50 protein-coding genes (1 of these 50 running past the window's edge) are annotated in these 57,671 nt (G+C 67.9%); 26 read left to right on the top strand and 24 right to left on the bottom strand.

Going from position 1 to position 57,671, the window contains the following annotated elements:
- On the top strand, positions 1-704 hold the 3' portion of the coding sequence (locus AB0L70_RS20360) for a hypothetical protein (RefSeq protein ID WP_363686218.1). It extends 349 nt beyond the left edge of the window; 704 of the gene's 1,053 nt are visible here — the last part of the coding sequence; its start codon lies off the left edge, out of view; the stop codon is at positions 702-704.
- Positions 705-707: 3 nt separating this feature from the next.
- Here AB0L70_RS20360 and AB0L70_RS20355 read toward each other — a convergent pair whose 3' ends face one another.
- The gene (locus tag AB0L70_RS20355) at positions 708-1,586 is read right to left on the bottom strand and encodes an alpha/beta hydrolase (protein ID WP_363686216.1); all 879 of its coding nucleotides are present in this window, start codon (positions 1,584-1,586) and stop codon (positions 708-710) included.
- Positions 1,587-1,715: 129 nt separating this feature from the next.
- Here AB0L70_RS20355 and AB0L70_RS20350 point away from each other — a divergent pair, with 129 nt between their 5' ends.
- Positions 1,716-2,465: an AAA family ATPase gene (locus AB0L70_RS20350; RefSeq protein ID WP_363686214.1), complete on the top strand. Its 750-nt coding sequence runs from the start codon at positions 1,716-1,718 to the stop codon at positions 2,463-2,465.
- Here the strand turns inward: AB0L70_RS20350 and AB0L70_RS20345 are convergent.
- Positions 2,435-3,331, bottom strand: coding sequence for a DUF4349 domain-containing protein (locus AB0L70_RS20345; RefSeq protein WP_363686212.1), 897 nt, complete (start codon positions 3,329-3,331; stop codon positions 2,435-2,437). The genes AB0L70_RS20350 and AB0L70_RS20345 overlap by 31 nt on opposite strands.
- Positions 3,332-3,416: 85 nt before the next feature.
- Positions 3,417-5,258: a DEAD/DEAH box helicase gene (locus AB0L70_RS20340; protein WP_363686210.1), complete on the bottom strand. Its 1,842-nt coding sequence runs from the start codon at positions 5,256-5,258 to the stop codon at positions 3,417-3,419.
- A 689-nt stretch (positions 5,259-5,947) separates the two neighbouring features.
- On the opposite strand from AB0L70_RS20340, the gene AB0L70_RS20335 reads away from it, so the two are divergent.
- Positions 5,948-6,628 carry a ferritin-like fold-containing protein gene (locus AB0L70_RS20335; protein ID WP_363686207.1) on the top strand — a complete coding sequence of 227 codons (681 nt, stop codon included), beginning with the start codon at positions 5,948-5,950 and terminating at the stop codon, positions 6,626-6,628.
- A gap of 923 nt (positions 6,629-7,551) precedes the next feature.
- Here the strand turns inward: AB0L70_RS20335 and AB0L70_RS20330 are convergent.
- From AB0L70_RS20330 to ligD, 4 genes are all read right to left on the bottom strand, one after another.
- The gene (locus tag AB0L70_RS20330) at positions 7,552-7,830 is read right to left on the bottom strand and encodes a GlsB/YeaQ/YmgE family stress response membrane protein (RefSeq protein WP_363686205.1); all 279 of its coding nucleotides are present in this window, start codon (positions 7,828-7,830) and stop codon (positions 7,552-7,554) included.
- Positions 7,831-7,975: 145 nt separating this feature from the next.
- On the bottom strand, positions 7,976-8,203 hold the full coding sequence (locus AB0L70_RS20325) for a DUF3107 domain-containing protein (protein ID WP_328518618.1): 228 nt from the start codon (positions 8,201-8,203) through the stop codon (positions 7,976-7,978).
- Between the two features lie 162 nt (positions 8,204-8,365).
- Positions 8,366-8,995: a TetR/AcrR family transcriptional regulator gene (locus AB0L70_RS20320; protein WP_363686203.1), complete on the bottom strand. Its 630-nt coding sequence runs from the start codon at positions 8,993-8,995 to the stop codon at positions 8,366-8,368.
- A gap of 155 nt (positions 8,996-9,150) precedes the next feature.
- Positions 9,151-10,077 (bottom strand): non-homologous end-joining DNA ligase, encoded by a 927-nt coding sequence (gene ligD / locus AB0L70_RS20315; protein WP_363686201.1) that lies wholly within the window; start codon positions 10,075-10,077, stop codon positions 9,151-9,153.
- Between the two features lie 43 nt (positions 10,078-10,120).
- Here ligD and AB0L70_RS20310 point away from each other — a divergent pair, with 43 nt between their 5' ends.
- The 3 genes from AB0L70_RS20310 (at position 10,121) to moeZ (ending at position 15,250) form a co-directional block, all read left to right on the top strand.
- Positions 10,121-11,035: an alpha/beta fold hydrolase gene (locus tag AB0L70_RS20310; RefSeq protein ID WP_363686199.1), complete on the top strand. Its 915-nt coding sequence runs from the start codon at positions 10,121-10,123 to the stop codon at positions 11,033-11,035.
- Positions 11,036-11,191: 156 nt separating this feature from the next.
- Complete coding sequence (locus tag AB0L70_RS20305; RefSeq protein WP_363686197.1) at positions 11,192-13,933, top strand: Calx-beta domain-containing protein; 2,742 nt, start codon at positions 11,192-11,194, stop codon at positions 13,931-13,933.
- A 126-nt stretch (positions 13,934-14,059) separates the two neighbouring features.
- A complete protein-coding gene (gene moeZ, locus AB0L70_RS20300; protein WP_363686195.1) occupies positions 14,060-15,250 on the top strand; it encodes an adenylyltransferase/sulfurtransferase MoeZ in 1,191 nt (396 codons plus the stop codon).
- A gap of 11 nt (positions 15,251-15,261) precedes the next feature.
- Here moeZ and AB0L70_RS20295 read toward each other — a convergent pair whose 3' ends face one another.
- Positions 15,262-16,047 (bottom strand): maleylpyruvate isomerase family mycothiol-dependent enzyme, encoded by a 786-nt coding sequence (locus AB0L70_RS20295; protein ID WP_363686193.1) that lies wholly within the window; start codon positions 16,045-16,047, stop codon positions 15,262-15,264.
- On the bottom strand, positions 16,010-16,678 hold the full coding sequence (locus tag AB0L70_RS20290; protein WP_363686191.1) for a TetR/AcrR family transcriptional regulator: 669 nt from the start codon (positions 16,676-16,678) through the stop codon (positions 16,010-16,012). Before AB0L70_RS20290 ends, AB0L70_RS20295 begins: the two co-directional genes overlap by 38 nt.
- Before the next feature lie 88 nt (positions 16,679-16,766).
- On the opposite strand from AB0L70_RS20290, the gene AB0L70_RS20285 reads away from it, so the two are divergent.
- Entirely contained in the window at positions 16,767-17,033 is a 267-nt protein-coding gene (locus AB0L70_RS20285) for a DUF2277 domain-containing protein (protein WP_363686190.1), read from the top strand.
- On the opposite strand, the gene AB0L70_RS20280 is transcribed toward AB0L70_RS20285, so the two are convergent.
- Positions 17,030-18,049, bottom strand: a complete 1,020-nt coding sequence (locus tag AB0L70_RS20280) for a hypothetical protein (protein WP_363686188.1) — start codon at positions 18,047-18,049, stop codon at positions 17,030-17,032. The genes AB0L70_RS20285 and AB0L70_RS20280 overlap by 4 nt on opposite strands.
- A 150-nt stretch (positions 18,050-18,199) precedes the next feature.
- Here AB0L70_RS20280 and AB0L70_RS20275 point away from each other — a divergent pair, with 150 nt between their 5' ends.
- The 4 genes from AB0L70_RS20275 to AB0L70_RS20260 all read left to right on the top strand — a co-directional run bounded on the left by AB0L70_RS20275 (position 18,200) and on the right by AB0L70_RS20260 (position 25,947).
- Positions 18,200-19,039 carry a TIGR03560 family F420-dependent LLM class oxidoreductase gene (locus AB0L70_RS20275; protein ID WP_363686185.1) on the top strand — a complete coding sequence of 280 codons (840 nt, stop codon included), beginning with the start codon at positions 18,200-18,202 and terminating at the stop codon, positions 19,037-19,039.
- 87 nt (positions 19,040-19,126) lie between these two features.
- Positions 19,127-19,423 (top strand): MGMT family protein, encoded by a 297-nt coding sequence (locus AB0L70_RS20270; RefSeq protein ID WP_363686183.1) that lies wholly within the window; start codon positions 19,127-19,129, stop codon positions 19,421-19,423.
- Between the two features lie 111 nt (positions 19,424-19,534).
- Complete coding sequence (locus AB0L70_RS20265; RefSeq protein WP_363686415.1) at positions 19,535-22,717, top strand: ATP-dependent DNA helicase; 3,183 nt, start codon at positions 19,535-19,537, stop codon at positions 22,715-22,717.
- Complete coding sequence (locus AB0L70_RS20260) at positions 22,717-25,947, top strand: ATP-dependent DNA helicase (protein WP_363686181.1); 3,231 nt, start codon at positions 22,717-22,719, stop codon at positions 25,945-25,947. Before AB0L70_RS20265 ends, AB0L70_RS20260 begins: the two co-directional genes overlap by 1 nt.
- Positions 25,948-25,991: 44 nt before the next feature.
- Here the strand turns inward: AB0L70_RS20260 and AB0L70_RS20255 are convergent, their stop codons facing one another.
- From AB0L70_RS20255 to AB0L70_RS20245, 3 genes are read right to left on the bottom strand one after another with little or no spacing between them, the layout of a single operon-like run.
- The gene (locus AB0L70_RS20255; protein WP_363686179.1) at positions 25,992-26,540 is read right to left on the bottom strand and encodes a Uma2 family endonuclease; all 549 of its coding nucleotides are present in this window, start codon (positions 26,538-26,540) and stop codon (positions 25,992-25,994) included.
- A gap of 51 nt (positions 26,541-26,591) precedes the next feature.
- Positions 26,592-28,301: an IucA/IucC family siderophore biosynthesis protein gene (locus AB0L70_RS20250; protein WP_363686177.1), complete on the bottom strand. Its 1,710-nt coding sequence runs from the start codon at positions 28,299-28,301 to the stop codon at positions 26,592-26,594.
- Entirely contained in the window at positions 28,302-28,889 is a 588-nt protein-coding gene (locus tag AB0L70_RS20245; RefSeq protein ID WP_363686175.1) for a GNAT family N-acetyltransferase, read from the bottom strand.
- A 170-nt stretch (positions 28,890-29,059) separates the two neighbouring features.
- Between AB0L70_RS20245 and AB0L70_RS20240 the strand changes: the two genes are divergently transcribed.
- On the top strand, positions 29,060-29,743 hold the full coding sequence (locus tag AB0L70_RS20240) for a GPP34 family phosphoprotein (RefSeq protein ID WP_363686173.1): 684 nt from the start codon (positions 29,060-29,062) through the stop codon (positions 29,741-29,743).
- Here the strand turns inward: AB0L70_RS20240 and AB0L70_RS20235 are convergent.
- The 3 genes from AB0L70_RS20235 to AB0L70_RS20225 are packed head-to-tail and all read right to left on the bottom strand — an operon-like array spanning position 29,729 to position 33,237.
- Complete coding sequence (locus tag AB0L70_RS20235) at positions 29,729-31,288, bottom strand: long-chain fatty acid--CoA ligase (RefSeq protein ID WP_363686171.1); 1,560 nt, start codon at positions 31,286-31,288, stop codon at positions 29,729-29,731. The genes AB0L70_RS20240 and AB0L70_RS20235 overlap by 15 nt on opposite strands.
- Positions 31,289-31,298: 10 nt before the next feature.
- Positions 31,299-32,423, bottom strand: a complete 1,125-nt coding sequence (locus AB0L70_RS20230) for a DUF5938 domain-containing protein (protein WP_363686169.1) — start codon at positions 32,421-32,423, stop codon at positions 31,299-31,301.
- Between the two features lie 7 nt (positions 32,424-32,430).
- Positions 32,431-33,237 (bottom strand): SDR family oxidoreductase, encoded by an 807-nt coding sequence (locus tag AB0L70_RS20225; protein WP_363686167.1) that lies wholly within the window; start codon positions 33,235-33,237, stop codon positions 32,431-32,433.
- Positions 33,238-33,412: 175 nt separating this feature from the next.
- On the opposite strand from AB0L70_RS20225, the gene AB0L70_RS20220 reads away from it, so the two are divergent.
- On the top strand, positions 33,413-34,066 hold the full coding sequence (locus tag AB0L70_RS20220; RefSeq protein WP_363686165.1) for a TetR/AcrR family transcriptional regulator: 654 nt from the start codon (positions 33,413-33,415) through the stop codon (positions 34,064-34,066).
- Here the strand turns inward: AB0L70_RS20220 and AB0L70_RS20215 are convergent, their stop codons facing one another.
- Positions 34,067-34,633 (bottom strand): hypothetical protein, encoded by a 567-nt coding sequence (locus AB0L70_RS20215; protein ID WP_363686163.1) that lies wholly within the window; start codon positions 34,631-34,633, stop codon positions 34,067-34,069. It abuts the gene before it with no gap.
- 26 nt (positions 34,634-34,659) lie between these two features.
- Positions 34,660-35,373: a purine-nucleoside phosphorylase gene (gene deoD, locus AB0L70_RS20210; RefSeq protein ID WP_363686161.1), complete on the bottom strand. Its 714-nt coding sequence runs from the start codon at positions 35,371-35,373 to the stop codon at positions 34,660-34,662.
- Between the two features lie 39 nt (positions 35,374-35,412).
- Between deoD and nudC the strand changes: the two genes are divergently transcribed.
- Positions 35,413-36,336: an NAD(+) diphosphatase gene (nudC, locus tag AB0L70_RS20205; protein WP_363686159.1), complete on the top strand. Its 924-nt coding sequence runs from the start codon at positions 35,413-35,415 to the stop codon at positions 36,334-36,336.
- Here nudC and AB0L70_RS20200 read toward each other — a convergent pair whose 3' ends face one another.
- Both AB0L70_RS20200 and AB0L70_RS20195 read right to left on the bottom strand, forming a co-directional pair.
- Positions 36,337-38,712 carry a hypothetical protein gene (locus AB0L70_RS20200; RefSeq protein ID WP_363686157.1) on the bottom strand — a complete coding sequence of 792 codons (2,376 nt, stop codon included), beginning with the start codon at positions 38,710-38,712 and terminating at the stop codon, positions 36,337-36,339.
- 90 nt (positions 38,713-38,802) lie between these two features.
- Entirely contained in the window at positions 38,803-39,042 is a 240-nt protein-coding gene (locus tag AB0L70_RS20195; protein ID WP_363686155.1) for a mycoredoxin, read from the bottom strand.
- Between the two features lie 100 nt (positions 39,043-39,142).
- On the opposite strand from AB0L70_RS20195, the gene AB0L70_RS20190 reads away from it, so the two are divergent.
- From AB0L70_RS20190 to AB0L70_RS20165, 6 genes are all read left to right on the top strand, one after another.
- On the top strand, positions 39,143-41,254 hold the full coding sequence (locus AB0L70_RS20190; RefSeq protein ID WP_363686153.1) for an ATP-dependent DNA helicase UvrD2: 2,112 nt from the start codon (positions 39,143-39,145) through the stop codon (positions 41,252-41,254).
- Between the two features lie 391 nt (positions 41,255-41,645).
- Entirely contained in the window at positions 41,646-41,843 is a 198-nt protein-coding gene (locus tag AB0L70_RS20185; RefSeq protein WP_363686151.1) for a hypothetical protein, read from the top strand.
- 148 nt (positions 41,844-41,991) lie between these two features.
- On the top strand, positions 41,992-42,279 hold the full coding sequence (locus AB0L70_RS20180; protein ID WP_131285495.1) for a WhiB family transcriptional regulator: 288 nt from the start codon (positions 41,992-41,994) through the stop codon (positions 42,277-42,279).
- Between the two features lie 33 nt (positions 42,280-42,312).
- Positions 42,313-42,531: a hypothetical protein gene (locus AB0L70_RS20175; RefSeq protein WP_363686149.1), complete on the top strand. Its 219-nt coding sequence runs from the start codon at positions 42,313-42,315 to the stop codon at positions 42,529-42,531.
- A gap of 162 nt (positions 42,532-42,693) precedes the next feature.
- Positions 42,694-42,861 (top strand): hypothetical protein, encoded by a 168-nt coding sequence (locus AB0L70_RS20170; RefSeq protein ID WP_363686147.1) that lies wholly within the window; start codon positions 42,694-42,696, stop codon positions 42,859-42,861.
- A gap of 79 nt (positions 42,862-42,940) precedes the next feature.
- Positions 42,941-44,413 carry an MFS transporter gene (locus AB0L70_RS20165; protein ID WP_363686145.1) on the top strand — a complete coding sequence of 491 codons (1,473 nt, stop codon included), beginning with the start codon at positions 42,941-42,943 and terminating at the stop codon, positions 44,411-44,413.
- Between the two features lie 23 nt (positions 44,414-44,436).
- Here AB0L70_RS20165 and AB0L70_RS20160 read toward each other — a convergent pair whose 3' ends face one another.
- Together AB0L70_RS20160 and AB0L70_RS20155 are read right to left on the bottom strand one after the other, a co-directional pair.
- Positions 44,437-45,744: an AarF/ABC1/UbiB kinase family protein gene (locus tag AB0L70_RS20160; protein WP_363686143.1), complete on the bottom strand. Its 1,308-nt coding sequence runs from the start codon at positions 45,742-45,744 to the stop codon at positions 44,437-44,439.
- A gap of 94 nt (positions 45,745-45,838) precedes the next feature.
- Positions 45,839-45,997, bottom strand: coding sequence for a DUF5679 domain-containing protein (locus tag AB0L70_RS20155; protein WP_012922897.1), 159 nt, complete (start codon positions 45,995-45,997; stop codon positions 45,839-45,841).
- A 522-nt stretch (positions 45,998-46,519) separates the two neighbouring features.
- Here AB0L70_RS20155 and AB0L70_RS20150 point away from each other — a divergent pair.
- Complete coding sequence (locus AB0L70_RS20150) at positions 46,520-47,056, top strand: M48 family metallopeptidase (protein WP_363686141.1); 537 nt, start codon at positions 46,520-46,522, stop codon at positions 47,054-47,056.
- A gap of 185 nt (positions 47,057-47,241) precedes the next feature.
- On the top strand, positions 47,242-49,431 hold the full coding sequence (locus AB0L70_RS20145) for an MMPL family transporter (RefSeq protein WP_363686139.1): 2,190 nt from the start codon (positions 47,242-47,244) through the stop codon (positions 49,429-49,431).
- 120 nt (positions 49,432-49,551) lie between these two features.
- On the opposite strand, the gene AB0L70_RS20140 is transcribed toward AB0L70_RS20145, so the two are convergent.
- Complete coding sequence (locus AB0L70_RS20140) at positions 49,552-50,124, bottom strand: CGNR zinc finger domain-containing protein (RefSeq protein WP_363686137.1); 573 nt, start codon at positions 50,122-50,124, stop codon at positions 49,552-49,554.
- Positions 50,125-50,187: 63 nt separating this feature from the next.
- Between AB0L70_RS20140 and AB0L70_RS20135 the strand changes: the two genes are divergently transcribed.
- Positions 50,188-51,360: an MFS transporter gene (locus tag AB0L70_RS20135; protein ID WP_363686135.1), complete on the top strand. Its 1,173-nt coding sequence runs from the start codon at positions 50,188-50,190 to the stop codon at positions 51,358-51,360.
- On the opposite strand, the gene AB0L70_RS20130 is transcribed toward AB0L70_RS20135, so the two are convergent.
- Complete coding sequence (locus tag AB0L70_RS20130) at positions 51,335-53,596, bottom strand: FdhF/YdeP family oxidoreductase (protein WP_363686133.1); 2,262 nt, start codon at positions 53,594-53,596, stop codon at positions 51,335-51,337. The two genes, AB0L70_RS20135 and AB0L70_RS20130, sit on opposite strands and share 26 nt — an antisense overlap.
- A gap of 146 nt (positions 53,597-53,742) precedes the next feature.
- Here AB0L70_RS20130 and AB0L70_RS20125 point away from each other — a divergent pair, with 146 nt between their 5' ends.
- From AB0L70_RS20125 to AB0L70_RS20115, 3 genes are read left to right on the top strand one after another with little or no spacing between them, the layout of a single operon-like run.
- Positions 53,743-54,471, top strand: coding sequence for a 3-hydroxybutyrate dehydrogenase (locus AB0L70_RS20125; RefSeq protein ID WP_363686131.1), 729 nt, complete (start codon positions 53,743-53,745; stop codon positions 54,469-54,471).
- A 15-nt stretch (positions 54,472-54,486) separates the two neighbouring features.
- Positions 54,487-55,788 (top strand): MFS transporter, encoded by a 1,302-nt coding sequence (locus tag AB0L70_RS20120; RefSeq protein WP_363686129.1) that lies wholly within the window; start codon positions 54,487-54,489, stop codon positions 55,786-55,788.
- 4 nt (positions 55,789-55,792) lie between these two features.
- Positions 55,793-57,565 (top strand): helix-turn-helix domain-containing protein, encoded by a 1,773-nt coding sequence (locus tag AB0L70_RS20115; RefSeq protein ID WP_363686127.1) that lies wholly within the window; start codon positions 55,793-55,795, stop codon positions 57,563-57,565.
- Positions 57,566-57,671 lie beyond the last annotated feature (106 nt).

Genomic DNA, 57,671 nt, shown 5'->3' with positions numbered 1-57,671 from the left:
TCTGTGCACCGTTGGCAGTCAACGCAATCGGGTATCCGCCGGGGCAGGAGCCCGCGCCGTCCTGCCCGGCGGAGTTCGCCGTGACGTTGCGAGGCGTGGACCTCGCTCGTCTGACCGGTGCGAGGGTGACCAAGGGCGTCCGGACCGGGACCGCAACCCTGACCGGTATCTGGGGTGCCGACCGCTCCATCGACGTACAGGAACAGGCTGCGCCGACGGAGGTGGTTCAGACACCGTTGCCGGAGCTGCCGTGCCCGCCGCCGGCCGGTGGTTGGGTGTCGAAGCCGAGCAACGTCAGCTCGCCGGCGGTGCAGGCCTTCCTGGACGCGCACGCCGATCAGTTGATGGGCCCGGTCGTCTACTACCCGAACGGCACCGCCCGGAACGCACCGGTGGTGATCATGATCGGTGTCGCCCATGGCGATCTCGCCGCGCTCCGGAGCGCGTTCGAGCAGGTGTACGCCGGCAACCTGTGCATGACCCCGGTCCTGCTCAGCCGCGGTGACACCGATCGGATCAGCAATGCCTTCCAGCAGTTGTCCGACCGGAAGGATCTCGGCATCTACATGACCGGCGGCTCGGGCATGACCGGCGGCCCGATGCCGATCAGCCTGCTGGCCTACACCGAGACCGTGAAGACCGCGCTGAATCCGATCGGTCTCGACCTGCTGAATCTCGTCCCGTCGGTCAAACCGGTCCGCTGACCGTCAGACCAGGTTGTCGAAGCGGCTGCTGTCGTGGAAGAAGTCGACAAGGATGCGCGCGGTGGCGGCCGGCTGCTCGATCGCCGGTGAGTGACCGGCGTCGGGCACAACTTGCGCCTCCACGCCCAGAGCGTCGGCCATCGCACGCTGGACGGTGATCGGCCAGCCGTCGTCCGAGGCGCCGTACACGACCTGCTTGCGTACGTCGGTCTTGGCGAGCCGGTCGGTCTTGTCCTCGGCGTCCAGGAGGCGTCGGGTGATTTCGGCCAGGCTGACCGGGTTGTTGGCCGTGAAGCGCTTCCGGAGGAAGGCGGCGATGTCCTCGGGCGGAGCGACGTACCCGGGGTTCTTCACGTCGTGCTCGAGCTTCAGGTCGTAGACCTGCTCGATCGGCAGGTTGTCGAGCCCGAACGCGAGCATCTGCAGGCCCTGCAGCGTCACCTCGTCCGTGAACGCGCTCGGACCCGAGCACAGCAGCGTGATGGTCGAGAACACCGATGGATCGGTCAGCACCGCCTCGCGCGCGACCAGTCCGCCGAAGGAGTGCCCGACGAGCTGGCTGTAGCCGCCGAGCGCCTTGCTCATCGCCACCACGTCCGCGCCGAGCTCGGCCAGCGTGTACGCCGTGCGCTCGGCGGTACCCGGGGTTTCGTGCTGACCGCGCTGGTCGACCGCCACGGTGCGCCAGCCGTACCGGCACAGGTGGTCGACCAGGGGAGTGAAGTCCTCCTTGCTGCCGGTCCACCCGGGGACGAGCAGCACCGTGCCGAGCGGCGTACCGATCTGCGGCACGGCCATCAGCGTGGCGAACGAGCCACGGTCGGTCTCGAGGGTCGCGGGGTGCACCCCATCGGGCAGCGTCATCGTGCGCGGCGTACTCACAAGTAAAGAGAGTAACCGCTCCGCCGGGCCGGACCGGCTCGGCGGTGGCGGGCGGGACTCGCTTGGCGGTGGCGGCGGGACCGGCTTGGCGGTGGCGGGCGGCGTTCCGCGGTGCGGCACAATGGCCGCGTGCCTCGCACTCTCGCGGTTGCGAACCAGAAAGGCGGCGTGGCCAAGACGACCACCGTCGCGACACTCGGCGCTGCCCTGACCGAGCTCGGTCAACGGGTGCTGGTCGTCGATCTCGACCCGCAGGCGTGCCTGACGTTCTCCGTCGGCATCGATCCGGAGGACCTGGACAAGTCGATCCACCACGTGCTGCTCGACAAGGTGAGCGCACCGGACGTGCTGGTCGAGTTCGACGACGCGCCGGATCTGATCCCGGCGACGATCGAGCTCGCGACCGCGGAGGTGCGGCTGGCGCAGGACAGGGCGCCGGAGCAGGTCTTGCGGACCGCGCTCCGGCCGTTGTTGGCGTCGTACGACTGGATCATCGTGGACTGCCCGCCCACCCTCGGCCTGCTGACGGTGAACGGGCTGACCGCGGCGTCCGACGTACTGATTCCCTTGCAGTGTGAGACGTTGGCGCATCGTGGCGTAGGGCAACTACTTGACACGATCCACGACGTGCAGGTGCTGGCCAACCCGAATCTCCAGGTGCTCGGGGTGCTGCCGACGCTGTATGACGGGCGTACGACGCACGCCCGAGCGGTCCTGGAGACGATCGCGGACACCTACTCGCTGGAGGTGCTGGAGCCCGCGATCCCGAAGTCGATCCGGTTCGCCGAGGCGCCGGCCATCGGCGAGACCGTCCTCAGCACGGCACCGACCTCGCCGGGTGCGAAGGCCTACCGAGCTTTGGCCTCCGCGCTGCTCTGACGACGCAGGCGATGCCGGAAGCGCCACAGCGGTACGCCGATCAACGCCAGCAGCACCAGGAACGGCAGGACCGCGCCGAGCGCCGTGGCCAGTGCGGAGAACGTGGTGGTGAAAGCGTTCCAGCCGCCCTTCAGACCGGCGAGGAAGCCGTGATCCGGGTCCTTGGGCTCGGCCACCGGGGCACTCTTCCCGGTCACCGTCAGGTTGAGGGTGGCGAGGTCGGTCTGCAGGGAGAGGTTCTTCTGCTTGGCCAGCAGGGATTCGAGGTCCGCCTCGCGCCGGGTGAGCTCGCTCTCGACGGAGACGATCTCGCCGATCGTGTTCGCCTTCGCCATCAGTGCGCGCATCCGGTCCAGGCTGGCGCGCTGGGACTCGATCCGGCTCGCCACGTCGACGACCTGCTCGGTGACGTCGGTGGACTCCTGGTGAATCTGCAGCCGGTCGCCGAGGGCGGACAGTCGCTCGACGGCTGCGTCGTACGACTTGGTCGGCACCTTGAGGACGAGGTTCACCTGGGTGATCTTGCCGTCGGTGTCGCTGCCGGTGTCCTCGGACGAGACCTGACCGTCCAGACCGGCGATCGCGGTGATCGCCTTCTGCCGGGTCGCGGCGACGTCGTCGGCCTTGATGGTGAGCGAACCGGTTTTGATGATCGCGCGCGTGACGGACGGCTGTTCCTGCGGCTGCTGTCCCTGGGCCGGCGCTTGCGGCTTGTCGGGTACTGCCTTGCCGGCCGAGTCGGCTCCCTGCTGAACAGGTGCCGCGGCGCCTTCGCTCGTGGACGTGTTGTCGTTGCCGCTGGCCCCACACCCCGCCAGCAGCGCCAAACCCAGCGCCCCCAGCGCCAGACCTGTGGTTCGCCTCATCACCCAGCCCCTCTCTCGTGGTTTCGACCTAGGACGGTCCACGAGGGGCTGGGTGTTGCGGGCTTAGATCACCGTTCGGGAACGGTTACTCAGGTGCCGTGAACAACGGCATCGTCGCCGGTGCCGCCTTCTCGGTCTTGCGGTCGGCGCGCTTGGCGGTCTTCTTCGCGGGCTTCTCGGCCGGCTCCGCGGCGCTGTCCGCGGGCTTCGACTCCGCGGCCTTGAACCCAGCGGCCTTCGGCTCGCCGCTCTTGGACTCGCTGGCCTTGGACTCGCTGGCCTTGGACTCGGTGGTCTTCGGCTCGGCGGCCTTCCGGGTGCGGGTGCGCGTGCGCTTCGCCGGTTGAGCGTCTGCCTCGGCCGGCTGGGCCGCCTGGACGTCGGCCTTCGCGACCTCGGCCTTCGGGGAGTCGGCCTTTGCGACCTCGGCCCTCGGGGCTTCGGCCTGAGCGTCGGTCTGCGGGGCCTCGGCGTTGACCGCCGCGGTCTTGCGGACGCGCTTGCGCGCCTTCCGCTCGCGGACGGGCGCCTCGGCTGCCTCGGTCGACGACTCCTCGGTCGGCGGCACCTGGGTCTTCGTGGTGACGTCGGACTCGGACTTCTCGTCGACCGTCTGGCCGGAACGGGTGCGCTTGCGGGTCCGGTTCCGCTTGCGGGCCGACCGGTCGCCGTCCTCGCTGCGGGCCTCGGTCCGCTTCCGGACCGGCCTCTCCTCGCCGTCCTCACGTGGCTCCCGGGCCGATTTGATCCGGCCCTTCGCGTCGGTGGGGATACCGAGGTCGTGGTACAGCTCCGGCGAGGTGGAGTAGATCTCCTGCGGGTCCTCGTACGGCAGGTCGAGCGCCTTGTTGATCGTCTTCCAGCGCGTCACATCCGGCCAGTCGACGAACGTCACCGCGATCCCGCTCGCACCGGCCCGGCCGGTCCGGCCGATCCGGTGGATGTAGGCCTTCTCGTCCTCGGGGCAGGTGTTGTTGATGACGTGCGTGACGCCCTCGACATCGATCCCACGGGCCGCGACGTCGGTGCAGATCAGTACGTCGATCTTGTCGCCACGGAACCTCGTCAGCGCCCGCTCGCGGGCCTGCTGGTTCAGGTCACCGTGGATCGCGGCCGCCTTGAACCCGCGGTCCTGCAGGTCGTCGGTGAGCCGGGATGCCTCGCGCTTGGTCCGGCAGAAGATCATCACCCGGCCGCGGTCCTCGGCCTGCAGGATCCGGGCCACCACCTCGGGCTTGTCCAGATCGTGCGCCCGGTAGACGAACTGTGCCGTGGTCGGCACCATCTGGGTGTCCTCGTGCGACTCGGCCCGGATGTTCAGCGGGTGCCGCATGTGGGTGCGGGCCAGTGCGATCACGGCCGACGGCATCGTTGCCGAGAACAACATCGTCTGCCGCAGCTCAGGAGTCTTGCGCAGAATGCGTTCCACGTCGGGCAGGAAGCCGAGGTCGAGCATCTCGTCGGCCTCGTCGAGGACCAGGACCTTGATGTGGCCGAGGTCCAGGACGCCCCGGTTCGCCAGGTCCAGCAGGCGTCCCGGCGTACCGACGACGACGTCGACGCCCTTCTTCAGTGCGTCCAACTGCGGGTCGTAGGCGACGCCGCCGTAGATGGTCAGCACCCGCACGGTACGCACGGTGGACGCGGTGGTGAGGTCCTTGGCGACCTGGATGGTCAGCTCACGGGTCGGGGTGACGACCAGCGCCTGCGGCTTGCCAGGAGCTGCGAGCTCCTCGTAGTCGGCCTCGCCGGGGGAGATGGTGCGCTGCAGCAACGGAATACCGAAGCCCAGCGTTTTGCCGGTACCGGTCCGGGCCTGGCCGATGAGGTCGGTGCCCATCAGGGCCACCGGGAGCGTCATCTCCTGGATCGGGAACGGTTCGACGATGTTGACGCGATCGAGCGCGTCACAGATCTCGGGCAGCACGCCGAGCTCTCGGAAGGTGGTCAGGCTGATCGCCTCTCACATGCTTGGTACGGACAGGTGTGCTCAGTGGCCGGGCGCCTGGGGCTTCTCAGCCCCGATCGTGAGGCGCGGGGACACTGTGCAAGCACCTCGCACCAGCTTGCCCATCTGGGCGCGTCACCGGCGAATCGCCCACCAGTGTAACCGCTCAACCTGTCAACGCCGCCCCATGTGCTTTGCACCACACCCCACCCGAAGGCGTGCGAAAGACAAAGTCCAACAACAGAACAAAAAGAAAGGCCCTCCCCACCACCTCCCGAAGCGGGTGGACAGAGAAGTGAGATGGGCAGACGGGACGGATGAAGCGGCAATGGTGGTCGCCCCGCCTGGTCGGGACTGGTGAGAGAAGTGAGCTGGGTCCCACCCACCTGCTCAGCGACGGCCGGGGAGGGAGAAGGAGAAAGGTTCACCCACCTGTTGGGGACGGGTGGAGCGGGAGGTCGGTTGCGCCATCTGCGGGGAGGGGAGGGCGGGGTTGCGACACGTGGTCGGGTGGGAGAGGGAGGTGGGTGTCGGCAGTTGGTGGGGGAGGAGACGGGGATCCGGGAGTTGGTGGGAGGAGAGGGGGGTTCAGCGGGTTTCTGGGATGGGTGGGGGTGGTGGTGTGTGGTTTGTGTTGGTTGTGGGGGTGGGCGGATAGGGTGCCGGGCATGGAGCAGACGGCCTTTGATGATCCCGCCTACCGGGCCGCGGCGGTGGATCTGCTGGGAGTGCTCGCGTACGGCGAGCTGACCGCGTTCGAGCGGATCGCCGAGGACGCCAAGCTGGCGCCGACGCTGAACGACAAGGCGGAGCTCGCCGCGCTGGCGACCACCGAGTTCGGGCACTTCGTCCAACTGCGGGACCGGCTGGTCGCGCTCGGGGTGGACCCGATGGAGGCGATGACCCCGTTCGTCACCCCGCTGGACGCCTTCCACGATCACACCGCGCCGTCGGACTGGCTCGAGGGCCTGGTCAAGGCGTACGTCGGGGACGGCCTGGCGAACGACTTCTACCGCGAGATCGCCTCGTTCGTAGATGCGGAGACCCGGGCCCTGGTGCTCGAGGTGTTCGCCGACTCCGGCCAGGCCGAGTTCGTCGTCGACCGGGTCCGAGCCGCGATCGACGAGGACCCGAAGCTGGGCGGCCGGCTGGCCCTCTGGGGACGCCGTCTCGTCGGTGAGGCCCTCAGTCAGGCGCAGCGCATCGCCGCCGACCGCGACTCACTGGCCGCCCTCCTGGCCGGCAGCGTAGACCGCCCCGGCCTAGACCTCGCCGCGATCGGCCGCATGCTAACCCGCCTAACCGAAGCCCACACCGCCCGAATGACCGCCCTAGGCCTCCAAGCCTGACCCACCCGGCCACCCACCCCAGCCAACCACCGGCCTCACCAGCCCGGCCCACTGCGGATCCAACCCACCCAACCACCGGCCCAAACCAGCCCGACCCCCGCAGGCAAACCGGCCCGCCCCCCGCAGGTCAACCAGCCCGGCCCCCCAGGTAAACCGGCCCGGCCCCCCGCGGTCAACCAGCCCGGCCCCCGCAGGTAAACCGGCCCGGCCCACTGCGGGTCAACCAGCCCGGCCCCCGCGGGTCCAGCCCGCCACTCCGTCGGCTCACCTCCGATCACGCGAGGGGATATCCCCGCCACGTGTGCCTTCTCCGCTCGTATCGCGGGGGAGAAGGCACATGTCGGAGGGATGTCCCCTCGCGTGATCGGGGGGAGGGGGAGCTGTTGGCGGGGGTGCGGCGGGTGGTTGGGCGTGACGGGTGGCGGCGCGGAACAGGAGGGGATATCTCCTCCTGTTGTGCCTTCTCCGCTGGTGTGCGAGGGGAGAAGGCACATGTCGGAGGGATGTCCCGTCGCGCGATCGGGGGAGGGAGAGCTGTTGGCGGGGGTACGGCGGGTGGTTGGGCGTGACGGGTGGCGGCCCGGAACAGGAGGGGATATCTCCTCCTGTTGTGCCTTCTCCGCTGGTGTGCGGGGGGAGAAGGCACACGTCGGAGGGATATCCCCTCGCGTGATCGGGGACGTGGGGCAAGTCCCTCGGGGGGCGGCGATGGTGGGGCAAGTCCCCGGGGGCTCGGGGACGGTGGGCAAGCCCCCGGGGCTCGGGGACGGTGGGCAAGCCCCCGGGGCTCGGGGACGGTGGGCAAGCCCTCGGGGGTTCGGGGATGTGGGGCAAGCCCACGGGGGTTCGGGGGTGGTGGGCGATGGGAATGGCAACGGCCGCCTGACCCTGGTGGGGTGGCGGCCGTTTGGGGGTGCGCTGGTTCAGGCGGCTCTGGTTCTGCTGTTGCGCGACGAGATGATCGCGACGACGATCGCGGCGCAGATGATCTGGATCAGGTACTGGATCCAGTCCGGGCCGCTGGTGTCTTTGACGCCGAGGAAATAAGCGATCAGACCACCGATGAAGGCGCCGATGCCGCCTCCGAGGATGGTCCAGCCGAGGCTGATGTTCTGCTTGCCGGGGAGCACCAGCCGGGCCAGCGGCCCGAAGATGATGCCTGCGATCAGACTGACGATGATCATCCAGATCCAGAAACCCACGGTTCCTCCTTTGAGGGATGGCTGACCTGCGTCCGGTCCGTTGCCCCGTAGCTGAACCAGACCACTGCAACGCAGGTCTACCGCCATCGTGCCCCCTGAGTGGCACTCCGCAACCGGGACACGCGCGAACGTGTCCGGACCGCGATCAGATCGCGCCGAACCCGACCTTGCGGATCGACACCTCACCGATCTCGACGTACGCGAGCCGGTCGGCCGGGATGATCACCCGGCGGCCCTTGTCGTCGGTGAGCTGCAGCAGGTTCGCCTTGCCACTGAGTGCCGCGGCGACCGCTTCCTGGACCTCTTCCGGAGTCTGCTCGCTCTCCAGCACCAACTCACGATTGGCGTGTTGCACGCCGATCTTGACCTCCACGAAACCCTCCGGGCACGTTCCGACCGGCGGCTCTCGCCGGTGACGCTTCGAGCCTATCCGGTACCTGACCCCAGCCCTCACCCGTCCGCCCAGAGCAGAACAGGCAAAAGAGCGGAAAACGCCAAGCCCCGGTCGGCCCAAGGGCGCAGGGCCAGGCCCTGGTCAGCCGTCGGTGCGGGGGAATCCACCGATGCCACGCCAGGCCAGCGACGCGACCAGGTCGGCCGCCTGCTCCTGGGCCAGCTCCGGGTTGCCGGCCGCCAGCCAGTACCGGGCGCTGACCTGCGCCATCCCGACCAGGCTGACGGCGAGCACCATCGACTGCTCACGGCTCAGGCCGGCGTCGGCGCTGATCACCTCGGACACCGCCTCGGCGCACGCGTGCGTGACCCGGTCCACCCGCTCGCGCACGGCGGTCTCGTTCGTCAGGTCCGACTCGAACACCAGCCGGAAGGCGCCCTGCGCGTTCGCCACGTAGTCGTAGAACGCGTGCATGGTCGCCGCGACCCGGAGCTTGTTGTCCTCGGTCGACTTCAGCGCATCCTGGACCGAGGCCACGATGGCGTCGCAGGACGTGTCCAGCAGCGCCAGGTACAGCTCCAGCTTGCCGGGGAAGTGTTGGTACAGGACCGGCTTGGAGACGCCGGCGCGGTCGGCGATGTCGTCCATCGCGGCGGCGTGGTACCCGTTCGCGACGAAGACCTCCTGCGCCGCCTCGAGCAGTTGCGCGCGACGGGCGAGCCGCGGCAGGCGGCTGCCGCGCTTGGGCGCGGTCTCGGGTGTCGTCGACACGTGGGACTCCTTCGGTGGTGCGGCACCGGCGGCTCGGGCTCGACCGCCGGGTCGTCCCCCGATCCTACCCAGCAGTCCTCCTCGCCAGTAGCTTCCCCGCCGAACGGTGTCCGGTCACGTACTCAAGCAGTACTGACGGGCCGGATCGCGTACTGCTAGGACGGCAGCGGCTGCGGATCGTCGTACAGGCCCTCGAGGATGTCGCCGTACTCCTCGATCCGGGCCAGGACGTCGTGGGGGAGGAATCTGAGCTCCTCCGGCGAGGTGGCAGAGGCGACCTCGTCCCAGTCGATCGGGGTGGAGACCCGCGGTTCTTCCGAGCCGCGGAGGGAGTACGGCGCCAGTGTGGTCTTGGCGCTCGCGTTCTGGCTCCAGTCGATGAAGACCTTGCCCGGGCGGAGTGCCTTGGTCATGTTCGCGGTGACGTTCTCCGGGAGCGCCTCAGCCAGCTGCTCGGCGAGCTGCTTGGCGAACGCACTGGTCTTCCGCGAGGACGCAGGCTCGATCGGGACGTACAGGTGCATGCCCTTGTTGCCGGAGGTCTTGGGCCACCCCTCCATCCCGTAGTGCCCCAGCAGCTCGCGCAGCGCGAGCGCGACGTCGCAACACTCGACAATCGACGCGCCAGGCCCCGGGTCGAGGTCGAACACGATCAGGTCGGCCTGTGGGTCCTTGCCGTCGTCCGACAGCCCGATCCGCCACTGCGGCACGTGCAACTCGAGCGCGGCCAGGTTGGCCAGCCACACCACCGTCTGTACGTCGTCAGCCACGACAAAGTCGGCCTCGTCCCGGCCGGTCGAGCTACCGGGCGTGGGGAGCGTCACGATCCGTACCCAGGCCGGCGTACCGCGCGGCGCGTTCTTCTCGAAGAAGTACGCCGCGCCCGTGCCGTCAGGCCACCGTTTCCGGGTCAGGGGCCGGTCCGACAGGTGTGGAAGCAGGTGTTCCGACACCTGGTGGTAGTAGTCGATCACCTCGGCCTTCGTGAACCCGGTCTGGGGATACAGGACCTTGCCGAGGTTCGTGAGCTTCATCGTCTGCCCGTCGACCTCGGTCGTCAGCTGCTGCGGCGCGCCTGCCATGGGTCCCAGTCTCCACCCCGCGGAGAGTCCTACCATGGGTTTTGTGGAGAGTTACGGGGCAGTAACCGGGGCTGGGGTGCCGTTGGGGGCACAGGAGTGGCCGGCGCGGCGCGTGCCGGTCGACGGCGTGGATCTGCTGGTCAGAGACGCGCCTGGCGCGGCGGCGGACCTGCCGCCCGCCCTGTTCGTGCACGGCCTGGGCGGGTCCTCGCTGAACTGGACCGCGCTGGGTCTCCTACTCAACGACACGGTCCGAGGCATCGCGCCCGACCTACCGGGCTTCGGACGTACGCCGATCGCCGGGGCGGCGGGCATCAACGAGCAGGCCGCCGTACTGGTCGAATTGCTGGAGCGTGAGATCAAGCAGCCGGCGCATGTGTTCGGGAACTCGATGGGTGGCGCCTCCGCGGTGGCGCTGGCGGCCCAGCGACCGGATCTGGTCGCGTCGCTGACGCTGATCTCTCCGGCGTTGCCGCATCCGCGGGTGTCGGCCAGTGCGCTCTGGTTCGCCGCGCTCGCCACGCCCCGGCTGGGACCCGTCGTACTGCAGCGCAGTCGGCGGCTGCCGTTCGACCAGCGCTTCCGGGCCTCGTTGGCCATGGTGTTCGGGGATCCGCACTCGGTGGCTCCTGAGGTACGTGCGACGTACGAGGCGGAGCTGCGTCGGCGGGACGGCGACCCGTGGGTCGGTCAGGTGACGGTGGAGGGTGCGAAGAGCATCCTGCGGTCGTCGCTGGCCCCGCCGCGACGGTCGCTCTGGGCGGACGCGGCGAAGGTCGAGTGTCCGGTGCTGCTGATCTACGGCGGCAAGGACCGCCTGGTCGATCCCCGGATCCGCACCAAAGCCCAGCGCACCTTCCCGAACGCGCACCTCCTCTACCTCCCCAGCTCCGGCCACGTAGCCCAGATGGAACACCCCCAACAAGTAGAGCGAGCCTTCCGCCAACTCATCTCCTGATGACCGCTCCAACCTCGTCTATCGAGTCACAGCTGTGCCTGGACTGAGACATGGCTGAGCACGGGATCCGATCAACTTTCCTCTCGCCCGAGAAGTCAAGACGAACGACCTGTTCGTCACAACGAGAGGACCACTGTGCGAGTGATCGGCAGAACGATGAGGACTCTGTCGCTGGGGATGGTCGCACTGCTGGGTGTGGGGACACTGACCGCTACCGCCGCCCCGCCCGCGCCGCCGCCACCTGTTGCTAAAGGCAACAACTGGACCGTTGAACCGGTAGCCGGTGGCTACCAACTGACCCTGCGCCTCGACGCGCCGGCGCCGATGCGCGCGTCGCTGCCGCTCCTTGCGGTGGACGGGGTCCCGCTGGGTGTCGCGAAGCAGTCGCCGGACCGGCGCACGCTCACTCTGACCAGTACCGACCCGGCCGTGCTGAAGGCCGGCGACGTACGCCTGATCTGGTCCGGCGACCTCGGCAAGGAAGCCGGGAAGAACCGTAGTGAAGGGACCGGACCGACCGACGCGGACTGGCTGAAGGCGCAACGCGGCCCGCTGCTGAAGGACGATCCCGGGGCGCTGGGGAAGTACAAGGTCGCGACGTCGGAGTACGACCTCGGCGACGAGGCTGTCTACCTGCCCGGTCTGGGGCAGCGGTCCGAGCTGCGCGGCAAGGTGTACACGCCGAAGGGCGCGATCGGCCCACATCCACTGGTGATCTTCCTGCACGGCCGGCACGAGGTCTGCTACGGCGGTGACGGCGAAGGATCCGAGAAGCCCTGGCCCTGTTCGGGTGGCGCGAAGCCGATCCCGAGCTTCCGTGGGTACGACGGTCCCGCTACCGCTCTGGCCAGCAACGGCTACCAGGTTGTCTCGATCAGCGCCAACGCGATCAACGCCTGGGACGGCGCCGTCTACGACTCGGGTGCGCAAGCGCGGGCCGAGCTGATCCTGGATCACCTGGCCCTGTGGAAGAAATGGTCGACGCTCGGCGGTGGTCCGTTCGGCCGCCAGTTCGTCGGCAAGATCGACCTGCAGAACGTCGGCTTGATGGGTCACTCGCGTGGTGGCGAAGGTGTTGCCCGCGCAGCGGTCCTGAACGCGGACCGCGGCGGCCAGTACGGCATCCGCGCCGTCCTGCCGCTCGCACCGACTGACTTCGCCCGCGCTACTGTTCCGGGCGTTGCAATGAGCGTGGTGCTGCCGTACTGCGACGGTGACGTGTCCGACCTGCAGGGCCAGAAGTTCTACGACGACACCCGCTACTCGGTCACCGGGGACGCCGCGCCGCGGTCGACCATCACCGTGCTCGGCGCCAACCACAACTTCTTCAACACCGAATGGACGCCAGGGCAGTCCGAGGCGCCGTCGAACGACGACTGGTTCGGCGACGAGCAGGAGTCGCCCTGCGGTGCGAAGTACGCGGGCCGCTTGACGGCGAAGGAGCAGCAGGCCGTCGGTACGGCGTACGTCGCCGGGTTCTTCCGGCTCCAGCTGGGACACGAGACGAAGTTCCTGCCGTTGCTGGACGGAACCGACTCGCGGGCGGCGTCCGCCGGGCGGGCCGTCGTACGGGTGGTGTCGCAGGCGCCGGCGAAGACCCGGCGGGACGTGAATCACCTGGATCAGGCCCTACCGGCCGGAGCAGTCACCGGAAACGTCACAGCCAACGTCTGTGCGGGTGTGAGTGAGCCGTCCGCTCGCTTGGCGGCCGCAGAGCCGTGCATGGTGACTGATGACCCATCCAGCGCGCCGCACTGGGGCACTGCCTGGTACGCCGCGCATACGCCGACGACTGCGGTCACCAAGCTGAGCTGGACCGGGACGAACGGGGTCGTACGGCTCAACGTTCCGGCCCGGCAGCGCGACGTACGACGCTTTGCCGCACTGTCGTTCCGGGCCGCTCCGGACCCGGCCGGGGCGCCGAAGACCGACCTGAGTGTCCGAGTGGTCGACGGGCACGGCCGGGCTGCCGTCGTACCGGTGTCTGCGGTGAGCGATGCGCTGGTGCGGATGCCGGGGAGCAACTCGAGCGGTCTGCCGAAGAACCTGCTGCGGACTGTGCGGATCCCGTTGACGTCGCTCAAGGGCGTGGACCTGCGTGATGTTCGTGCGGTGGAGCTGCGGACCGACAAGGTCGCGCGTGGGTCGGCGTACGTGAGTGATCTGGCCTTCTCGTCGCCCGGGCTCGGGTTCTCGGCGCCGGCGGCGTTGCTGCCGAAGCTGTCCGCGTCGGACGTGACGGTGAAGGAAGGTGACAAGGGGACGAAGTCGATGGACTTCTGGGTCACCATGTCGCGCCCGAGCATCCGTCCGGTCAGTGTGTACGTCGAGTCGAACGGCGAGCTCGGGGAGACCGTCGGGGCGGTCGCGAAGCAGCTGGTCTTCAAGCCGGGGCAGGTGCGGCAGAAGGTGAGTGTTCCGGTCACTGCGAACACGCGGGACAGCTACGACCTGCCGTTCAACCTGGTGCTGTCAGTGCCTCGCGAGGGTCTGCTGGACTCGTCGTTCGGCCATGGACTGGTGATCGACGACGACCCGACGCCGACCCTGACGATCGGGAACCTGACGACGGCGGAGAAGACCGGCGAGGTCACGCTCCCGGTCAAGCTGTCCGCTCCGAGCGACAAATACGTCACCCTCTCCGGCGTACTGAAGGACGGGACCGCGGTGATCCGGAAGGACTACACGACGGTCAACGATGACGGCTCAGCTCCGGTCGACCGGACTGTCGACGGCTACGTCGAGCCCGGCAGGACCACCGGTGAACTGACCGTGAAGATCCTCGACGACAAGCTCAAGGAACCGGCCGAGACGTTCTCGGCGGTCATCCAGACGGTCGAGGGCGCCGAAATCAAGCTCCCGGCGACTGCGACCGTCACGATCACCGCGAACGACTGAAAATGAGACAAGGGGCCCGGCATGTGGACCTGGGCCGGGCCCCTTGGCATTGTGCGGGAACATGGAGGAGGGACAGATGGTTGAAAACCGGAGATCCCGTCCGACGTCTTCCTGAGGAGCCGACACGTGTCATTGCCACCGCTGGTCGAACCAGCCGACGAGCTGACCATCGACGAGGTGCGACGCTACTCGCGGCACCTGATCATCCCGGAGGTCGGGATGGCCGGGCAGAAGCGGCTGAAGAACTCCAAGGTGCTCGTGATCGGCGCCGGCGGCCTGGGCAGCCCGGCGCTGCTCTACCTGGCCGCGGCCGGTGTCGGCACGCTCGGCATCGTCGAGTTCGACACCGTCGACGAGTCCAACCTGCAGCGCCAGATCATTCACGGCCAGTCCGACGTGGGGAAGTCGAAGGCGCAGTCGGCCAAGGAGTCGATCCTCGAGACCAACCCGAACACGAACGTCGTCCTGCACGAGACCCGGCTGGACAACGACAACGTCTTCGAGATCTTCGAGCAGTACGACCTGATCGTCGACGGCACCGACAACTTCGCCACCCGGTACCTGGTGAACGACGCCGCAGTGCTGCTCGGCAAGCCGTACGTCTGGGGCTCGATCTTCCGCTTCGACGGCCAGATCAGCGTGTTCTGGGCCGAGCACGGCCCCTGCTACCGCTGCCTCTACCCGGAGCCGCCGCCACCCGGCATGGTTCCGTCCTGCGCGGAAGGCGGCGTACTGGGTGTGCTCTGCGCGTCCGTCGGCGCGGCCCAGGTGACCGAGGCGATCAAGCTGCTCACCGGGATCGGCGACCCGTCGCTCGGCCGGCTGAACATCTACGAGGCGCTCGATCTGAACTGGCGTTCGCTGAAGGTCCGCAAGGACCCGAACTGCGCCATCTGCGGTGAGAACCCGACCGTCACCGAGCTGATCGACTACGAGGACTTCTGCGGCGCCCTGACCGAGGAGGCGGCCGACGCGGCCGTCGGCTCGACCATCTCGGTGAAGCAGCTGAGCGAGTGGATCAAGCTCAAGGACAACGGCGAGAAGGACTTCGTCCTGATCGACGTCCGCGAGCCGAACGAGTACGAGATCAACCGGATCCCGGGCTCGGTGCTGATCCCCAAGGCCGACTTCCAGACCGGGGTCGCGCTGGAGAAGCTGCCGCAGGACAAGCAGTTGGTGTTCCACTGCAAGTCCGGTGTTCGCTCCGCCGAGGTGCTGGCGATCGCGAAGGGTGCGGGCTTCTCCGACGCGGTCCACGTCGGCGGCGGAGTGGTCGCCTGGGTCGACCAGATCGACCCGAGCCAGCCGGCCTACTAACCGGCTTACGGCTAGAAGTCCATCCTGCAACTGCGCACGGCCTCGGCCGCGGCGGCATCCCCGGTGACCACGGTGTTGTCGTCGCGGCCGGACAGCATGCGCATGTAGCCGACGGCGTCGGTACTGGCGCGACCTACCGGCTCACCCCTCCCGAGCCGATAGGTCCCACCACCTTGCCCGGTCAGCTCCAGGACGACGGCCGGCCGGTCTCCCCAGAACGGGCCCGAGGCCTCGAGGTCGTAGATGACCTGAGCGATCAGCTCATCGGCGTACGGACCGGCATCGAATGACCGGCCGAGCGCCTGGCAGACGTCGTCGCGATGCATCCACAGATCCCGCGCCAGCAGGATGTCCCGGATGTACCCGAGCGACATCCGCGGGTTGTCTTCCACCTGCATGCTGAACCGCCGGATCAGCTGCGGCTCGCTCGAGATCCTCCGGGTCGCCTTGGCCCACAGTCCGTCGAAGGATGCCCGCAGCTCGGCCGGCGACGTACCGCGGTGCTCGTCGGCCTGCACCATCATGTGTGCGTCGAACCGGCGCGCCTTCGGGTAGACCCGCTTGCTCTTCCGGAAGCGCCGCGGGAACGACGACAGCCGGATCACGTCCTCCGCCTGGCCGATCAGGTGCCCGGCGATGTCGGCGACGTCCCAGGCGTCGCAGACCGTACGACGATGCCACTCGTCCCCGTCGATCGACGCGAGTAGGTCGTGCCAGGCCTGGATCTCCGTATCCCGGTGGACCCGGCATTGGGCTCGGTCAGCTCGTCCGATCTGTTGCGCTAGTACTGCGGTCATTTCTCCCCCTGGTCGGTGCGTACTGCTGGTAGAACATCTCGAGTACGACGGGCAGCAGCTTGATGAAGCGGCCGTCTTCGAAGGACGCGTGCGGCTCGTTCGCCATCTGCTGCGACAGCAGTCCGGCCACCAACGAGGTGTACAGCGCGATGCCGCCAGCGCTCACCGCGTCCGGATGCACGAGGCCGGCGTCGACCGTCGCTTGCAGGTGATCCCGCAGATCCTGGATCGACTCCTGGGCCGGTGCGAACGCCTCCGGGCTCGGCTCGAAGCCGGGAATCGTCCGCCAGAACAGCAGTTGGGCGTACACCTGGTGCTCGAGGCACCAGCGGCAGAACGCGGTGGCCGCTTTCAGGTTGGACTCGAGCTGGTCCTCGGCATCCACGGTCGCGGTCCGGTACGCATCCCGCAGCAGTTCGTTGCCGCGCTGGAAGAGGGCGTCGTAGATCGCCATCTTCGACGGGAAGTACTGGTACAGCGACGGCGGTTGCATCCCGAGCCGCCGCGCCACCGCGGACAGGCTGAGCGCCGCGACACCCTCTGTCTCCATCAACTCGATGGCGACCGACAGGATCTCCTCGATCGTCTCCTGCCGACGACGCGTCCGCCTGTCCAACCCGGCTGTGCTCATGTCTTGAGGAAAACCTACGACCATTAGGGAAGTCAATACCCCGTAGAATTTCTATTGGGTTGTCCCCGGAGCCGACTACTGTCGTGACATGTGCAGAAACATCACCGTTCTCCGGGGACTCGAGCCGGCCGCGACCTCTGAGGAGATCTACGCGGCCGCATTGCAGTACGTGCGCAAGGTGACCGGCGTCGGCTCGTTGAGCTCGACGACGCGCGAGCCGATCGAGCGCGCGGCGACCGAGGTCGCGCGGATCACCGAGCAGCTGCTGGCAGAGATGCCCGAGCGCCGGAACCCGCCGCAGACAGTCCCGCCGTTGCGGCGGCCCGAGGTGCGGGCCCGACTCGGTCTCGACTAGTTCGCGACCAGCGGCAGGAACGCCGCGAATGCACTGACCAGCAGCGGAGCGGTCACGCTGATCAGGGTCAACGGGTTGCGCACGAACGGGATGTCGAGATGCAGCAGGCGCTCGACCCGGTGCCGTTCCTCGGTCCACGCCACGGTCGGTCGCCCGTCCGGAGGCAGCGGACACGCATGCTCGACCAGTCGCTGTGCCCGGGCCCGCCACGCCACCGCCATCGGTACGGCGATCACGGACAGTCCGAGTGTGAACAGTCCGCCGTACAGCAAGACGTTCGACGGCGGGAACTCGTCGCGGCGGTCGGGATACGCGGCGACGAATGCGCCGCGGAGGGCGCCGGCCGATGCGATCGCCGCGATGATGCCGATCGTGAAGGCACCCGCGCAGGTGAGCAACAGCCGCCACAGCCGTTCGAGCTGTCGCACCGCCAGCCGGAATTGTTCGGGATCGACGGTGTCTTCCCGCATCGCGTCGGCGTAGTCATGCGCCGGGCCGGTCTGCGGACGCTTGCCGACGTCGTTCTTCAGGTCACGGCATTCGGCGTGGCCGAGCCAGACGATCGTCAACCACGGCACGGTGGCGAGCAGCGCGCCGACCAGCACCACGCCGGTGCGTGCCTGCAGGTCACGGATCGGGAGTTCCGGACCGAGCTCCGGGGTCCATAGCCAGAACAGCCCACCGACAAGGGTCCCGATGATCGCGCACACCATGTAGCGCGGTGCGCGTCCGGGCGGCGGGTAGAAACCCCACTTGGCGGGATGCTGCAGGATCCGGATCGCCTGCACGGTGAGCAGGGCGAAGACGACGAGCGCGGCGCCGGCCAATGCGCGCCAGACCATCCACGGAACGCCGACCACGAATGCCTTGCTGTCGGGTGTTCCGTCCGATGCGCCGATCCCGATCAGCATCGCGATGACGAACGCCAGCCCGAGCACGATCATGCTGAGCAGCGGTGGCGGGATCTTCGTCCAGAAGGTGTCCTCGGCGATCTCCGGCGGCACGTCCCGCAGCATCCATCTCCCCCTCACGCCACACTTTCCCCAAGTCTGTCGACGTACGCCGCCTACCGTCCGTGTCGTCGGCGTGCCGTGCCTGATCGGGCAGTCCCGAGAGCGAGGTAGTGTCGGCTCGGGAGTCGGGAAACGGTTACCTAGGAGGCCGGAATGCGGTTCGCGATCAAGACCAGGCCGGAGCACACCACGTGGCAGCAGCTGCGGGACGTGTGGGTGGCGGCGGATCAGTTCGAGATCTTCGAGTCCGCGTGGCACTGGGACCACTTCTACCCGCTGAGTGGTGACATGGCCGGGCCGAACCTCGAGGCCTGGACCACGTTGGCTGCGCTCGCACAGGCGACCGAGCGGATCCGGTTGGGTTGCCAGGTGACCGGGATGATCTACCGGCATCCCGCCGTACTGGCGAACATGGCGGCGACGACCGACATCATCTCGAACGGGCGGCTCGAGCTGGGGATCGGCGCCGGGTGGAACGAGATGGAGACCGCGGCGTACGGCATGGAGCTGTATCCGTTGAAGGAGCGCTTCGACCGGTTCGACGAGGGCACGCAGGCGATCATCGCGCTGCTCACGGAGAAGGTCGCGAACTTCGACGGGAAGTACATCAAGCTCACCGAGGCGTACTGCGAACCGAAGGCCGTTCAGACCCCGCACCCACCGATCACCATTGGCGGCAAGGGCCCGAAGCGCACTCTGCGCGCGGTCGCCCGCTGGGCTCAGCAGTGGAACGTCATCGTCCCCGGCCCGGAGGAGTGGAAGCCCCTCAAGGACGTCCTCATCCAGCACTGCGAGGACCTGGGCCGCGACGTCAACGAGATCACCTGCTCGGTCAACCTCCGCATCGAACCAGACGCACCCCTCGACGCCACCGTCGCCGCAGCCGAGGCCTACGCCAACGCCGGCGTAGACCTGGTAGTCCTCAACCTCCCCTTGGACGCATCCCCCAAAGTCCTAGAACCCCTAGCCAAGGCAGTAGCGCCCCTCGCCTAACGTTTGTTGCATGGACTGCTCCTCTCTCCTTTCTCACCCCCTCATCAGTTCGTCTTGACTGTCCAGGGTTGCCGCTAGGTTTGTCTTGTGGATCGGGAGGAGTACGTCGAGGCTGTTTTGCGGGCGGTTGAGTCGATTCCGCCGGGGAGTGTGGCGACGTACGGGGATATCGCTGAGTACGTCGGTCAAGGTGGGCCTCGGCAGGTTGGCGCGATCATGCGTGAGTACGGCGGTGGTGTGCCGTGGTGGCGGGTGATCCGGGCTTCCGGCGTACCCGCGGACGAGGTCGGCGACGAGCAACTGCACAACCTGCGATCGGACGGCGTCCGCGTCACGAACGGTCGCGTCAACCTTCGTGAAGTCCGTTGGGATCCGACCGACTAGCGTCCGCTTTCCGGCTATCGGGGCAGCTGCCGGGGTGGTCGTTGCAGATATGTCGGTGGCGCCTGCTGAGATAGGCGAATGGTCGGCAGACAGGGATCCCGGTATCGCTTGGTGCGAGCTGCGGGACGAAGCGCGCAAGCGCCGGTCCTGGACGCGGATCAGCAAGCAGTCGTCGATCACCCCGGCGGACCGCTGCTCGTCCTCGCCGGACCAGGCACCGGCAAGACGACCACCTTGGTAGAAGCAGTCGTCGACCGAGTCCGGAATCGCGGCCTGAGCCCCGACGACGTGCTCGTCCTGACGTTCGGCCGCAAGGCAGCGACCGAGCTGCGCGACCGCATCACCGGCAGGCTCGGACGCACCACCCGAGTGATGCCGTCGATGACCTTCCACTCGTTCTGCTACGCACTGCTCCGACGGTTCACCCCGGCCGACGCCTTCGACGTACCACTGCGCCTGCCCTCCGGCCCGGAGCAGTCGCTGCGATTGAGCGAAGCCCTGTCCGGCAGCCGTGAGGTCGGCGCCGTGCACTGGCCGGGCAGTCTGCATCCGGCCCTCAAGACGCGCGGGTTCACCGACGAGGTCCAAGCCGTGATCGGCAAGGCGCGGCAGCTCGGGCTCGACCCGGAAGACCTGTCCGAGATCGGCCGCTCGGCGGAGCGGGCCGAGTGGGTAGCGGTCGGCGACTTCTTCGAGGAGTACCTGCAGGTCCTCGACGCCGAGCAGGTGCTGGACTACTCCGAGCTCATCCACCGCGCGGTGATTCTGGCCCAGCAACCACAGGTCCAGGCCAAACTGCGAGCCGAGTTCAAGGCCGTCTTCGTCGACGAGTACCAGGACACCGACCCCGGTCAGACCCAACTGCTCCAGGCGATCGCCGGCGACGGCCGCGACCTCGTCGTGGTGGGCGATCCGGACCAGTCGATCTACACGTTCCGCGGCGCCGACGTTCGTGGTCTGCTCCGCTTCACCGACGAGTTCCGTACGGCGGAGGGCGCCGAAGCAGCCCAGATCGCCCTGGCCACGACCCGCCGTTTCGGTACGACGCTCCAGCGCGTTTCCCGTAATGTCGTCAACCGGCTCGGCGTACCAGGCACTTTGGACCGAGACACGTTCGACCGCTTCCGCAACCCAGACGCCAGCGACTGCGTCTACGGCCACGGCAAGGTCGAAGCGAATCTGTACTCGACCAGCGGCGCGGAGCTCGAGCACATTGCGGACCTCCTGCGTCGAGCTCACGTCCAGGACGGCGTCGGCTGGAACGAGATGGCGGTCCTGGTCCGGTCCGGCAGTCGATCGATCCCGCCGTTGCGTCGAGCACTCGCGGCCGCGGGCATCCCCGTCGACATCGCCGGTGACGAGCTCCCGTTGTCCCGTGAGCCCGCCGTACGTCCGATGTTGTTGGCGTTGCGGGCCGTTGCGGATCCGGCGACGTTGACGGTTGAGGTCGTACGGGCGTTGGCGTTGTCGCCGTTGGGTGCGATGGATGCGGGGCAGTTGCGGCGGCTGGCGCGGGTGTTGCGACGAAGGGATCGGGAGGCGGCCGGTGGGCAGCGGCTGCCGCGGTCGTCGGACGAGCTGCTGCGCGAGGCATTGGTGAACCCACTGCTGCTCGACGAGGAGGCGTCGCCGGCCGAGGCGCGGTTCGCGGCACTGGGCGAGAGGTTGCTCAAGGCAAGGAATATCGTGACGGCCGGGGCGGCGCCAGACGAGGTGATGTGGTCGCTGTGGGCGGATTCGCCGTGGTTGCGGCGGTTGCGCGGTCAGGCGCATTCGGGTGGCGAGCCGGCCCGGGCGGCGAACCGGGACCTGGATTCCTTGTGTGCGTTGTTCGACGCGGCGAGCCGGGCCGAGGAGCAGGTCGGGTTCAAGGGTGTGTCCGCGTTCCTGAGTGAGCTCGAGTCGTTGGACATCGCGGCCGACAACCGGTTCGACGGGACCTATCGTGAGGCTGGCGTGCAGCTGATGACAGCGCACCGGTCGAAGGGTCTGCAATGGCGGCTGGTCGTCGTCGCGAGCGTGCAGGAAGCGCAGTGGCCGGACCTGCGGCGACGCGGGTCGTTGCTCGAGCCGGATCGGCTCGGCCCGGACGGGCTGATCGATCCGTTGTCGGCCGGTGCGTTGCTGGCCGAGGAGAGACGGTTGTTCTACGTCGCGATCACCCGGGCTCGAGAACGGTTGATCGTGACGGCGGTCCAGGCGCCCGAAGCCGACGGCGACCAGCCGTCCAGATTCCTTGCAGAGCTCGACATTCCTTTGAAACTGGTCGCCGGACGGCCGCGGCGACCGTTGTCGCTGCACGGCCTGGTCGCCGATCTGCGCTGTGTGCTGTCCGATCCTGCATCGTCGCCTGCGTTGAAGCGTTCGGCTGCTGACCGGCTGGCGTTGCTGGCCGATGCCGTCGACGAGCGGGATTACAACCTGGTGCCGACGGCGAATCCTGAGCGCTGGTGGGGAGTGCGCGAGCGGACCAAGTCGGAGCGGCCGATCGCGAATCCGGAGCTGCCGGTGCCGCTGTCGGGGAGTGCGCTGACGACGATCGTGGACTGTCCGCTGCGATGGTTCCTGACCCGGCGGGCCGGTGGAGAGACGCCGAGCAACTCGGCGATCGGGTTCGGCATGGTGCTGCACACACTGGCGGATGCGGTCGCGACCGGGGCGCTGCCGCCGTCGGTCGACGAGCTGAACGGCTGGCTCGACAAGGTGTGGACTCAACTCGAGTTCGAGTCCGCGTGGATCTCGGACCGGGAGCGCGTCGAGGCCGAGCAGGCGTTGCGCCGGTTCGTCGCCTGGCACCAGGGGCGGCCGGATCGGACGCTGGTCGGGACCGAGGTGGAGTTCGACGTGCTGCTGCCCGACACCGAGAAGCCCGCGGTCCGGGTCAAGGGTCGGATGGACCGGGTGGAGCAGGATCCGGAGGGGACGATCCGCGTGGTCGACCTGAAGACGGGGCGTTCGATGCCGACCAAGCCGGCGGTCGCGCGGCACGTCCAGCTGGCGATCTACCAGCGTGCGATCGCGTCCCGCCAGGTGCGGGCGGTCGGCGAGGACCCGGTCGCCGGTGGCGCCGAGCTGGTTCAGCTTCGGCACGACGACTCCGGCTTCCCCAAGGTTCAGCATCAGGGCCCGCTCGAGCCCGGCGAGGACGGCAAGACCTGGCTGGATGAGGCGGTCGAGGAGGCCGAGTCGATGGTTCGTTCCGAGGAGTTCACCGCCCAGCGCAACGACGGCTGCGCCCGATGCGAAGCCAGAGCACTCTGCCCGATCCAGCCCGAAGGCCGGGAACTCCTCTGATGCGCGCTCATCTCAATTCCACAGCTGAGTTGTGCGATCTGCTGGGCATCCCGTTCAGCGACCAGCAGTTGGCAGCGATCACCGCACCGTTGGCGCCGGGCGTGATCGTGGCCGGGGCAGGGTCGGGGAAGACGACCGCGATGGCGGCCCGGGTGGTGTGGTTGATCTGCACCGGGCAGGTCCTGCCGGAGGAGGTGCTCGGGCTGACCTTCACGAAGAAGGCGGCGAACGAGCTGGACGTGCGGATCCGCGACGACCTGACCAAGGCCGGCGTGCTCGGGTCGACGCTGCCGAAGGACCAGCACCCGATTCTTGCGGCGCACCTGCGCAGCAACATCCCGAACTGGGAGCCGGAGGAGCCGGGCGAGCCCGTCGTCTCGACGTACCACGCGTTCGCCGGCACGTTGATCGCCGAGCACGGGCTGCGTCTGGGGCTCGAGCCGGACGCACGTGTCCTCGCTGACGCAACCAGGTACCAGCTCGCGGGTCGCGTCGTACGACGATCTGCCGGGCCGATCCGGTTCGCGTCGCATCACGTGCCGACGCTCGTCAACAGCCTGCTCTCGCTGGACGGTGAGCTCGCGGACCATCTGTTGCGGGCGGACGACGTACGCGAGCATGACGAGGCCGTGCGGCAGGAGGTCGCGGCGGCTCGTAAGCAGACGGTCGAGGTGCGCAAGCTGGCCGAGACCGCGTTGAAGCGTGGCGAGATCCTGCAGCTCGTCGAGGAGTACCAGGCGTACAAGGGCGAGCGGGGTGTGGTCGACTTCGCCGATCAGATGGCGCTGGGGGCGCGGCTGGCGGAGGAATGCCCGGAAGTCGCGACCGTCGAGCGGTCGCGGTACAAGGTCGTGCTGCTCGACGAGTATCAGGACACGTCGGTTTCGCAGCGGCGGATGCTGACCGCGTTGTTTGCGGGTGGGGATGGTCGCGGTCACCCGGTCACGGCGGTCGGTGACCCGTGCCAGGCCATCTATGGCTGGCGTGGCGCGTCGGTCGCGAACCTTGACGAGTTCCCTGAGCACTTCCCGCAGGTCGACGGCACGCCGGCCCAGCGGTATGTGCTGAGCGTCAACCGTCGCTCCGGTAGCCGGATCCTCGCTGCCGCCAACCAGCACGCGACCGAGCTCTACGAGCAGCACCCTGGCGTGATCCCGCTCGAGGCCCCCGCCGATGCGCCGGAAGGTGCGATCACCGTCGGGCTGTTCGAGACGCGTACGCAGGAGATCGAGTGGGTCGCCGACGCGATCGTCGCCGCGCACCGCACGCCGAACCGCCGGTGGAAGGACATCGGCATCCTGATGCGCACGAACGTCGACCTCAGCGCGGTCCACGAAGCGCTGATCACGCGCAAGGTTCCGGTCGAGGTGGTCGGCCTCGGTGGACTGCTCGCGCTGCCGGAGGTCGTCGACGTGGTCGCGACCCTGCAAGCGGTCAACGACCTCACCGCGAACGCGGCGATGCTGCGGATCCTCACCGGTCCGCGCTACCGGATCGGCCACCGGGACCTTGCTCTGCTGGCCAACCGGGCTCGAGCTCTCGCGCACTCCGGTGACCAACCGGCTGCCGATGATCTCGTCGCCGCTCTCGATGCGGCGGTCGCCGGGATGGACTCGACCGAGGTCATCGCCCTGGCCGAGGCAGTCGATGATCCTGGTCCAGATGGCTGGGGTTACTCGGTAGAGGCGCTGGACCGGTTCAAGGAGCTGTCGGGGGAGTTGCGTGAGCTCCGGACCCACGCGAGCGAGCCGCTGCTCGACCTGGTCCGGCGCGTGATCACCACGATCGGCCTGGACGTCGAGCTCACCGCGACCCCCGACCACGTCGACTCCGGCCGCCGCGATCACCTGGCCGCGTTTTTGGATGCCGTCGGCAACTTCGTGTCGACCGAGTCGGACGGTTCGCTTGACGGGTTGCTGGCGTACCTGGCCGCCGAGGAGGAGTACGCCGCCGGCCTCGACCTCGCCGTACCGAGCGAAGCGGACTCGGTGAAGCTGCTCACCACGCACCGGTCGAAGGGCCTGGAGTGGCCGATCGTGTTCGTACCAACGCTGGTGTCGAAGGTCTTTCCGTCCGATCGCGGCCGGGACAAATGGACCACGAACGCGAAGGTGCTGCCGTGGCCGCTGCGAGGTGACGCGGACACGCTGCCCGATTTCCACGACCTCTCCAACGCTGGGCTGAAGGCGTTCGCGGACGAGTGCAAGGACGTGAACGCGCTGGAGGAGCGGCGGCTCGGGTACGTCGCATTCACCCGCGCGAAGGAGATCCTTGTCGCGACCGGGCATTGGTGGGGTCCGACGCAGAAGCGTCCGCGCGGGCCGTCGTCGTACCTCTCGAGGTTGAAGCAGCACGCGGGTGAGCGGGTCGTTTCGTGGGCCGAGCAGCCGGAGTTGTCCGCGGAGAATCCCGAGCTCGCTGAGCAGACGCAGGCTGCGTGGCCGGCGCCGTACGACGTGGCGTCGTACCAGCGGCGCCTGGATGCGGCGGCACTGGTCCAGCAGGCGCGCGCCGAAGGCCCGTCGATCGACGCAGAGGAGTCGCTGCTGCTGGATGAGCAGGCGACGGTCGCGCGATGGGATTCCGAGCTCGAGCGATTGTTGTCCGAGGCAAGGGAAAGCCGGAGCCGGAAGGCGTACGACGTCGAGCTGCCGGCCGCGCTCTCCGCGACCCAGGTGATGCGGATGGCGAAGGACCCGGACGGTCTCGCCTCCGATCTGGCCCGCCCGATGCCGCGCAAACCCAACCGGGCGGCGCGATTCGGCACCCGCTTCCACGCGTGGGTCGAGAGCTACTTCGGTCAACAACTCCTGCTCGACCCCGACGATCTGCCCGGTGCCGCCGATGAGGACATCGTCGACGACAGGGATCTCACCGATCTGATGGAGGCCTTCCGGACCGGCCCGTTCGGCGAAACCACGCCGTACGAGATCGAGGCCCCCTTCGCCCTGGCGATCGGGGGCCGGGTCATCCGTGGCCGCATCGACGCCGTCTACCAGGTGGTCCGCGAGGACGGCTCCCGCGGTTACGAGGTGATCGACTGGAAGACCACCCGCACCGAATCCGCCGACCCGCTCCAGCTGGCCATCTACCGAGTCGCCTGGTCCGAGCTCATGAACATCCCCCTCGACCAGGTCACCGCAGCCTTCTACTACGTCCGCACCCAAGACATCATCCGCCCCGAAAACCTCCCCACCAAACCAGAACTCATCAACCTCTTGAACGGCTGACCAACAAGCTCCGCCGGCAGAACCCGAACCGGGAAGGTCGCCCGTTAGGGGGTGAGGGTGGCCGGGGTCAGGGCGATGGGGAACGGGGTTGTGGCGTGGAATGTTTCTTCGGATTGCACCACGGCTTGGCAGGTGTAGCCGGTTGGCGTCAGGTCCAGGACGGTTAGTTCTTGGACCGTCGGGTCCAGGAGCCAGTAGGACTGGATGCCGTGGCGCTCGTAGAGGGTGCGTTTGAGGACTATGTCGGTGGTTCGGGTGGAGGGGGAGAGGACTTCGACGGTCAGGAGGGGTGGAGTGGTCAGGAGGTGAGGGCCGGCGTCGGAGCGGTGGCAGACCAAGAGGTCGGGGCGGAGGGAGACGCCGAGGGTTGGGCGGAAGTCCACTGAGCCGACCGATACCAAGAGCTCGGGCGGGCAGGCGTTCTTCAACGCGATCATCAGGCCGACGACGGCCGCGTGGTGGGCGGGTGGCTGGGCGCCGGTGACCAGCAGGCGTCCGTCCACGACCTCGTACCGGCGACCGTCCCGCGGGACAGGTGGTTCTGGCGACGCGGCTCCCGGTCGCCCGGTGTCGAGGCCCTGTTTGCTGAACACCCCAACAGCTTGACCGATGTCGCGGAGCCGCCGCTGAAGTTATCCACAGGGCTATGTCACCAGCGGATTGTCCAAGGTGCCGACGAACTGAAGGGAGCCGGCGACGTCGGTGAGGTCGACCATCTGCTGGTTGTTCCGCAGCTGAAGCCGGTTCAAGCACGACAACGCGAACGTCGGCGCGAAGATGTCGTACTTCGCGAACGCCTCGGCAAGCTCCGGCGTCGCCGCCTGGTAGTCACGCACCGACTCGGCAGCCACCGACCAGAACTCCGCCGGCGTCAGCAGCCTCTCCCGGTCCAGCAGCGGCGAGAGGAACCGGAAGATGCAGTCGAAGACGTCGGTGAAGATCGACAGCAGCTTCTCGTCGTCCGGGACCTCGGCACGGACCCGCTCAGCCTCGGCCGGCATCGAGGTCGACGGGTCCAGGACCGCGATCTCCTCCGCTATGTCCTTCATGATCACGCGAGTCGGCACCGCGTCACGCAGTACCAGGATCAGGTTTTCGCCATGCGGCATGAAGACCAGCTCGTAGGCGTAGAAGCTGTGCAGCAACGGGATCAGGTACGCGTCCAGGTACGCGCGCAACCACACGGCCGGCTCCAGGCCGGACTCACGGATGAGAGCCGCCGCCAACGAGGCACCGTGCCGATCGACGTGCAGCAGGCTCGCCATCGTGGCCAACCGCTCGCCCGGCTCCAGCGTCGGCACCGGGCTCTCCCGCCACAGCGCCGACAACATCTTCCGGTACGGCGAAGTCTTCTCGGTAGCGTTCTCGTAGTACCGGTTGTGGTACCCCGCCGCCGCGATCTCCCGCAGTACCGAGAACCCATACCGCTTCAGAACAAGGTCGTTCTCGACCAGTCCGTAGACCCAGTCGTTGATCGCCGGCGTCGCGGCCATGTACGTCGGCGACAGCCCACGCATGAACCCCATGTTCAGCACCGACAGCGCGGTCTTCACGTAATGCTTCGAGGGCTGCGACCGGTTGAAGAACGTCCGGATCGACTGCTGCGGCTGGTACTCGTCCGCACCGGACCCGAGATGGATGATGTGCCGCTGCGCGATATCCGCCGCGAACGTGATCGACGTCTTGTTCTCCCACTGCCACGGATGCACCGGCAGGTAGACGTAGTCCTCCGGCGAAGAGCCCGCGGCGACAATCCGATCCGCGAACTCAGCCAGCACGGCAGCTCCGAGCTCGCCCTGCACCAACTGCTGATAGGACGTCGTCGTACTACAAGCGACCGTCGCGTGCGACTTCCGTACGGCGATCCACGTCAACCGCACCCCGGCGCCGGTCTCCGGTGCGAACGCGAGATAGTCACTGACCCCGAACCCCAACCGCCCGTTGTTCGCGACGAAACACGGATGGCCCTCCGTCATCGCGGCCTCGATCGTCTGGAAGTCCGCAGTGACCAGATCGGCCGCGGTCAGGTCAGGCTTCGACAGCTTGTACGCCGCACTCGCCAGTGTGCTGCTGATCTCCTCGAGGTACACCGGCAGCATCTCGGCGCCGATGCCGAGCTGCTCGTGGAACTCGGTGATGAAGTCCAGCGCGTCGACCTCACCCAGCGACTCGGCGTCGATGTCCCAATGGTTCAGGGGATAACGCCGCGCGGTGAAGTGGTAGCGCCCGACCGTATAACCGTTGTCAGTGGCAACCGGTTCGAGGATCCGCTCGTGCGCGAACTCGGACAGTGCCTTGCGGACCAGCGCCTGGTTGACGACGGCCCAGACGGACGGGTTCAGATGGTCGGTCATTCAGCCTGCCTCATTCATCCGGGTCGCGTCGGTGTACTGGTCGCGGGTGCAGAAACTCAGCCAGGCCTGCTTGTCCGGCAGGTCCACGATGCTGTGCTTGCGGAACCCCATCCGCTCGTTCAGAGCATGGATCTTGGTATTGCGGACGTCCGGCTCGACCACGACCCGGTCGACGAGCGGGTCGCTGAACAGGCTGTCCATGATCGTCTCGAAGACAGCACCGGTGAACCCGGAGACCGGTGCGGCCGGCGGTCCGACCAGCACGTGCATGCCGATGTCACCCGCAGCCACGTCGTACGCCGCACCAATTGCGTCGTACGTCGGTTCGTAGCGCTCCATCAGGAACGCGGGCCGGCCGTCGTGCTCGCCGAGAAAGGCGCGGTGGTGGCCGGATTGCTCGATCCGGAGGTACTCCGCGTGCACGTCCTGGACGGACGCGGTCAGCAGTCCCCAGTAGCGCGCATAAGGCTGGGTGACCCAGCCGTGCAGCGTGGTCACGTCCTCGGTCAGGTCGAACGGCCGGAGGCTGAGGGTGCCGACCCCGGCGAAGAAACGCCGGTACGACGGCTCGGGCAGTGCTCTGGTCATGGCGGTCTGCTTTCGAGGTGGGCGAACCTGCTTAGCTAAGGCTTACCTTACTAGACCCTCGCCCCCGCATCGAATCCGGGTCAGCCGACGGACACGCGACGAAAGTCGGAGCCGGCGGGTAGTCCGCGCGGCGGATGCATCCCGACGATCGGCCTGCCTAGGTTGGAGGCATGTTGATTGCCGAGGATCTCTTGTTGCTGCTGTACGACGATGAGACCGGGAAGCCGATCACCGGGTCGCCCGGGCTGGACTACTCGCTCGCGGGTGCGGTGCTGATCGAACTCACCCTGCTCGGGAAGCTCGATATCGCCGAGCAAGGTGACGTCGTCAAGGCGGGCCGGCTCAAGGTGCTCGACCCCAGCCCGACCGGTGACGCCATCCTGGACCAGCGGCTCGCCTATGTCGTGAACAAGCCGGGCAAGCGTCCCAAGGACCAGATCGGCGCCATGTCCAAGAAGCTGCGCGACGAGGTGCTCGTGCGGCTGGCTGAGCGCGGCGTGCTCGAGCAGGACCAGGGCAAGGTGCTCGGGCTGTTCCCGGTCAAGCGCTGGCCGGCCAAGGACGCCCGGCACGAACTAGAGGTGCGTTCCCAGTTGGAGAGCGTGCTGAAGGTCGGTACGACGCCGGACCAGCGGACCGGTGCGTTGATCGCGCTGCTGAGCGCGCTGAACGTCGTACCGAAGGTCGTCACCGACGCGGTGGACAAGCGCGCGCTGAAGAAGCGGGCGAAGGAGATCGCGGACTCGGACTGGGCCGCCGAAGCGGTGAAGAAGGCCGTGACCGAGATGCAGGCCGCCGTGACCGCGGCGATCGTGGTCGCGTCGTCGAGCGCCGCGGCGTCAGGCAGTAGCTGAGGCCAGCCGGGATTTAATCTCCGGCTTGAGCACCTTGCCGACCTTGGAGCGGGGGAGGTCCTGCCAGAGCAGGACCTCCTTCGGCGCCTTGACGCTGCCGATCCGTTCCTTGGCGAAGGCAATCAGTTCGGCCGCCTCGACCGCACTTCCCGCCTGCAGTTGGACGACGGCCACCACCCGCTCACCCCACTTGTCGTCCGGACGGCCGATGACCGCGCAGTCCTGGACGGCCGGGTGGGCCATCAACGCCTGCTCGACCTCGGTCGAGTACACGTTGAAGCCGCCGGTGATGATCATGTCCTTGGCCCGGTCGACGATGTACAGATAGTTCTCGTCGTCCAGGTAGCCGATGTCGCCGGTGTGGTGCCACCCGTACGCCGAAGCCGCCGCAGTGGCCTCGGGATTGCGGTAGTACCCCTTCATCACCAGCGACCCGCGGACCACGATCTCGCCCTTCTCCCCCCGTGGGAGCAGGGACCCGTCCGCGGCCATGATCGCGGTCGTGACCAGCGGCGACGGCCGGCCGGCCGAGGCCAGCCGGGGCCGCGCGATGTTGCCGGAGGCATCGAAATGCTCCGACGGTGGCAGGATCGAGATCATCATCGGCGCCTCGGTCTGCCCGAACAGTTGCGCCATCACCGGCCCGATCCGCTCCAGCGCCTCCTCCAGTCGTGACACCGACATCGGCGCCGCGCCGTACCAGAAGCACCGCAGCGACGAGAGATCCGTCGCGTCGAGCTCCGGCGCCGCGAGCACCATGTAGATCAGCGTCGGCGGCAGGAACGTGTGCGTCACGCCGTGCCGCGGAATCAGTTCCAGGAAGGCGTGTACGTCGGGAGTCCGCATGATCACGATCTCGCCGCCGGACGCGAGCACGGGGAAGCACAGCACCCCGGCCGCGTGGGTCAGCGGCGCGAGTGCCAGGTACACCGGCCGCTCGCCGAACGGGTAACCCATCAGGGTCAGCGCCGTCATCGTTTCCAGGTTGGCGTTGCCCAGCATCACACCCTTCGGCCGGCCGGTGGTCCCACCGGTCCCGACGATCATCGCCAGGTCGTCCGGATCGGTCAGGTCAGGAGCCGGCTGGGACACGCCCCCGCAGAACGCGTCCCAGCCGACGGTCCGGCCCTTGGGGTGGGGGGCTGGGCCGGCCTCCGGATCCAGGCAGACGAAGGTGTGGACCTTCGGTAGCGCATCCCGGATCCGGTTCACCAGTGGCGCGAACGCCGACTGGTAGATCAGTACTTCACAGTCGAACTGGTCGAGCAGCTCCCGGTTCTCGGCCGCCTCGTTGCGCGGGTTGATCGGGCACCAGACCGCCCCGGCCCGGCTGATCCCGAACACGCAACTGAACGCGATCGGATCGTTCGCCGACAAGATCGCGACCTTCCCACCCGGGCGTACGCCGGATGCCGTCAGGCCGGCCGCGATCTCGTAGGACAGTTGCTGCACCTCGGCGTACGAGAGGGTCTTGCCGTCCGTGGTCAGGCAGGCCGCGTCCGGTCCCAGCGAGGCACCCTTGTCGAGGTAGTCGACCAGTCGCACTGTTACTCCCTCAGTGCAGAACGGTCAGCTGTGGCTCGGACACCAGACCGAAGCTGCGCAGTACGCCGAGCAGCTCACGGTGACCGAACGCCTGGCAGCCACTGGCGAAGCCGACGCGCTTCGGCGGTGTCTGCAGCAGTGAGTACGCCGCATACGCCTGGAGCAGACCGGTCTGCTGGTAGTTGCTGTTGCCGTGGATGACACAGTGCGCCCGGCCGAGCGGTCCGGAGGCGTGGACGGAGTCCAGGGACTTGTTCACGCGCGGGTTCTCTCGCGGCGGCATCGTGTCCATCACCTGACGTGCGGTCGCGGTGAGGGCCTCGTTGCGCTCGTCGGGCTGCATGTCCTTCGTGGCTTCCAGTGCGGCCGCCACGATCTGCGGTACGCCGTGCATCAACGCTGCGTTGAACACGCCACCCTGTGCCTTGCAGTTGGCCACGCGAGGATCGCGCTTGAACCAGACCGGGTGGGACGTGCCGCCCCAGGGGAGTGACAACGCCAGCTCGTGCTGTCCGGGGACGACCAGCGGAACCAGGCCCTGCTCCGGGAACTCGACGTACTCGTTCCGCTCGAGGAAATGGGCCTTCGACGTCGCAGCGTTCACCAGAATCGTGCGAGTCGAGGCGATGGTCGGACTGCCGCCCCAGAACACCGCGATGTCCAGGGTGTCCAGGCCGGGCTGCTCCAGGCAGAGCTGTGCGGCGATCTCTCCGGTGGTGTACATCTGCGCGATGCCAGGGGCCAGCAGCAGGCCGGCCTCGGCGAAGCGCGCGCCGTACGTCTCGTCGCAGGTGATCAGCCAGTCCTGCTCGCCGGTGGTGTCGGTGTAGTGCGCACCGGCCGCGAGTGCTGCTTCGACAGCGGCAGGACCGAGCTCACTGAACGGGCCGACCGTGTTGAGTACGACGGACGCGCCTTTGAACAGCTCGGTCAACGCGGCCACGTCGTGCTCGACCGACGCGATCTCGTAGTCGGCGGTCTCGATCCCCGGGACATGAGAGTCGAGTGACGCCTTGAGCTTGGCGTCGTCGCGACCGGCGGCCACGAACGGGACGTGGTAGTGGCGCAGGTACTCACAGATCAGCCGGCCGGTGTAGCCGGAGGCGCCGTACACAACAACGGGTTTGCTGCTCATGCGGCGATCACATCCCCATTCCGCCGTCGACCGGCAGCCCGATGCCGTTGATGAAACGTGCCTCGTTCGAAGCGAGGAAGACGACCGCGTCGGCCATGTCGGAGACTTCGCCGAGCCGGCCGGCCGGGGTCAGCTCGACCACGGCCGCGACCGCTGCCTCGGGGGACTCGAACAGCCCGAGTTGCGCGACGTCGTTGGCCAGACCGGCGCCCATCGGCGTCGGGACCAGACCGGGGTACAGGCAGTTGACGCGTACGCCGTACCCGAGCTTGCCGGACTCCATTGCGGCGACGCGGGTGAGGCGGTCGACCGCGGACTTGGTCGCGGAGTAGACCGCGATACCGGGGAACGCGATGGTCGCGGCGACCGAGGCGACGTTGATGATCGCCCCGCCCTGGCCGGCCAGTCCCTCCGGACGCATCGTGCGGAGGCCGTACTTGATCCCGAGCGTGGTGCCGAGCACATTGACCTCGAGCATCTTGCGGATGTCGGCGGCGGTCACTTCGGTGAGCAGGCTGGTGATCTCGATTCCGGCGTTGTTCACCAGGATGTCCAGGCCACCCATGATGTCGTTGGCCGCGACGACCGCGTTCTCCCAGTCGCCCTCGTCGGTGATGTCGTGGGCGACGAAGCCGTTGCCCGCGCCGAACTCGGTGTCCAGTGCGTCGGCGACCGCTTCGCCGAGATCCTTCTGCAGGTCGCTGATCACGACCTTGGCGCCGGCTGCCGCGAGTGCCTTCGCCATCCCTTCGCCGAGCCCCTGGGCTCCGCCGGTGACGAGGGCCTTGCGGCCGGAGAGATCGAGTCCGCCCATGTGAAGCTCCTTTGCTCGGGACGCCGGGATTGATTCACACTCTGGCCAGGTCTTTGACAGGCGTCAAGACTTTGCTTGACACTTGTCAAGAAATCTCCTCGCCGCGGGAGCGCCTGGCCCGCGGCGAGGTACGCTGACGCGAACCAACCGCCGACCCGGAGTGGGGTGATGACCCGTGACCTCAGCGAATGTGCCCGCAACGGAGACGCCGGAGCGGCCGGTCCGGGGATCGGCACGGGTGTCCGGGATCGACAAGATCGAGCGCCGCCGGATCGCGCTGGCCGAGTCCGCGCTGAAGACGCTCGGCGAGCTCGGGTACGCGCGGACCAGCCTGCGGGAGATCGCGAACAACTCCGAGTTCACCCACGGCGTCGTGCACTACTACTTCCGCGACAAGATCGACCTGATCAGCTACTGCGTGCGCTACTACAAGACCAAGTGCGCACAGCGGTACGACGAGGTCGTCGAGACCGCGACCTCCGCCGACGAGCTGGCCGTCGGGTTCCTGGGCAAGATGACCCAGACGCTGGTCGAAGAGACCCCGATGCACAAGCTCTGGTACGACCTGCGCGCCCAGAGCATGTTCGAGGACCAGCTGCGGCCGGACGTCGCCGCGATCGATCTCCTGCTGGAGCAGATGATCTGGCGCATCCTGACCCGGTACGCCGATCTGACCGGGACGACGCCGTCGGTCGACGCACCGACGGCGTACGCACTCCTGGACGGCCTGTTCGAGCAGGCCGTGGTCGGCTACGCGGCGAATCCGGAGACGGTGGCGGACCTGCTGACCGGCCGGATCCAGCAGGTCCTGCCCAAACTCGTCGCCTAGCTACTCGGCCTGGCAGTTCGTCTTGCAGAGCTTGTCGGTCAAGGTCAGGTTCGTGCCGGGCTCTTCGGTGTCGACCTCGGCCGAGTACTCGACCAGCCAGTCGCCGACGGTGAGCTGAGCCGTCGCCTGGGACTTCTGCTGACCGAACCAGGTGGTGATCTCCGAACCCTGGTTGATGTGGGCCAGCTCCAGCACCTGCGGCAACACCTTGGCGATCTCGGCCGACGACGTGTCCTCCGGTCCGGCGGCGTGCAGCGACAGCACCGGTGGTCGGGGGTGTTGCCCACTGAGTACGCCGATCGACGTACCACCCGTCGTACACGTCACGTAGGCGACGTCCGGAGTGCACTTGTAGCCGGCACCGGTGAAGGCGGCCACCACCTGCGTCGCGTTGATCGTCGGCATCGGTGTCGACGCCGCACTGGTCGTCGTCCCGGCACCGGTGGTCGTACCGGGACTGGAGCTGGTGGCCGAGGGCTGGTCACCGCCCTTGTCACCGCCCTTGTCGTCGGCCTTGTCCTCGGAGCCGGACGAGCAGGCGGTCAGGAGAAGGGCGAGCAGAGTCAAGGCGGTGACTGTGCCCGTGCGACGCTTCAGACCGGCACCTCGATCGCCGCGTCCAGGGCGATCGTGATCATCTCGGAGAACGTCGTCTGACGCTCCTCCGCGGTCGTCTCTTCCTTGGTGATGAGGTGATCGGACACCGTCATGATGCCGAGCGCCCGGCGGCCGAACTTCGCCGCCAGCGTGTAGAGCGCCGAGGCCTCCATCTCGATGCCCAGGACGCCGTACTCCGCGGTCCGGGCGACCAGGTCGGCCCGGTCGTTGTAGAACAGGTCGCCGGAGAACACCTGGCCGACGTGCACGTTCAGGTTGGCCGCCTCGGCCGCGTCCACCGCCGCGCGGAGCAGCTGGTAGTCCGCGGTCGGCGCGTAGTCGAGGCCGTGGAAGCGCAGCCGGTTCATCTGCGAGTCGGTACTCGCGGACATCGCCACGATCACGTCGCGGACCCGGACCGCCTCGGTCAGCGCGCCGCACGTCCCGACCCGGATCAGGGTCTGTACGTCGTACTCCGCGAACAGCTCGTTCGCGTAGATCGAGGCGGACGGCTGGCCCATGCCCGAGCCCTGCACGGAGATCCGCTCACCCTTGTAGGTGCCGGTGAATCCGAACATGTTCCGGATCTCGGTGTAGCAGATCACGTCGGACAGGTAGGTCTCCGCGATCCACTTGGCCCGCAGTGGATCGCCGGGGAACAGCACCCGCGGTGCGATCTGCCCCTTCTCGGCGGCGATGTGAATACTCATGCGGGGATGCTCTCACGCGGCCGGGATATGTTGAGACATGTGGCCTACTCCATCGCTTCTGGTTCGTTAGCGCTGTCCCGGTCCGTTCTCGATCGTGCGGCCGACCGCAGGCGGGACGAAGAGTGGTTGGCGAAGGCGTGGGCCGACCCGGCCACGCAGGTGGCCGTTGTGGCCAAGGACAAGCTCCAGATGACACCCGACCGGACCGCGGTGCGGTTCCTGCAGCCCGGTGAGGCGCCGGAGGGCATCAAGGTGTTCCTCGGCATCGACCGGGAGGCAGGCGCCGGCCAGACCGCCGACGGCCGGGCCGTGTTCGCCGTACTGGTCAGCACCGAGGCAGACGAGTCGTATGCGGGGCTCCGTGAGATCGGTGGGGTGCTTGTCGACCGCGAGGCCGGTATCGCGGTCAACGTGATCGGCCTGTCCAATTGGCACGCGGTCCACACCCACTGTGCGAACTGCGGCGAGCACACCGAGGTGATCGAGGCCGGTCACGTCCGGCACTGCCCGGCGTGCGGACTGTCCCACTTCCCGCGCAGCGACCCGGCGATCATCGTGCTGGTCACCGACGACGAGGACCGTGCACTGCTCGGCCGCAACGGGGCCTGGCCCGAGGGCCGCTACTCGACGCTGGCCGGGTTCGTGGAGCCGGGGGAGTCGCTGGAGGCCGCCGTACGGCGTGAGGTCTTCGAGGAGACCGGTGTGGTCGTCGGGACGGAGATCGAGTACGCCGGCAGCCAGCCGTGGCCGTTGCCGTCGAGCCTGATGCTCGGGTTCTACGCCAAGGCGTCGCGGTTCGACATCGAGGTGGACGCCGACGAGATCGCCGAGGCCAAGTGGTTCACCCGGGAGGACCTTCGTGCGCTGGTCGAAGCCGGCACGATGGCCCTCCCCGGCAACATCTCCATCTCCCGCCGCCTGATCGAGGGCTGGTACGGCGAGGAGCTCACCGGTAGCTGGTGATCACCGGCCCACGTTCGAGGCGATGGCGGCGATGCGGATCAGGATGCCCTCCCAGCGCTCCACACTGCCGTCGGCCTCGAGCTGCCTGAGTTTGCGGTCCACTGCGACCACGTAGGCGGCGTGGCTGGGCCAGCTCGCCTTCGCACTCGGCAGTGAGTCGGTCAGAGTGCAGCCGTAGGTCAGGAAGCGGTTCGTTACGTGGCTGTTGACGTTCCCGGTCCAGACCGTCGGCCGGAGGTCGGACTGCGGACACGAGTCGACGGGTGGGGTGTAGGACGCGAGGTTGGTCGGGTTGATGAAGCCGTCCGGCCGCAGCAGCGTGTAGTAGGTGCCGTCCGGCGTCTGCGTCAGGCGGTTGAGGCCGTGGTCGCGCAGGACGGTCGACTGGCCGCTGAGGATGTCCAGGACGAACAGCCGTCCGCCGCTGACGCCGTACAGGTAGCCGTCGCGCCAGGACAGTGCTCCGTCGTTCGCGCCGGTCACTGCGCTGAAGACGGGGATCTGGCGGACCACCTGGCCGGTGGCGGGCTTCACGACGAAGACGATGCCGTCGGCCAGGCCCCACAGGTTTCCGTCCGGTCCGAGGATCAGTTCGTTGATGCTGGCCGCCCCGGAGACCGGGACGATGTCGGACAGCACCTGTCCGGTGGCCGGGTCGACCTTGACCAGATGGGCCTCGGTGGCGACCGGGTCGGTGCCTTGACCGCCCTCGATGCTCGAGCCGGCCCACACGCTCGTCCCGACCGGCAGGACGGACGAGATGGTCTGGTCGGCCACCAGGTTGCGGTAGACCGTGTGGCCACCGGTCGGTACGTCGTACACGGTCAGCGCGCCGCCGTACTCGCCGTACGCCGGAGTGGTGCCGACGTACACGCGGTTGCCCGCCGGTACGACGGCGACGGGACGGTTCTGGTGGTCGCTGTCGACCAGGCTGAACAGTTCCTTCGGGTTGGTCGGGCTGTCCGGTTGGGTCGGATCCCAGAGGGACAGACGGCCGTACGGGTAGATGCCGACGTACAGCTTGCCGTTTCCGTCCCAGCCCCAGCCCTCGACCTGTCCCTGCCGGGTGGTGATGGTCGTCTTACCGGTGGCCGGGTCGTAGAGGCCGGTGGAGCCGTTCAGGTAGACGTTGACGAAGACCTTGCCGGTGCTGGGGTCCGCGATCGTGTGCATCAGCGGCGACGGCACGTACTGGAACGGTGAGCTCCACTGCGTGAGAGTGCCGGCCTGTGGGTCGTAGCGGAACGTTCCGCCCGAGTAGTTGCCGGCCAGGCCGTAGAGCACGGGTACGCCGTTCTCGGTGATCCAGCCGTACCCGATCGAGGCCCCACGCGTGACGGTGACGGCCGGAGACACCGGGCCGATCGTGTTGTTGTCGATGTCGTAGTGAACGAGCGCCAGAGTGTTGTTGGTGAAGTACACGCCACCCGGACCGGCCGGGGACACGCCACGGGCGGCGATCGGGTAGTCCATCACCTGGGTGCCCGTCGCGGTGTCAGTCATCTTGACCTGCTCCCCGGTGACGGCGTCGACCACGACCAGGCGGCTACTGGCGTTGGCGAAGACCTTTCCGCCGGCGTAGTCCAGGTCGATGAAGTCCTTGGCCGTCGTGCCCGGGGGAGTGATGTCCTCGACCGCTTTGGTCTCCACGTCGATGCGCAGGAGCCGCGCGTTCGGAGTGGAGACGCCGACGAACAGTTTGTGGTGATCCGGGTCGTAGACCGTCGACCGCGCGTACTGCTGTACCGGGTCGAGTGAGCCGTAGTCGGTGACCTCACCGGTCGACGTGTCGTACTTGAACGCGTGCGCGGTCGGATAGGTGCCGGCGTACACATTGCCGTCTGGATCGGCGGTGAGGCCGTAGATCTGGGACTCACCGGGGATCGGCTGGCCCAGGTCGGTCACTGTGCCGTCGCCCGGGCTGTAGCGGTAGAGGTGCGCGTTCGCGTAGGTGCCGAGATACACGTCACCGTTCGGCACCACCACGATCGCCCACCCGCCGGCGGCACCAGGCAGTGGTGTCGCACTGATCAGCTGGCGGGTGCGCAGGTCCACGACGTTGAGACGGGCGTTCTCACCGGCGGGTACGGCGTACACGACGTCGCGGCCGTCCGGCATCTTCCCGATCGCGCCCTCCATGACGGTGAGCGAGCTGACCGGTGAACCGAGGTCGCGGATGACGTCGTCGGCCGGACCGAACGTCGTGGTCGGCGGCTGGAGCGGTCCGTTCTCGTTCGGGAACGGGAACGGCAGGGTTGCGGGCCGGTCCGGATCAGGTGGCGGTGCCGCGGCAGCGTGCAGGCCACCCGTGGCGAGCACGCCGAGCGTCACGGCGAACGTGATCAGGGCACGGCGGATAGAACGGCGCGTGGTCATGGGCGGACTCCCTGCGACGTGGTTCATCGCAAGGTATAACGGTCATGACCGTAAAGTCCATAACTCAGGCGATATGGCCTGGGTCAGGTTTCAGGCGACGAGTTTCTCCGCGACCTGGGCCAGCGACGGGTTGGTCATCGCGGTGCCGTCGGGGAAGACCACGGTCGGCACGGTCTGGTTCCCGTTGTTGATCTTCTCGACCAGCTTCGCGGCGTCCGGCTGCTGCTCGATGTCGACCTCGGTGAACTCGATCCCGGCCCGCTTCAGCTGGCCCTTGAGGCGGTGGCAGTATCCACACCACGGCGTCGAGTACATCGTGATTGCCGGCATCGGCGGACTCCTTCAGGAGTGGGAGGAAAATCTGTCGGGCGATCCGTCTAGGGTTGCCCTCGACCTATTCGAACCACGCCGTAGGTGGTGCTGTTCCCGCATGACCCAGCCCGTGAGCGACCTCACACGCTCCGCGTCCCCCGACGACCTGCTTGCGGCCCTCGATCCCGAGCAGCGGGAGGTCGCGACGGCCCTGCACGGGCCGGTCGTGGTGATGGCCGGAGCGGGCACCGGGAAGACCCGGGCGATCACCCACCGGATCGCGTACGGCGTGCGGACCGGCACCTTCGACCCGGTCCGGGTGCTCGCGGTGACGTTCACCCAGCGGGCGGCCGGTGAAATGCGTGGCCGGCTCGCGCAGCTCGGCGTCGAGGGCGTGCAGGCCCGCACCTTCCACTCCGCCGCGCTCCGGCAGGCCCGCTTCTTCTGGCCCAAGGTGTACGGCGGGGAGCTGCCGCCGATCGCGGACCGCAAGTTCCCGCTGCTGACCGAGGCGGCGTCGCGCTGCCGGGTCCGGGTGGACACACCCGCGTTGCGCGACCTGGCCGGCGAGGTCGAGTGGGCCAAGGTGAGCAACGTCCGGCCGGACGACTACGCACGGCTCGCGCCGAAGTCGGGGCGGACGCTGGCGGCCTTCGACCCGGCCACGATCGCGCGGATCTTCGCGGCGTACGAGGACGTGAAGCTGGAGCGCGGGCGGATCGATCTGGAGGACGTGCTGCTCTGTGCGGTCGCCCTGCTCGCGGAGGACGAGCGGGTGGCGGCCGAGATCCGGCGGCAGTACCGGACCTTCGTCGTGGACGAGTACCAGGACGTCTCGCCGCTGCAGCAGAGTCTGCTCGACCTGTGGCTCGGTGGGCGGGAAGACGTCTGTGTGGTCGGGGACCCGGCGCAGACCATCTACTCCTGGGCCGGCGCCGAGCCGGAGAACCTGGTCCGGTTCGCGTCCCGGCATCCGTCCGCGGCGGTGATCAAGCTGGTCCGGGACTACCGGTCGACGCCGCAGATCGTCGACGTCGCGAACAAGATCCTGGATGCGGCCGGTCCGTCCGGGCTGCCTGGTCGGGTGACGTTGCGGTCGCAGCGTGATCCCGGGCCGGCCCCGGTGTACCGCGAGTACTCCGATGAGGTCGCGGAGGCGGACGCGGTGGGCCGGGCGGTCGCGCGGCTGAAAGAAGAGGGCGTCGCGTTGCGGGACATCGCCGTACTGTTCCGGACGAACGCGCAGTCGGAGAACTTCGAGCAGGCTCTCGCCGAGCGGAAGATCCCGACCGTGCTGAAGGGGGCCGAGCGGTTCTTCGAGCGGGCCGAGATCCGGCAGGCCGCCGTACTGCTGCGTGGTCAGGCGAAGGCCGGGGACGTGTCGGACGATCTGGTCGAGGTCGTGACCGGCGTGCTGGGTGGAGCCGGGTGGACGCCGGAGCCGCCGACCGGGACGGGCGCGGTGCGGGACCGGTGGGAGTCGCTGAGCGCGCTCGTGACGATGACGTCGGACTTCGCCGCGGCGAATCCGGAGGCCCGGTTGCCGGACCTGATGGCGGAGCTGGACCGGCGGGCGACGATCCAGCACGCGCCGCTGGCCGAGGGGGTAACGCTGGCGACGCTGCACGCGGCCAAGGGGCTGGAGTGGGAGTGCGTGTTCATCGTCGGGGCCCACGAAGGGACGCTGCCGATCACCTACGCCCAGACGCCGGCGCAGGTGGAGGAGGAGCGGCGACTGTTCTATGTCGGCGTGACGCGGGCGAAGCAGCAGCTGTACGTCAGCTGGTCGACGTCCCGCTCACCCGGCGGTCGCGGGACTCGCGGCCCGACCCGCTTCCTCGACCCGATCGGCGTCCGGACCTCGCGTCAGCCGACGGCGTGGGAGCCGTCGACCGATCGCGCCGAGCGGGCGACCCGCAGCGGCCGGCCGATCCCCAAGTGCCGGGTCTGCGGCCGCGGCCTGCTCGATCCCGGTGCCCGCAAGCTCGGCCGCTGCGAAGACTGCCCCTCGACGATCGACCAGGTCCTGTACGACGCCCTCATCGCCTGGCGCACCGAGCAGGCCGAGTCCGAGCGGATGCCCGCGTTCGTCATCCTGACCGACGCCACGTTGACGGCGATCGCCGAGACGAAGCCGACCGACGAACAGTCCCTGCGCCGGATCCCGGGCATCGGCCACACCAAGCTGACCAAGTACGGCGAGCAGCTCCTCGTGCTCTGCACCCGCTAGTTACCGACAGGTTTCAAGCACCTGCTCCTCCGGGCAACGTTTCCAGCGGCGGCCCGGAAATCTGTTGCCAGGCACAGGGTTGGGGGCGCACCCTGGAAGACGTGCCACGTTCTGCTGCCGGCAGACGTGGCAATTAGGTGACAGAGGCAACGATCTCGGAGCGTGCGGATGGCGTCCCGGAGCGTGCCGGGAACCCGTCGGGGCGGACAGATCCGGTCGTCATGGCGGCAACTTCCGGCCAAGTTCGCAAACTGCCGTTAAATAGTTTGCGGGCTCCGACTCCGTCGGCGTACTGTTCTTTCTGCGGTCGAAGCCTGGCCGAAAACTTCAAACAACCATAGCGATCGAGCTAACCGCCCGCTTCGCCACAACGAGAGGAGGTGCCCTGGACATGATTACCAACACGGTCAAGATGCCGTTCAGCGACGTTGTCGCGCAGCCGTGCGCCCAGATCCCGGGTGCCTCGCCGCGTCTGCACGTCGCGACCGTTGTGCTCCTGGCCTCCGGTTTTGCCCAGTTCAAGGGCGGAGCTGTAGGCGGTGCGAAGTACGGCGGTTCGGGTTCTCGAGCATGGAGTCCACCGGTCTGACAACTGTCAGAGCCGGCACCTCCAAGGCCGCGGAACCCGAAAAGGGTCCCGCGGCCCTTTTGTTTGTCCCTGAATTTGGCGGTCTACAACCGTTGACCGTCACCGACGACAAGAGATCAGCACCAAAAGTCACTGGGAGGTGACCGGAATGAGCGTGAGCTTCCTCGATGTCTTCACCGAGGTGGCAACGTCGCAGGACCTGCCCTGTCGGTCCTACGCGCCAGAACTCTTCTTCGCCGAATCGCCGGCGGACGTCGAGTACGCGAAGTCTCTCTGCACGACCTGCCCGTTGAAGGCCGAGTGCCTGGCCGGAGCGCTCGAGCGTTCCGAGCCGTGGGGAGTGTGGGGCGGCGAGCTGTTCGTCCAGGGTGTGGTGGTTCCGCGCAAGCGGCCACGTGGGCGTCCCCGCAAGAGCGACACCGTTACCGCAGCCTGACGAGCCAACCAATCCGAATCGAGACTCCAACACATGACCACTCAGATTTCGCACAGGAGAACTGACATGCATTTACTTCAAGAAGATCTCGCTCGTGCTCATTGTCGTGCTTCACTGCACGACGCCGAGCAGAACCGGCGCTTCCGCCTCGCTCACCAGATCGAGAAGGCGCAGAAGCAGGCCGAACGGGCCGGCCGGCGAGCTGAGAGGGCCAGCGCACGCGCGCGCCTCGCACTCGCCCGCCTCGTCTGATCCACCAGTCACACAGTGAGCCCGCCGGGCCGGTCCGTCAGGAGGACCGGCCAGGCAGGCTCCACAGCCTGACCAGCTGAACACTGAAGTACGAGGGGCGGCACCCATCGGGGGGCCGCCCCTCGGCCATGTCCGGGGCGCATCGCGGTGCAGACTAGTGCCATGGCAAGAGCTACCTGTGCGTTGTGTGGTCAGCAGGCGGAGTCCGAGGACGTGCCGCTGACCTGGATGACCTCGCTGGAGGACGGCCGCAAGCTGCTGTACTGCGACCGGTGTGCCCGGGAGAACGTCCGCAGTATCGAGGGGAAGCTGGACTCCGTCTACTGGTGAGAAAGTTTTGAACCGGATGTCGATTCCGGGCTGATCCACCCGACGCAGGAGTAAAGACACTCCTGGGAAGGACCGGATCATGACACTCACCACCGAGGACGCGGCCGTGAAGACCGGCCGGCGGCAGTGGATCGCGCTCGGCGTTCTCTGCCTCGCCACTCTGCTGGTGTCGCTCGACCTGTTCGTGATGCTGCTCGCCGTACCGGCGGTGACCGAGGCGCTCGGGGCGACCAGCAGCCAGCAGTTGTGGATCCTGGATGTGTACGGGTTCATGGTCGCCGGTCTGATGATCACGATGGGCAACCTGGGTGACCGGATCGGCCGGCGCCGGCTGCTGCTGACCGCGGCGGCCGTCTTCGGTGTCGCCTCGATCGTCGCGGCGTACTCGGTCAGTCCCGGCATGCTGATCGGCGCCCGGGCGGTGCTGGGGATCGCGGGGGCCGCGATCGCGCCGTGCACGCTCTCGCTGATCTCCACCCTGTTCCCGGACGAGCGGCAGCGGACGACCGCGCTGGGCGTCTGGGCCGGTTGCTTCACCGTCGGTGCCACGGTCGGCCCGATCGTCGGCGGCGTACTGCTCAACCACTTCTGGTGGGGCTCGGCGTTCCTGATCGGCGTACCCGCGATGGTCGTGCTGCTCGCGGTCGGTCCGATCCTGCTGCCGGAGTACCGCGACGAGAAGGCCGGGCGGATCGACGTACCGAGTGTCGCCCTGTCGCTGGCCGCGATCCTGCCGGCCATCCACGGTCTCAAGCACCTGGCCTCGCACGGCGTCGGTACGACGTCGGTCGGAGCGCTCCTGATCGGCGGGGTGTTCGGCTGGATCTTCGTACGGCGTCAGCGCCGCCTGGCCGACCCGCTGGTCGACGTCAGCCTGTTCACCCGGCCGACCTTCAGCGTGACGCTCGGCAGCATGCTGGCCTTCTCGATGCTGTCCGGCGGCGTGATGGTCTTCGTCGCGCAGTTCTTCCAGCTGGTCCAGGGCATGACCCCGCTGGCGGCCGGTCTGGCTCTGGTTCCCGGCATGATCACGACCACGATCGCCTTCCAGTTGGCGCCGCGGCTGGCCCGCCGGATCCGGCCGGCTGTCCTGATTCCGGCCGGCATCGCCTTCACGGTCGCCGGGATGATCGTCGTGACGCAGACGACCTCGACCATCGTCCTGGTGATCGCGTTCGCCATCACGTGCCTCGGCCCGGCGCCGCTGGTCACGCTCGGGACGAACCTCGTCATCGGCTCCGTGCCGCCGGAGAAGGCCGGGTCCGCCGGTGCGCTGACCCAGACCAGCAACGAGTTCGGCTACTCGCTCGGCATCGCGGTCCTGGGCAGCGTCGTGACCGTCGTGTACCGCAGCCACATGGACGGCCGTGGCGGCAATTCACTGGGTGAGGCGATCAGCCAGGGCGTCCCGGCCGACGTACTGGCTCAGGCGCGCGAGGCGTTCACCAGCGGTCTCCATGTGGCCGCCGGTGTCACAGCGGTAGCCCTGACCGTTGTCGCTGTCGTCATCGCCGTGACCCTGCGCAAGGCGCCGCCGCTCAACCGCCAGTGAAACCGAAGTCAGTGAGGCCGGGGTCAGTGAAACCCGGGCAGGAACTCGTCCAGCACACCGCTGAACGGAGCCTCGGCCTCGAGCTGGGACAGGACCGCGATCCCGCCGATCCAGACCCGGTGGATCAGCAGGTACGACGGTGGCAGGTTGAGCTTGAGCGCCATCGACGCACTGGGCGAGCGGAAGTCGCTGGTCCGGTTCGCCTGGGCCCGCATCCAGGCCCGGTTGAACTGGAACGTCTCGGTCCGGGCCGGCTCCGCGAACGGCGCCAGGTAATCCATCAGCTGCTCCGGGTCGATGTCCATCCGCGGCTTGACGAAGCCCTCCTCGCGCAGCCCGGCGAGGACGGCATCGCCATCGCCTTCCAGCGAGATCCGTAGCAGCCGCCCGATCGCGGGCGGCAGGCCGTCCGGGAGTCGTGCGCAGAGGCCGAAGTCGACCACGCCGAGCCTGCCGTCGGCCAGGACACGGAAGTTCCCGGGATGGGGGTCCGAGTGCAGCAGACCGGCGTACTTGGGTCCGCTGAACATGAACCGCACGTACTTCAGCCCGATCTCGTCCCGCTCCTGCTTGCTGCCCTCGGTGATGTACGACGAGAGCGGCCGGCCCTCGATCCACTCGGACACGATGACCGCGGGGGAGTGCTTGATGACGCGTGGGACGACGAACTCGTCGTGGTCCTTGAAGGCGTCGGCGTACTGCTGCTGGGCCTGCGCCTCGCGGTCGTAGTCGAGCTCCTCGCCGATCCGCTCCTGCAGCTCGGCGACGAGCGGCTTCATGTCCAGGCCGGGCACGAACGTGCCGAAGGTCCGGGCGAACCGGCCGAGCTGGCGTAGATCCGCGCGCAGCGCCTCGGCGGCACCCGGGTACTGCAGCTTCACGGCGACCTCACGGCCGTCCTTGAGGATGCCGCGGTGCACCTGGCCGATCGAGGCTGCCGCCGCGGGCAGGTCGTTGAACTCCTCGAACCGGTCCCGCCAGCGCTTACCCAGCTCCCGCGACAAGATCGTGTGCACGGTCGAGGCCGGCATCGGCGGGGCGGAGTCCTGCAGCTTGGTCAGGGTGGCCCGGTACGGCGCCGCGAGCTCCTCCGGCATCGCGGACTCCATCAGGCTGAGCATCTGCCCGAACTTCATCGCGCCGCCCTTGAGCTCACCCAGGACGGCGAACAACTGGTCGGCCGTGCGGCGCTGGAACTCGGCGAACACGGTCTCGGCCGGTGCGCCACCGATCCGCTTGCCCAGGCCGAGAGTGGCCCGCCCGGCGGCACCGAGCGGCAGGCTGGCAAGTTTCGCGGTCCGGCTCAGCGCTTTGCGAGGAAGGTCCGACACATTCCCATTCTGTCCGGTCACCCAAGTCTGGACGACGGAGGGGCGGTGCCGGACACACACTGCGTGCCAGGCACCGCCCCTACGACTTGGTGCGTCAGGCCTTGCCGAGGATCCGGTTCAGGTTCGTACCGCACTCGGGGCACTTGGCCTTGGCCATGCGCGTGCCCTTGTCGTTGACCTTGACCTCGCCGTCGGCGGTGCGCTTGGCCTTGCACTTGACGCAGTAGAACTCGCCGCTCCAGGTCTCTGCCATGAGGGCCCTCTCCTTGCTCTGTACCAGCCCGGGGTTCCCACCCCGGGCAGTCGTGGATGCTAACGGCAGACCGTTCTGCCGTAGGCCGTTCGGCCCAGTCGGGATTCACCCTACGGCAGCCAGGCACAGGCTCAAGCGCACCTCCCGGCCCGCGTGCCGCTGGGATCCGCCGAGGAAAGCCCTTTCCGTATTCGGCCGGCGACACGGAACAGGCTCCCGGTGAGCCGCCTCCGGAACCGCTCGGCTTCCCCTCCGAACGGCCCCGGAGGCGATCCGGGAGCCTGTTGGACCTGACGCTAAGAGCCAGCCGCCGCGCTGGCAAGACCGGGTTGTCCACCCCTGTGGATAACTCTGTGTGCAACCTGTGGGGCGCGCCGCCGCACACTGTGGACGAGCGGGGGAACAGCGTGTGAACAACCAGGATCGACGGACTCAAGATCTGGCGTCTGACCTGCGAAAACGTCGATGCACAGGATGTGGACGGAAGAAAGTTGTCGGATTCGGGGGGTACATTTCTGAGCCATGGCCGACTCTCCACCGCGCCCGATCCCGCCGTACGTGGACATCCGCCGCAGCAAGCGGCGCAAGCGGACCGTCAGCGCCTACCGGGACGGCGAGCGGGTGGTCGTGCTGATGCCCGACCGGCTGTCCGCCACCGAGGAGGCGCGCTGGGTCGAGACCATGCTGGCGCGGCTCGACAAGCAGCGCAGCCGATCGCGCGTGTCGGACGAAAAATTGTTGGCCAGAGCACACGAACTCGCGTGTCGCCATCTCCCCGAAGTGCCCGAACCTGCGTCTGTGAGGTGGGTTTCGAACCAAAACAGACGATGGGGATCCTGCACTCCGGCGGACAGATCGATCCGTTTGAGCACCCGTTTGCAGTCCATGCCCGCCTGGGTGGTCGACTACGTGCTCGTCCACGAGCTCGCTCATCTGGTCGAGCCGGCCCACAACGCGGCCTTCTGGGACCTGGTCCACCGCTACCCCAAGGCCGAGCGCGCCGAGGGGTATCTGGAGGGCATCTCGGCCGCCTCGTCGCTCGATCTCGAGGACTTCTGAGGCGCGTCACCCCGGCGTCGTACGGCGTACGAGAAAGGGTGAGGTAGGGCCAGCCCCAGGGTGGACTGGGTGGCTTCCTGCATGGTCGTGACCCCCGGTCTCCAGCCAGGCTTTTGCCCGTAGCCAGCGCCACGCCAGGTGCGCTGGGTGGGGCGCCGGTAGGGGTGCAGAGGGGCAGGGAACGTATGGCCAGGGGACAGATCACGGTGCGTGCGGCGCGTTGGAGCGCCACCCATCCGTGGCGCGCGATCGCGATGTGGGTGGTCGTCGTGATCGCCTGCTTCGCCATCGGCTCGTTGACCGGGACCAAGCAGTCCGAGAACGAGGGCGACATCGGCGAGGTGACCCGGGCCGACAACATCGTCAAGTCCGGCAACTTCGACGACCCGGACGTGGAGAGCGTGCTGATCACGGCTCCGTCCGGGACGCTCGACCAGAAGGCGGCCGACCAGGCGGCCGGCGTGGTGATCCAGAAGATGCGCGCCCTCGGTGGGGTCGCGGAGGTCGCCCAGCCGATCGCGTCGGCGAAGAAGGACGCGGTGATCGTCAGGGTCACCCTGAAGGACGGCGAGGACGACAACCGTGTGCAGCCGCTGCTCGACACCACAGCTCAGCTTCAGCAGCAGTACCCGAACCTCCGGATCGAGGAGGTCGGTGGCCTGTCCATCGACAAGGCTCTCAACGAGACCCTCGGCAAGGACTTCAAGCGCGCGGAGATGTTCAGTCTGCCGGTGACGCTCGCGATCCTCCTGATCGCGTTCGGCGCGCTGATCGCCGCCTCGGTCCCGCTGGTACTGGCGCTGTCCGCAGTCGCGGCCGCGATCGGCCTCTCCGCGGCAGCGTCGCAGCTCATCCCAGCGGTCGACGCGGTGAACAGCGTGATCCTGCTGATCGGTATGGCGGTCGGCGTCGACTACTCGCTCTTCTACCTGCGCCGCGAACGTGAGGAGCGCGCCAAGGGGCGCGGTCATGTCGACGCGGTCGAGATCGCCGCGGCCACCTCCGGTCACGCGGTCGTCGTCTCCGGTACGGCGGTGATCATCTCGATGGCCGGGTTGTTCCTGGCCCGGGACGCGGTGTTCTCGTCGTTCGCGGTCGGCTCGATCCTGGTCGTCGCGGTGGCCGTCGTCGGTTCGCTGACCGTGCTTCCCGCCGTACTGGCGAAGCTCGGGCGCTGGGTGGACCGGCCGCGGATCCCGTTCGTCTGGCGGTTGACGGCGAACCGGAGCAAGCCGCGGTTCTGGCCGACCATGTTGAAGCCGGCGCTGAAGCACCCGGTCGCAACGCTGCTGGTCGCCGTCACCGCACTGCTGGCGATCGCGTCGCCGGCGCTGGGGATGACGCTGAAGTTCCCGGGCACCGAGGATCTGCCGCGGACCACGTCGGTGATGAAGGCGTACGACCGGTTGACCGCGGCCTTCCCGAGCACGGGCACCAGCCACGAGGTCGCCGTACGGGCGCCGGCCAACCAGGCACTCGCGGTCAAGGCGGCCTTGGCCGAGCTGGTCAAGCGCACGGACAACGACAAGCTCTTCGCGCAGGACGGTCTGGAGGAGCCGAAGGTTTCGAAGGACGGCACGGTCACGACGCTGGAGGTCGCCACGCCGTACGAGGGTGGCAGCCAGGAAGCGCGTGACTCACTGGCCAAGCTGCGCAAGGACCTGATGCCGGAGACGGTCGGCAAGGTGCCGGGCGCCGAGTACGCCGTCGGTGGGTTCGTGGCCGCGGATGTCGACTATGCGGCCCACACGCGGGCCAAGTTGCCGCTGGTGATCGGGTTCGTGCTGCTGCTGACGATGATCGTGATGATGGTGACGTTCCGGTCCGTGGTGGTCGCGATCACCGCGATCGGGCTCAACCTGCTGAGTGCGGGAGCGGCGTACGGCGTCGTGACCGCGGTCTTCCAGAACACCTGGGCCGAAGGTCTGCTGCACTTCCGGTCGAACGGGGCCGTGGTCAGTTGGCTGCCGCTGTTCCTCTTCGTGGTGCTGTTCGGGCTGTCGATGGACTACCACGTGTTCGTGGTCAGCCGGATCCGTGAGGCGGTGCTGCGCGGGGTGCCGACCAAGCAGGCGGTCGCCGAAGGCATCACCGGTTCGGCCGGCGTCGTCACCAGCGCGGCCGCCGTCATGATCGGCGTCTTCGCGGTCTTCGCCACCCTGAGCACGCTGGACATGAAGCAGCTCGGCGTCGGACTGGCCGTCGCGATCCTGATCGACGCGACGATCATCCGCGCCGTCGTGCTCCCCAGCATCATGACGCTGCTGGGCGACGCCAACTGGTGGGCGCCGAAGTGGCTCCGCCCCAAGCCGGCCAAGCACGCGATGCAGCCCCCGGCCCCGGAGGAGGAGCGCGAACTCACCCCCGTCGGCTGACAGTTTCGGTACGACGCCCAGCGCCTCACCCGGTGGAATCCGGGTGAGGCGCTGCGGCTTTGTCGGGGTGGGGAGGGTTGTCGCCCGAATCGGGCGGACGATCCTCCCCACATCCCACGGTCAGGACTGCCGGGCTCGGTGGGCGGCGGCTTTGACCCGGCTTTGGCATTGGGGGGAGCAGAAGCGGCGTTGGCCGTTGCGGGAGACGTCGACGAAGACGCGGTCGCAGTGCGGGGCGGCGCAGACGCCCAGGCGGCCGGCGAGGCCGGTGCCGAGGGCAAGGGCGAGACCGGCGGCGCAGCCGGCCGCCCAGCCGTTGACGAGGCCGTCGTCCGGGCCATGGAAGTGCAGGCTCCAGCCGTCGTTGCGTCGGTCGAGCTGCGGTCGGGCGTTGGTGTCGACGAGGAGCGCGTTCACCTCGTCGGCGGCTCGGTCGAGGTCGCCGCTGTGGGCCGCCTCGAAGACGATCCGCATCCGGCCCGCCAGCGCGGACAGTCGCCGCGCATCCTCCGGCCGGACCGACGGCCGGGGATAGCCGATGGCCGCCAGCGAGTCGACGACGGCCTGGGCCTCGTCGGCCGGCGCGGGGAAGACCGTGCCACCGGAGTAGCCGGGCGTCAGCCGGTTCACGTACTCGACGGATGCCGCCAGCACGTTGCGGGCATGACTATCAAAAGACACTTGACCGGTCACGCGGGTCCTCCGTAGGCTCGACCGTGACCGATCATATCCACTTAGACAGTCATGGAGCCCGCGATGAGTGCTGTTGCGACCCTGACCGCGCCGTGGCGCGGGTTGTCTCCGACGGTGTGGATCCTGGTCGTCGCCCGCGCCGTGAACCGGATCGGTGCGTTCACGCTGCCGTTCCTGGGTGTGGTTCTCACGGTCGAGTTCGGCGCGTCGCTCAGCCAGACCGGCTTGATTCTGGCGCTGTTCGGCGCGGCCACGATCCCGTCCCGCTTGCTCGGCGGCTATCTGGCCGATCGGCTCGGCCGTCGTCGGACGATCGTCATCGGCTTGACCGGCTGTGCGGTCGCCCAGAGCTGGATCGCGGCGAGTCAGGTGTTGTGGTCCGCCGTACTCGCGACTGTCCTGCTCGGGCTCGTCTTCGAGATCTACGAGCCGCCGAGTCAGGCGATGATCGCCGATGTCACAGAGCCTGGTCAGCGGCCGGCGGCGTATGGGCTCTACAGCGCGGCGCTGGCCGCGGCCGGTGTCCTGGCCGGTCTGCTCGCGGCGGCGATCAGCCACGTGGACCTGCGCTGGCTGTTCGTCGCCGATGCCCTGACTTGCTTGGCCTGTGCGGTCCTGGTTGCCATCGCACTGCCATCCAACGAGCGGGAAGTCCCGGCAAAAGTCGTCACCACGGTTGCTGTTTGGCGGGATCGACGGCTCCTGTTGTTGCTCGTCGGCGGGACCGTTTTCGCCACGCTGTACATGCAGTTGGTCATCGGCATCCCGCTGACGCTGCTCGCTCAAGACCTGCCGGAATCAGGCACCGGGTACATCCTGGCCGTCTCGGCAGTGACCCTGATCGTCGCGCAACGCGTGATCCGTGGGCAGGGACTCGACGACTTCCGGTCGATCTCCGTCGGCTACCTGCTCCTCGCGATCGGCCTGGTCGTCGCCGCCTTCGCGCACACACTCACGATCTTCCTGCTCGCCACGATCCTGTGGAGCCTCGGCGAATTGTTCCTCCTGACCCGCTACCTCACCCAGGCCTCCGATCTCGCACCCGACCACGCCCGCGGCCGCTACCTCGCCGTCTTCGGCCTCAGTTGGGGTATCGCGACCACCATCGCGCCGATGACCGTCACCCAACTCCTCGAGTCCGCGGGACCCAAGGGGCTGTGGCTCACCAGCGCGGCGGCGGCCGTCGTACTGGCGCTTCTCCAACCGTGGTTCAGGAAGCGACTGGCTCCAGCCTGACGGTCAGCCCCTTGGCGACGGGTGTGTTGCTGCCCTTGGCGACATCGTCGACGGACATCAGCACATTGGTCTCCGGGTAGTACGCCGCAACGCAGCCACGAGCCGTGGGGTACGAAACCAGCCGGAACCGCGAGGCCCGCCGCTCGACGCCCTGGAACTCGCTGACGATGTCGACGTACCCGCCGTCCTTCAGACCGAGCTCGGCCAGATCGTCCGGGTTCACGAAGACGACCTCTCGTGTGCCGTTGATGCCGCGGTAGCGGTCCTCCAGGCCGTAGATCGTGGTGTTGAACTGGTCGTGGCTGCGCATGGTCTGCAGCAGCAGCCGACCAGGTGCCGTCGGCAACCAGGTCAGATCGTTCGCACTGAACTGCGCCCGCGAGTCGGACGTCTTGAACTCACGCTTGTCCCGAGCCGCATGCGCCAGCAGGAAGCCGCCCTCGTTCGCACGCAGCCGGTCCTCGAAGTCCTCGTACCCATCCGCGACCCGCCCGATCCGCTGCCGGATCAGGCTGTAGTCGTCGGCGAAGTCCGCCCACGGAATCTCACCGACGGACGGTACGACGGCCTGCGCGATCCCGCAGATGATGCCGATCTCCGACTTCATCTCCGGACCGGGCGGGATCAGATTCCCGGTCGAGAGATGTACGGCGCCCTGTGAGTCCTCGACCGTGACCGACTGCGGACCGGCCGGGGTGTGGTCGTGGTCGGTCCGCCCGAGCGTCGGCAGGATCAGTGCCTCGCGACCGGTGACCGTGTGGGACCGATTGAGCTTCGTCGACACGTGCACGGTGAGATCGCACTCCCGCAGCCCGCGATGCACGATCTCGGTGTCAGGGGTCGCGGACGCGAAGTTTCCGCCCATCGCGAAGAACACGCGCACCGAGCCCGTCCGCAACCGCTGCACGGTCTCAGCGGCGTCGATGCCGTGCTCCCGCGGCGAGGTGAAGGAGAACTCAGCGTCGAGCTTGTCCAGGAACGTGTCCGGCATCTTCTCCCAGATGCCCATACTGCGGTCGCCCTGCACGTTCGAATGACCCCGGACCGGGCACGGGCCCGCGCCAGGCTTGCCGATGTTTCCCTGCAGGAGCAGCACGTTGACGATCTCGCTGATCGTCGCCACCGCCTCGCGGTGCTGGGTCAGGCCCATCGCCCAGCAGATCACCGTCGCCTTGGACTTGATGAATCGCTGGGTGAGCTCCTCGATCTCGGCGCGCCGCAGCCCGGTCGCCAGCTCCACCGCCGGCCAGTCGAGCTCGGCGTTGTGCTTGGCGTACAGCTCGTAGCCGCTGGTGTGGCTCTCGATGAAGGACTTGTCCAGCACGGTGCCAGGGTTCGCCGCTTCGGCCTCGAGCAGAAGGTGGCCGATGGCAAGGAAGAGCGCCTGGTCGCCGCCGATCCGGATCTGCAGCAGCTGGTCGGCCAGCTTCGTCCCCTTGCCGACCCAGCCGCGGGGGGCCTGCGGGTTCTTGAAGTTCATCAGGCCGGGCTCGGGCAGCGGGTTCACCGAGACGATGTCGGCGCCGTTGCGCTTGGCGATCTCGAGGTGGCTGAGCATCCGGGGCGCATTGGTGCCCGGGTTCTGGCCGACGACCAGGATCAGCTCGGACTCTTCGAGCATCTCCAGCGTGACCGCGCCCTTGCCGCTCCCGATCACCTTGGACAGCGCCGTACCGGAGGATTCGTGGCACATGTTCGAGCAGTCGGGCAGGTTGTTGGTGCCGTAGGCGCGGACGAAGGTCTGGTAGAGGAACGCGGCCTCGTTGCTGGTCCGGCCGGACGTGTAGAAGACGGCGTCGTCCGGGTCGCCCAAGGCCTTGAGATGGCGGGCGACGACCTGGAACGCCTCGTCCCAGCCGAGCGGCTCGTAGTGGGTCGCACCGGCCCGGAGCAGCAGCGGCTCGGTGATCCGGCCGAGCTTGCCGAGGTCGAACTCGGAGATCTCGTTCATCGCATCGACCGTGTGCTCGGCGAAGAACGCGCGCGGCACCCGCTTGCGGGTCGCCTCCCAGGCCACCGCCTTCGCGCCGTTCTCGCAGAACTCGGCCGCGTGCTTGCGTTTGTGGTCGGGATCCGGCCAGGCGCAGGACGGGCAGTCGAAGCCGCCGTCCTGGTTCATCTTCAGGAAGACCTTGCCGGTCCGCGCAGGCCCCATCTCCCGGAAACCGAACTTGAACGACGAGAGCACCGCGGGCACGCCGGCGGCCTTCTTCTTCGGATGTTCGATGTCGACCATGTTTCAACTATAGGTACGCCTATCACTACGCGCTGCTTCGATAGCCGGAGTTGTGGATAAGTAGGGCGTGACACCACTGCTGCAGGCGCGGATGTGTGACCTGATCCCATAGTGCGGTCGAGCGTGGATTCCTACAGTCGTCGACCATGGAAACCCGTCGAGCCCTCGTCACCGGAGCTGCGTCCGGCATCGGCGCCGCGTGTGCCCGACGTCTGGCGGCGGACGGCGTACACGTCGTCGCGGTCGACTTCGACGCGGCCGGACTGGCGGAGCTGGACGGTGTTGAGACCGTCGTAGCCGATCTGTCCGACCTGGGGCGGTTGTCCGAGCTGCCGACGGACGTGGACATCCTGGTGAACAACGCCGGGGTACAGCAGGTCGCACCGGTCGAGCAGTTCCCGCCGGAGCGGTTCAGCTACATCCTCCGGCTCATGCTCGAGTCACCGTTCCGCCTGATCCGGCAGACGCTCCCACACATGTACGGCGCCGGCTGGGGTCGCGTGGTCAACATCAGCTCGGTGCACGGACTCCGGGCCAGCCCGTTCAAGGCGGCGTACGTCGCTGCCAAGCACGGACTCGAAGGACTCAGCAAGGTGGTCGCGCTGGAGGGTGCGGCGCACGGGGTGACCAGCAACTGTGTGAACCCGGCGTACGTCCGGACGCCGCTCGTCACCGGACAGCTCGCGGACCAGGCCGCCACCCACGGACTGTCCGAGGCAGAGGTGCTGGACAAGGTCATGCTCGAGCCGGTCGCTGTGAAGCGGCTGATCGAGCCGGCCGAAGTGGCGGAGGTGGTCGCGATGCTCTGCGGCCCGGCGTCCGCCTCGATCACGGGGAGCTCGTTCGTACTCGACGGCGGCTGGACCGCCCACTAGCAAGGAGTCCGCCCAATGACAGCTACAGAACCGGTCCGCACCCGTACGTCGATCGTCCGGGTGGTGGGCGCGAGTCTCGTCGGTACGACGGTCGAGTGGTACGACTTCTTCCTCTACGGCGTCGCCGCGTCCGTGGTGTTCGGAGACCTCTTCTTCCCGAAGGGTGAGGAGCTCACTGGGACACTCCTGAGCTTCGCGACCTTCGCAGTGGGCTTCTTCGCCCGTCCGATCGGTGGAGTGGTGTTCGGCCACTTCGGGGACCGGTTAGGACGCAAGCAGTTGCTGGTGCTGTCGCTCCTGATGATGGGCGCCGCGACGTTCGCCATCGGCCTGTTGCCGACCTATGCGCAGGTCGGTGCGCTCGCTCCGATCCTCCTGACCGTGCTGCGGCTCATCCAGGGCTTTGCGCTCGGTGGGGAGTGGGGTGGCGCCGTACTGATCGTGTCCGAGCACGGTGACCCGGCACGGCGTGGGTTCTGGGCGTCCTGGCCGCAGGCCGGCGCTCCGGCGGGTCAGTTGATCGCAAACGGCGTACTGGCTGGGCTGGCGGCGTTCCAGTCGGATGCGGCCTTCGACTCGTGGGGTTGGCGCATTCCGTTCCTGCTGTCCGCCGTACTGGTGCTGGTTGGTCTCTGGGTGCGGTTGCGGATCGAGGAGTCGCCGGTGTTCAAGGAAGCGCGGGCGAAGCAGGAGCCGGCAGACAAGCTGCCGATTCTCGAGGTGATCACGCGCTATCCGCGGGAGGTCCTGACCGCGATGGGTGCACGGATGGCGGAGAACGTCAGCTACTACATCTTCACGATCGTGATCGCGACGTACGCGAAGGAGCAGCTGGGGATGGGCAAGTCCTTCGCGCTGAACGCCGTACTGATCGGTGCGGCCATCCACTTCTTCGCGATCCCCGCATGGGGTGCGCTGTCGGACCGCGTCGGCCGGCGACCGGTCTACCTGATCGGTGCGTTCGGAGTAGGCGTGTGGGGCTTCGTCTTCATCGCCTTGGTGGACACCAAGAACTTCGCCCTCGCCACACTGGCCGTCACGGTCGGACTGGTGCTGCACGGTGCGATGTACGGGCCGCAGGCATCCTTCTTCACCGAGCTGTTCGGGACACGCGTCCGCTACTCCGGGGTGTCGGTGGGCTACCAGCTCGCCTCGATCATCGCGGGCGGTCTGGCTCCGTTCATCGCGGTTGCGCTGCTCAAGGCGTACGACTCCGGCTACGCGATCGCTGTGTACGTCGCCGTCTGTGCGGTGATCTCGGTGATCGCCGTGACCTCGTACTCCGAAACACACCGCCGGGACCTCACTACCCTGTAGAACCATGGAAGAGTTGTTGCGGCTGCTGGCCGAAGACGCGCCCGGGAGCGAGCTGGCCCGGGCTGCCGGTCAGGACGCGGTCGCACGCGAGCTCGTACTGCGGATCCGGGCCGGTATCGACGCGGGCAAGAAGCGTGAGGCCGAGCTGACCACGCTGGTCGATGTGGCCCGGGAGCTCGCCTCAGCACGCGATCCCGGCAGTGTCCTGGACACGATCGTCCACCGCGCCCGCACACTCATCGGCACGGACGTCGCCTACCTGACCCTGTACGACGAGGCCCGCGGCGACACGTACATGCGGGCAACCGACGGCTCCGTCTCGGCTGCCTTCCAGCAACTACGGCTGCCACTCGGTGCCGGACTAGGCGGCCTGGTCGCGGAGACCTACAAGCCCTACTGGACGGCGGACTACCCGTCCGACCGCCGCTTCCGGCACACCACGCCGATCGACGATGCCGTGGGTGAGGAGGGCCTGGTCGCCATCTGCGGTACGCCGCTCACCGTCGACGGCGCGTTCGTCGGCGTACTCTTCGCGTCCAACCGGACCGCCAGGCCGTTCAGCCGCGAGGAGGTGTCGCTGCTCGGTACCCTGGCCGCTCTGGCTGCGGTGACGATCGTCCAGGTCCGCGCCGCGGTGGAGACCGCGGCCGCGCTCGACCAGCTTTCCGCGGCACATGCGGGCACCGAACACGCGGCCGCCGCGCACGACCGTTTCGCCGGCATCGTCTTGTCTGGCGGGGATGTGGACGCGATCGCTGCCGCATTGGCCGAGCTGCTCGATGTGTGGGTCGTCCTGGTCGATGCTGTCGGCAACGAGCTCGCCGTGGCGGGTGATGGGCCGGGTACTTCCGTGCCCTGGCAGGAGTCTTCGGCGGGTCGGCTGACCCGCATCGGTGACTGCTGGGTCGTCGCGGCCACCGCCAAAGGTGAGCGACTCGGTGCGCTGGTGATTGGCGGCGTACGCGAGCTGTCCGGTGCAGACCAGCGCATCGTCGAACGGGCGGCGGTCGTCACCGCACTGGTGTTGTTGTTCCGCCGCCAGGCCGCTGAGCAGTCCCAACGGGCACAGGCGGACCTCCTGGCCGACGTACTCAGTGGAAGCACTGACCGCCGGACTCTGACCGATCGACTCCGGCTACTCGTCCCGAACCACCGCAGCGATCGCCTCGTCGTCGCTGTCTGCCGTGGCGACCACTCCGCCGTACGTGCTCGGCTTTCGGCGCCGCTCGAGGACAAGCTCGTGCTGTCCGGTCCGTACGGCGGTGACCTGGTCTTGCTGCTCGCCGGGAACGATCCAACGTCGACTGCCCGCGAGTTGGCCGAGGTGTCCAAGCGGACCGGCGTGACGATCGCCGTGACCGGACCGGCGGGCTGGAGCTCGGTTGTCGAAGCGCATCGCCAGGCTGCCAGGCTGGCGACGACCATGCTCCGGCTCGGTCGCACCGGCGAGTCCGCGACACCTGACGACCTCGGCGTCGCCGGACTGGTCGGCGCGGCGGAGGTCGATGTCCACACGCATGTCCGGCACGTCCTCGGCGCAGTACTCGAGTACGACGACCAGCGGGGGACAGACCTGGTCGGCACCCTCCGCGCGTACTTCGCCGCCGGCCAGAGTCCGACCCGCGCGGCCGGTGAGCTACACATCCATCCCAACACCGTTCAGCAGCGCTTGGACCGCATCGCGGCCCTCCTCGGCGAGGGCTGGCAGTCCCCTGATCGCGCCCTGGACATCCAGGTGGCCCTCCGCCTGCAGCAGGCCGTCGTGTCGGGTGAATGACCGACACGTGTCGGCCAGGTGGCTAGGGTCGTCGGTCGTTCACCCGCTGTGACGCAGGGCTCGCAGGAGCAAGTCTTTGACGCGTCAGCAGCGCGGCATCCGGGGG

The organism is Kribbella sp. NPDC051952 (assembly GCF_040680855.1).
GTDB lineage: Bacteria > Actinomycetota > Actinomycetes > Propionibacteriales > Kribbellaceae > Kribbella.
This window is presented reverse-complemented; position numbering and strand designations above follow the sequence as displayed.

Coding starts and splice junctions, on each gene's coding strand:
- AB0L70_RS20335 (WP_363686207.1), top strand. CDS start 5,948: ATGGAGCAGACGGCCTTTGATGATCCCGCCTACCGGGCCGCGGCGGTG.
- ligD (WP_363686201.1), bottom strand. CDS start 10,077: ATGGCAGGCGCGCCGCAGCAGCTGACGACCGAGGTCGACGGGCAGACG.
- AB0L70_RS20305 (WP_363686197.1), top strand. CDS start 11,192: ATGAGGACTCTGTCGCTGGGGATGGTCGCACTGCTGGGTGTGGGGACA.
- AB0L70_RS20135 (WP_363686135.1), top strand. CDS start 50,188: ATGAGTGCTGTTGCGACCCTGACCGCGCCGTGGCGCGGGTTGTCTCCG.
- AB0L70_RS20280 (WP_363686188.1), bottom strand. CDS start 18,049: ATGCTGCGGGACGTGCCGCCGGAGATCGCCGAGGACACCTTCTGGACG.
- AB0L70_RS20125 (WP_363686131.1), top strand. CDS start 53,743: ATGGAAACCCGTCGAGCCCTCGTCACCGGAGCTGCGTCCGGCATCGGC.
- AB0L70_RS20275 (WP_363686185.1), top strand. CDS start 18,200: ATGCGGTTCGCGATCAAGACCAGGCCGGAGCACACCACGTGGCAGCAG.
- AB0L70_RS20130 (WP_363686133.1), bottom strand. CDS start 53,596: ATGGTCGACATCGAACATCCGAAGAAGAAGGCCGCCGGCGTGCCCGCG.
- AB0L70_RS20200 (WP_363686157.1), bottom strand. CDS start 38,712: ATGACCACGCGCCGTTCTATCCGCCGTGCCCTGATCACGTTCGCCGTG.
- AB0L70_RS20115 (WP_363686127.1), top strand. CDS start 55,793: ATGGAAGAGTTGTTGCGGCTGCTGGCCGAAGACGCGCCCGGGAGCGAG.
- AB0L70_RS20195 (WP_363686155.1), bottom strand. CDS start 39,042: ATGCCGGCAATCACGATGTACTCGACGCCGTGGTGTGGATACTGCCAC.
- AB0L70_RS20290 (WP_363686191.1), bottom strand. CDS start 16,678: ATGAGCACAGCCGGGTTGGACAGGCGGACGCGTCGTCGGCAGGAGACG.
- AB0L70_RS20170 (WP_363686147.1), top strand. CDS start 42,694: ATGGCAAGAGCTACCTGTGCGTTGTGTGGTCAGCAGGCGGAGTCCGAG.
- AB0L70_RS20260 (WP_363686181.1), top strand. CDS start 22,717: ATGCGCGCTCATCTCAATTCCACAGCTGAGTTGTGCGATCTGCTGGGC.
- AB0L70_RS20175 (WP_363686149.1), top strand. CDS start 42,313: ATGACCACTCAGATTTCGCACAGGAGAACTGACATGCATTTACTTCAA.
- AB0L70_RS20165 (WP_363686145.1), top strand. CDS start 42,941: ATGACACTCACCACCGAGGACGCGGCCGTGAAGACCGGCCGGCGGCAG.
- AB0L70_RS20190 (WP_363686153.1), top strand. CDS start 39,143: ATGACCCAGCCCGTGAGCGACCTCACACGCTCCGCGTCCCCCGACGAC.
- AB0L70_RS20250 (WP_363686177.1), bottom strand. CDS start 28,301: ATGACCGACCATCTGAACCCGTCCGTCTGGGCCGTCGTCAACCAGGCG.
- AB0L70_RS20230 (WP_363686169.1), bottom strand. CDS start 32,423: ATGAGCAGCAAACCCGTTGTTGTGTACGGCGCCTCCGGCTACACCGGC.
- AB0L70_RS20245 (WP_363686175.1), bottom strand. CDS start 28,889: ATGACCAGAGCACTGCCCGAGCCGTCGTACCGGCGTTTCTTCGCCGGG.
- AB0L70_RS20180 (WP_131285495.1), top strand. CDS start 41,992: ATGAGCGTGAGCTTCCTCGATGTCTTCACCGAGGTGGCAACGTCGCAG.
- AB0L70_RS20120 (WP_363686129.1), top strand. CDS start 54,487: ATGACAGCTACAGAACCGGTCCGCACCCGTACGTCGATCGTCCGGGTG.
- AB0L70_RS20185 (WP_363686151.1), top strand. CDS start 41,646: ATGATTACCAACACGGTCAAGATGCCGTTCAGCGACGTTGTCGCGCAG.
- deoD (WP_363686161.1), bottom strand. CDS start 35,373: ATGAGTATTCACATCGCCGCCGAGAAGGGGCAGATCGCACCGCGGGTG.
- AB0L70_RS20145 (WP_363686139.1), top strand. CDS start 47,242: ATGGCCAGGGGACAGATCACGGTGCGTGCGGCGCGTTGGAGCGCCACC.
- AB0L70_RS20285 (WP_363686190.1), top strand. CDS start 16,767: ATGTGCAGAAACATCACCGTTCTCCGGGGACTCGAGCCGGCCGCGACC.
- AB0L70_RS20240 (WP_363686173.1), top strand. CDS start 29,060: ATGTTGATTGCCGAGGATCTCTTGTTGCTGCTGTACGACGATGAGACC.
- AB0L70_RS20225 (WP_363686167.1), bottom strand. CDS start 33,237: ATGGGCGGACTCGATCTCTCCGGCCGCAAGGCCCTCGTCACCGGCGGA.
- AB0L70_RS20155 (WP_012922897.1), bottom strand. CDS start 45,997: ATGGCAGAGACCTGGAGCGGCGAGTTCTACTGCGTCAAGTGCAAGGCC.
- AB0L70_RS20295 (WP_363686193.1), bottom strand. CDS start 16,047: ATGACCGCAGTACTAGCGCAACAGATCGGACGAGCTGACCGAGCCCAA.
- AB0L70_RS20150 (WP_363686141.1), top strand. CDS start 46,520: ATGGCCGACTCTCCACCGCGCCCGATCCCGCCGTACGTGGACATCCGC.
- AB0L70_RS20345 (WP_363686212.1), bottom strand. CDS start 3,331: ATGAGGCGAACCACAGGTCTGGCGCTGGGGGCGCTGGGTTTGGCGCTG.